Below are 57,671 nucleotides of genomic sequence, written 5' to 3'. Positions count from 1 at the left end.
GCATGGAGTGAGGCGATGGATTTATGCCAAGTTTGTGGCTTGCCTGTGCTGCCTGACGTTTCAAAGCCAATTGTCTTATCGCTATGCTGTTGTAAAAATGCCGTCATGGAATGAAACGGAACTTCTACCTCTTGATTGGCAAGCGTGAGTTCTCGCCAGCTAAACGCATTGACGTTCGCGGCCGCATTCGCACTTAATACCGGAGTGATATTGTGTGCTAATAACACCATAGTGCTCACAATGATATCGCAGGGCGTGCTGTCTTTGATAAGGCGAACCTGACCGTTGATCTCACACTCTAGACTACACTGTATCAGTGCTAGTAAATCGGTCTCTTTGAGAGAGGTGACTTGATCTGCCCAAGTCTCCAAGGGTGTTGCTTGTTTTTGTTGCGTTAAGTTTAACGCTATTTGGCGTGTTAGTGTCGCCAAAGTTACAGTGCTCAATTCGCCCAAGTCTTTTAATTGGAACGCTTTTTTACATGCAGCAGATAACTGCATAAGGTCGACCGAGTCGAGAAACAGTGGCGCCTCAATTAAATTGGCGTCGTCACTTAGTACGTCTAGTTGTTCTTTATCTACTTCTAACTCAGCTTCAATCAGTTGCATGAGTGTTGAACGAATGGCACTGTATGTTTGCATGGTGTCCTTCCAAGCGAAAATGGTTACGGTCAGATCAACAAGCTTCAGCTGTTGTTTGTGCTTCAACTTGTTCGTGAACAAAGCTAGCTAAGGTACTGACGTTTTTCATTTTTTCTTGAATGGTTTGTTCTGGGTAATCTTTGAACTTAAGGTTGTATTTTTTCTCGATAGATACCACAAGATCGAGCACCTCGATGCTGTCTAGATCTAGACCGTCACCGATAAGTTGAGCATCATCTTCGATTTCATCAATGCTATCTACCACTTCTAAATTGTCGACAATGATGTCTTGTTTAATAAATTGTGTTATTGATTCTAAGCTACTCATTTTTATATCCTTTTTAGTTTCTCTGGTGTGTAGTTTTCGTCTCATTAGCGGTTTTTGAGCAACAACAAGCCCTAGCTGGCGGCAGTGAAGCTGCCAGCTATAGCGTTATTGTCATCTCAAAAATGACTTAGAGAGGGTTACTGCTCATTAAATAGGGCGTTAACCATATTGTTGATTTCGACATCCATCGGCCTATCTTCAATGACTGGTTGGAAGTTGCTGCTAATTTCGTCGAAAAACTCGCGAGAAAGTGCGTTAAGTTTCTCTGCTTTTGCATCTTTCCCATCAACATAAAATGCCTGGCGGATCGCCATTGCCTGAATGGCAATAACTGGCTTGATAAGATCTGTTATACGACGAAGGTCACGTGCGGCGATGGTGCCCATGCTGACGATGTCTTGGTTTAGTGCTTCTGTTGTGCGTGAAAATACTGACATCGGGCCTGCATTTTTAAGTGCTTCTGCAACAAGAGAAGAAGAGGTAATTTGCATTGCTTTGAAACCGTGGTGTACCCAAGCTTTGTCGCCAAGATCTTCACGCGCAACCAAGTTGTTAGAAATTCCACCGTTAAGGCGATCATCAACCAAAATGCCTAATTCACGCTCTAGTAACGCGCCCATGTTTGCAACGAGTGGCTTGAGGGTGTCGCACACCGCTGCAACGTGACCACCGTAGAAGTGACCCGCGTTGAGGATAAGGTCGTTCTCATCATCAAATAGTGGGTTATCGTTCACTGAGTTGATTTCAGTCGTTAGGATCTGTGATGCCCACATCTCAGCATCAATTAATGGACCTAACACCTGCGGAGAGCAGCGAATTGAATAGCTATCTTGTAACCTGAATGTTTCTTGCTTGCCAAACTCAATGTTGTCATCGGTGCGGTTTCTGCGACCTAAACGCTGATCGACGTTAGTTAAGCGTTCTAGAATTTTCTCTGCGCAGATCTGCTGTCCGCGGTGTGGTTTAAGTTCGTGTACGCGTTTATGGAATGGCGATGCACGACCTTCGATAAGTTCGACATAAAGCGCGATCAGTTTGCAGCTTAAATCAATGCCGCGGCGGATGTCTTTTAGCGCATTCGTGGCGATGGCAGACATAACCGAAGTACCATTCATGATAGCTAAACCTTCTTTCGGCTTTAGCTTGTATGGCGCAATGTTTAGCTCTTCTAATACTTCAGCGGTTTCACGCAGTTGTCCTTGATAGTACACCTTACGCTTACCACCAAGTGCGGCACCGACATAAGAAAGTGGTGTTAAGTCGCCGCTCGCACCCACTGAACCCATAGAAGGGATAGCCGGGATGATGCGGTTGTTTAGGAAGGTTTCCATCTGCGCCAGCAATTCCCAACTAACGCCTGAAAAGCCTTTGGCATTACAGTTCATGCGGATCAATAAAGTCGCGGCACAATCAGACTCTGAAAGGTAATCACCAACGCCACAGCCATGATAAGCAATGAGGTTTTGTTGTAATTCTTCAGAGAGAGAAGTCGAAATACGGTTACTTGCTGAGTTACCAAAACCAGTCGTCACGCCGTATATATCTTCTTGATTTGCTAATTTATTGTCCAGGTATTGACGGTTTTGCTCGATTCTAGCTTTTAGTGCCAACTCGTCCAATTTTACTTTGGATAAGGGCTGAGCTGCGTAATCTTGCACTGACTCCAGAGAAAGTGATTGATCTTGCGAGATGAAAACAATACTACCGAGCTTTTTCTCGACCTGAATTGCTTCCTTTTCTGTGTTGTACTGGTTCATGACTTTCCTACTCTGACTAAAATAATGAATCCGATTGTGATTTTCACAATGCTTATATTTTTGTATGACGGGAAACTGTTTAGAAAACCCAATCATACTTGTTAGAGGCGAGTACTACTTAACCAACGTCCCGTGTGTGCCTATCCGTTAACTTGGTCGGCTTTGTCGCGATACTATTGTCGCTATCTTTGTTACAAGATTATTTTATTTGTAAATAAAAAATATTAAATGTGATTTTTTGATTGTTGTGTTTTAAGAACGGCGGCTAGGTTAAGCCCGAGTTTTCAGGGTGTCAACACGAAAAATTTGACATTTTAATGTTAATTAAATCTAACGTTAACATAATTGAAATGTTATAAAATGATTGCAATATGGAGTTGTTAATAGCTATTTTTTATCTCTATGAGATATAAAGAATTAATTGATTTTTAAAGCTAAAACTCTATTTTTATTGCGCGTGGAAAGTTTAATAAAACTGACTTATGACAAATGTCACTATTTTGTATGGTCGGATCTGAAAATGAATAGAATTGACTTATTTCGGCAGAAAGTTGAATTTTTTGTGAATAAAAAATGCGTTATAAATATAAATCTAGACGGCTAACCGTTGAGGTTGCCGGAATATCGGCAGCCTCAAAAGCGATGATTAATTAGTATTCTAAAACGGTGCTCATTAATCCAGTTTCACCGACGACGAGTAAGTAAGAGCGGTCTAGTGATGCATTGCAAAGACTTATAACCTCATCACCCATCATAATATCTTGATTACAGTCATCCACTTGATACCAGCTACTGACTTCTCCTTTATCAAATTCAACGTCTGAACCGTTAATATTTAATGTCATTGTTTTGGAAGCTAATACTCGTACGGTAAATTTATTATCGTGATCATCTTTAGACTTTCTAACCACCTTTATATCTAAGGTATCGTTGCTATCCTGCATTACAACAAAGTGATAATCTCGGTCATTACTTACCTTAATTTTTTCTTGTTCTACCATGCCAAGCTTGTTGACTGACTCAGCATAAAAACTGATTTCACGGTTGGTGTTATGTTCGTGTGTTATGCGTACGGGTTCTGAACCGGAAGCTAGTACCTTGACGCGATATTTATCGTCAGCGACATTTCGTTCATCACCGTCTAGCTCAGTGTTAGCAAGGTGAAATGCAATTTCATAATCGGTGGCATTAACCAAGTTATATTGGTTTTTATAGATGTCAGAACCGAAGTTAGCGGTCTCGACATCTTCAGACGAACATGCAACCGCTAATAGGGATAGGGTGGCTGCAGTTAGGATACGAAAGTTCATAGTTGATCTCCTTTATCAATATTTTGAACATAGGTCGTTATTCAAGCGATTTCGGAGCAAGAGTATAGGATGGAAAAATGAAAGGTTACTTAATGATGTTTATAAGATGTTAAAAAATGTAGTGTGTAAGGCTTTGTTACAAAATAAGGTACGTAAAATACGCCATTTTACTTTCTAACTAGGTGATAAATATTAGCTTTTGTAATAAGTTAAGTTTTATGACAACTACATTTTTAAACATAAATATAAATCTCTATTTGGATTTATAGTGTAGAGCAAAATGATAACGATAAAATCTCTAAGTAAAAGCTTCTCCAAAGAGGTACTGTTTGACAATTATTCACAACAGTTTGAGCATAATAGAATTTGTTTAGCGGCGCCGAATGGTGTAGGGAAAACCACCTTACTGAGTATGATTGCTGGGCTTGATGATGCCTTCAATGGCGACATTCTATTACAAGACAAGAAAATCGATAAACGCCAAACACTTGTTGCACTTGCGTCAGACAATATTCCATTTCCTGCTTTTTTGCGTGCAAAAGAGTTATTAACTCTCACATCAACCGCATGGCAATGTGATTTTCCTTCGCAGCTTGTAAACGACTTTCAGTTTGAAACCTTTTTAATGACGCGTTACGCGGATCTCTCCTCTGGTAACAAAAAGAAGCTTCAGCTTATTAATGCCTTGATGCGTAATACCCCTTATTTATTGCTCGATGAGCCTACTGCAGCTTTGGACGCGGCAGGCTGCGAGTATATCGTTGAGCTCGCGCAAAACTACGCTGGCATGGTGCTGATGACAAGTCATGAGCCTGAACCTTTTTTACAAGTTGGATTTCACTCTGTTCCCTTAGCACCAAAGCAGGGTAGTTAATATGCTTTATTACTATCGTTACAGAAAAGCATCACTTTCCCTATCGCTGCAAGCCATAGGCCAGCAACTTCAGCAATTTGGCTTGATGATAGCTGCATTGTTTCAAGTTTATCTGTTAGGTTTTATCGCAATACTATTTATGGGTATAGGTAAAATTGTAGAAAGTGATAATCCCATTGCACAGGTACAAATTGCATGGGGATTACTTGCGGCGCAAAGCTTTATTCTATTTGTGTTTCGAGATGCGGTTTTGGACAAAGCGCACAGAAGTTACCACCACACGATCCTCCATCGTACCATCCATCAAAAAGTGGCGGATGGGTTGTCCGTACTGATTGTTCACCCCTTATTATTGATGACGCTAATTCTCTGCTACTCGATTGGAATTGAGAAAATCACACAAGCGTGGCACTTACTGTTTTTTGCGGTGACGCAATTCTTCATTGCCCTTTGTTTCATTTATCGACCTTTGGGGACCAGTATTGGGTTATTGATAACAGCTATTATCAGTTTTGCTGTTGTCGAAATTACTTGGTATTTGGTTGCTGTAAACCTAATAGTGCTTGGCTGTGCAGTTTTGCTACCGCGTAAAGTGATGCTATCGGTTATGGTTAAAGGGTTGACGACATTTTGGCTGAGCTTTGCTTACAACCACTATTTTGTGTTGCTTTGGCGCATTGTGATGAGTGTGTTGGTGCTATGGTTTGGCGCGATCTTAAGCGCAGAGCGCCCCGATCTGATGGCAAATTACGTTCCAGGTCTGGTGACGTTAAATCTATTATGGTGGTCGAGCCTTGCCATTGATCTCAAACCTGAAGTCTACGACCGTACTGCATATTGGTTGAGTATAGATAAGCTGCAATCGGCAAAGCAGAGTATCTGGATTATTATGCTGACGGCTGCCGTCTGTTTTTCAGTGCCTGTCTATATGTTATTAGGGCTGAGTGTAGTGAGTCTATTACCCTATGTCTTTCTACCACTTTTAGTGTTAAGTGCATTAAAAAGTCCACAGCATTTAGCTATGACTTGGCTCAGCACCTTAGTGCTGAGCTATACCGCGTATGTGCTCTTGTAATGATAATCGTTAGTTAGCAGCTTCTGGTAGGCGAGTCAGTTTCTTGATATCGCCTTCTACACTTTCCATTTTTGCTATGAGTAAATCCCCAAGCGCGTCGATATCGTAGTGCCAAATCAAGTGGCCGACTTTTTTAAGCGTAGGGTTTTGCTCTGGCATCAAGGTGAGTTGCCAAATGTAGTCCTCTTTTGACCAGGCGGATTGCCAATAGATGTCGTTGCCACGAATTCTTAAGTTACTAAATTGATTGGTTTGCTTTTGACTTAGCGCATATTTATTTAACGCTTCTGAGTCGCTTTCGAAGAGCGTCTCGTACTCCAGCAATAGGTTTTGTTGTAGCACAAACCAAGTTTGTCTTTCGGGGTGATAAAAGACAAAGTCAGCTGTACTGTCATGGCTGCTGATAAGCGCCCCAGACAAGCTGTATTGGTTTAATGTTTCGCCGTCATAAGCCCATAGTGTTTGCTCATCTATCCAGCCCATGCTTTTGACGGGCAGACTCAGCTGTGACTTGAACTGGGTGAGTGGGCGTTTTCGGTCGTATATCACTAAATCGTTATCACGGTTTGAGGCCAAATAGCTCAGCTCTGGACTCCATACTAAAAAACCAACGTACTCATGCCCCTGATAAAAGGAAAGCTGACTGATTTTATCATCGCGATATAGATACACCTCGCATACGCCGCTGCGCCTCGACATAAATGCCGTTTCCCCCAAGCTGTTGGTCAGTGGTAAATAATCGATGCTTGAGCTTGAAAATAAGGGGAGATCGTCTCGGTCTTTGATATTAACTTGAAAACTCTCCAATGCAGCGAATATATCACCGCGATTATCGCTTGAGAAGCTCGTGTATAAGCCAATCTCCGTTTCTTTGATGGCTTGACTGTCACCGTCTCTAAAGTGTCGCGATAGGCTGCCATATTGACTCGCAATCACGGCTTGATGATAAACATCAAACGCAACGGAAGTGATGGGAGCTGACCACTTCAGATGTACCGTGCCATCAAGCGTTTGTAGCCTTGCTAACCCTTGTTTATCTTGAACCAAATAAAAGGTTTTGTCTTGCCACGCTCGAAGGGCCATTTTTAACTGTTCATTGGCTGCCAAAGCAAGTGGCAGCTTAACCATTTGATGGGACTCAAGCCGGTAAAGGTGTGCTGCTTTGGCATTATATTGGCCGAACGTTAAGATTAGCTCTTTGTCACTTTTCCAAACGGGTTTAGTACCAACTTGGCACGGAAGAATTTGCGAGCTATGAAAAAATTGCCCTGCGGCGGTCATAACATGAAGTTGGCAGCCACTACCTTGATATTGCCAAAAAGCCAGTTTGTCTGAGTCGGGACTCCAACTTGGAAAACTGATCCGCGAATCAAAGCGGTGTTCATTTAATTGAAAGCCTTGTTTGTTGGCAATAATAAGATGGGTAAAATCTTTTACATAGGCGATGAGTTCTTTGCTTTGGTGGGCATCAACGTCAAATTCAAGGCCAAGCTCATGACTGAGACTCGAGGTTTCGTAGCGTGATGGTGTTTTTTCAGTCGGTGCTTGATTAAAAAAGGCGATTGCGCCAAAGCATAACACTGCCATTGCGACGGCACTGAGTGAAAAAATACGGGACTTGGCGATTGCTTTGACTGGTTTTGTCGTATGACGAGGCGCTATTTCATGTCTTTCTAGTGGCGCGATAAAGCGATAGCCCCGCTTTGGAATGGTTTTGATGTAAATTGGGTTTTTAGGGTCGTCTCCGAGCACTTTTCGCAGTTTAGTCAGAAGCTGATAAAGGCTATTGGGTTCGACAACCGCGTGTTGCCACAGCTGCTCGGTAAGCCAATATTTCTCAAGCACTTCGTTATGATGCTCAATAAAAAGCGCGAGTAACCTTGCCATTTGTGGCTCAAGTTTTACGGTTTCTTGGCTTTGCCTATGTGTTAGGCAATCTTGCTGGAGATCAAACTGCCAATGTCCAAAACAAACCATTTCTACTTCCTGTGCCTGCACGCCGAGTACCAATTTCAATAATCAAAACAAATTGTTCCCATAACGTTAGCGTTTCTTAAGATTAAGTCAATGTTTATAAAGGTTAAGTCAGCTTTCTTCAGAAAAAGTTAAGAACTTTTTACGGCAAAGTTTGTTGCAATAGCAGGCATAACTCTGAGGAAAGTATGTATGAATAAAAGCAATAAATTTTGGCTCGGTTTAAGTTATCCCATGATGGCAGGCGCTGCACTTGCGGAACCTATCGTGGTTGATGGTAAGTTGAATGAAGCGCAGTGGGGTTCTGCCACGCACTTTGAACAATTTGTTCAGGTTGTGCCTGTAACTTTGGCATCTGCTAATGACAAAATTACCGCAAAAGCCTTTGCAACCGCCGACGGCGTTTATATTGGTATTAAAAACTTTCAGAATAAAGCCGAGCGCAAGCGACAATTCAATATCCATGACCGTTTTATGCAAGCTGACTTCAATCGGGTAGTTGTGGACTTTTCAGGCGACGGTAGTAGTGCATATCAATTTTCGGTGACATTAGGTGGCGGCTCGCAAGATGGTGTTGTAACCCCAAGCTTAAACGTGGATTACGATTGGGATGGGGATTGGCACTATGCCAATCATATTGACGATACGTATTGGACCACGGAATTATTGATCCCTTGGCATACCGTGTCGTTTCAGCCAGGAGATGAGCAGGGGCTTACAAAGATTGGCGTTTCGGTACAGTTGTATGAACTTAAAAGTAATTTTATCTATGCAAACCATGAGGATACAACAGCAAATAGCGATTTCTTCCTGACCATGCCAAAGATCGCAGCACAGATCCCCGCGCATTCTCAATTGGCATTTGTGCCTTACTTTGCGCATCAGGCTCAATTTGCGCCTCTAAGCACTTCGCCTTCCGAGCGCCAGCATCAGTCCGATGTTGGCTTTGATTTGTTTTACAAGCCTTCTCATCATCAGAAGGTGAGTCTTGCCGTGAATCCTGACTTTGGTCAGGTGGATATCGATGATGTTGATGTGAATTATTCGGCCGTGGAAACGCTTCGCACCGATAAACGTCCATTTTTCACCCAGGATATCAGCCTTTTTGAAGTTGCTGCACTTGAAAGCACTAAGCTTATTCATACTCGTCGTATAGGGGCATCAAGTGATGATGGTACACGCGCAATCACCCCCATAGATGCGGCGCTACGATTTGTACATAAAGGAAAGTCGGTACAATTTGGTACTTTTGCTGTGTCTGAGTCGGACTTTTCGGACGATATTGGTAAGCAGTTTTTTGCAGCAAGAGCTAATTATCGCACGCAAGATTGGCAGGCCGGTGTACTTGCGACCAAAACAGACAGGCCGTTTCTTGAACGCGATGCCATGAGTTATGCCCTTGATGGCCAGTATCGTAGTGATACTTGGTCTTTCAAAGGCGCGCTATTACAAACTGAGGTAGAAACACAAAAGCAACGTGTTACAGGTCAAGGTGTATCGCTAGACGCGGAGTATCAACATTCGTTACAGACGAAGTTCGCTGCGCGCTACTTTGCTGTGGATGACGAATTTGATAACCGTGATCTCGGCTATATGAAACGCAATGACTGGCAGGTGAGCGAGCTTTATGGTGAATACGCGATGCACCCAAAAGACAGCTGGTTTACCAGATTAAAGCAGTCACTCACACTGAGGCATGAGCAAAATAATGCAGGAACTGGTTTAGCGGCCAGACAAGCATATTTAGCGCAGTTTTTGTTGGCAAATGGTGGTCAGCTCAACCTCGGGCTAGATTATTACACTAGCGGTAAACAAGACAACTTAGGGCGAGGCACCGAAGTGTTTGAGATGCCCAGCCGTGTAGAGTCTCGGGTCTTTTATCAAAGCCCTTATGTGGGAGATTTTTCTTGGGCTGCGAGTATAGAGCTTGACCAAGAAGGAATATCAGGCTCAGCACAGCAATACGCCGTGGATTTGACTTGGATGCCACACTACAACTGGAACCTTAAGTTGAGTAATTTCTTTAGAAGCGGTGATGGCTGGCTGATGGCGAACGGGCAAAATCGCTTGAGTGAATACGACAGAGATGAGTTTTCCAATAAGTTGGAATTTAACGGTCGGATCACCGACAACCTTGAACTCAGTGGTTCGCTACAGTGGACGATACTTGAAGCGCAAAGTAAGACGATTTATCAAATTACCAATGGCGAGCTTCGCGAAATTCATGGTGACACCAGTTTTGACGACAGGCGCTTAGCAAGCCAGATAAAACTGCGTTATCGCATGGGTGCATATTCAGACATTTTCTTAGTGTATCAACGAGGAGGTGCAAATTTTTCGACACTTGAAAAGTCGCAGGTCGGGCGCAGAGATTGGTTTGGTAGTGTCGCCGATTTATGGCAACAACCAGTGCAAGACTTAGTGACGTTTAAAGTGCGATATTTATTTTAAATCACTAGAGCTGTGTTCCCCCCGGCTCTAATCTGCCAAGAAAAAAGGTCAGAAAATTCTGACCTTTATATCCACGCTAATTGCTAGGGTAGTATGGATCACACTACCTAAACAAAAATAGTTATGCTGCGTCTGCTTTACTTGATTCCTTGGTTCTTGCTTTGCCAGCAAGTAACTCTTCAGGGTCAAAGTCATCAACGTTGATAACGGCAAGACGTTTTGCTTCAACGGCAGTCAATTTAGCTGCTTCGTCTTCGCTCAGTACACCTGCTTCAAGTCCCATTGCTGCTACTTTATCAAGTTGCATAAACGGTAACTTTTTACCAGTACCACGGCATACCTTTTCAAATAACGGCTCTACGGCAAGAATGTCTTTTAGCGTTTGCTCTTGCTTACCAAGCAAGCACAGTGGCTCATCTTTTAAGTAGATGTGTGTTGCAAGGCGATCACGCGTTTCGCTAGGTACTTGAAGTAACTGAGCAAGTTTGTGCTCCATTTTGTCGGTTGGTTTACGAACCGGACGACCAAATGGGAACAGTACCACTTTCAACAAACCACGTAATGCAGCAGAAGGCATGTTGTTGATTAAGTCAGCAAGGGCACGTTGACAAAGGTACAGGTGTTCCTGACAAGACCATTGCACAAACGGTAAGTCTTCTTTACGACGACCTTCATCGTTATAGCGCTTAAGCGTTGCAGAAACCAGATAAAGGTAGCTTAATAAGTCGCCTAAACGTGCAGAAATACGCTCTTTACGCTTCAGTGAACCACCAAATACAGCCATACAAATATCAGACATTAATGCCAATGATGCACTGTAACGAGCAGCATTACGATAATAAACCGCAGTTTCATCGTTAAATGGTACTTTGGTGAAACGTGCACCGGTTAGGGCTAACCACTTAGTTCTTACCAAGTTCGACATAGTGAAACCGATGTGACCCATCAAAGATTTATCGAAACTATCAAGCGCTTCTTGCTTATCTTTGATAGAACAAGCCTCAAGTTCAGCCAGTACAAAAGGATGGCAACGAATAGCGCCTTGACCATAGATGATCATGTTACGGGTTAGGATGTTTGCACCTTCTACCGTAATTGCAATTGGTGCACCTTGGTAACCACGGCCAACGTAGTTGTTTGGGCCTAGGCAAATCCCTTTACCACCATGAATATCCATGGCATGGATGGTTGAAGCACGCATTTGTTCGGTTAAGTGGTACTTCAAAATGGCAGAAACAACCGAAGGTTTTTCACCTAAATCTACCGCGCCAGTTGACATAGTCACCGCAGCATCAGAGCTATACGCATAGCCACCAAGTTTCGCTAGTGCCTCTTCAATCCCTTCCATCTTACCGATAGGAAGTTTGAATTGGCGACGAATGCGACTGTATGCACCACTTGCAACTGCAAGGGATTTAATACCACCGGCAGAGTTTGAAGGTAGCGTAATAACACGACCAACCGACAAACACTCAACCAGCATGCGCCAGCCTTGTCCTGCCATTTTTGCGCCACCGATAATGAAATCGAGTGGTACAAACACGTTTTCGCCTTGGGTAGGGCCATTTTGGAATGGTACATTCAGTGGGAAATGACGGCGGCCAATTTTTACGCCAGGCGTGTTTGTAGGAATAAGCGCACAAGTAATACCTAGCTCTTCTTTATCACCTAATAGACCATCCGGGTCGCGCATCTTAAACGCTAGGCCAAGTACAGTCGCAACAGGTGCTAAAGTAATATAACGTTTGTTCCACGTTAGGCTAATACCTAATACTTCTTCACCTTCCCATTCGCCTTTACATACCACACCAAAGTCAGGGATAGATGAAGCATCAGAGCCCGCTTCTGGTGACGTTAATGCAAAACAAGGGATTTCATCACCCACTGCTAGACGAGGTAAGTAGTGTTCTTTTTGCTCGTCAGTACCGTAGTGCTGAAGTAGTTCACCTGGGCCTAACGAGTTAGGTACGCCCACGATAGACGAAAGTAAAGTTGATTTACTGGTAAGCTTTTGTAGTACACAAGATTGCGCGTAAGCTGAAAACTCAAGACCACCGTATTGCTTTTTGATGATCATCGCAAAGAACTTGTTGTCTTTTAAGTATTGCCACACGTCTTGCGGTAAGTCAGTCAGCTCGTGTGTTGCTTCCCAATCGTTAAGCATGGCACACACTTCTTCCACCGGGCCATCCAAAAACGCTTGCTCTTCAACGCTCAAGCGTGGCTTTGGAAACTGATGAAGTTTATCCCAGTTTGGGTTACCACAAAATAGATCGGCTTCCCACCAAGTCGTACCTGCATCAATCGCTGACTTTTCGGTTTCTGACATTGTCGGCGTAACTTTTTTGAACGCTTTAAATGCTGGAGCCACGATGTACTGCTGACGCAGGTTCGTTACTGAAAGCGGAATAACAATCGCTAAGAAAATTAACCAAGAGATAATGCCAAATGCACCAGCAAAGGTGCCAACTAGCATTGTAACTGCTGCAATACCTAGAGCGGTATTCCAGCTTGCGCGAAGATAGCTTGCTGCACTGAGCAAGGCTAACAACGCGAGAACAAATATAAGTGTCATGTTGTTCTTCCTTATAAGAGGTCTGACCACCCAGTTAGACTAGCTGGTTAACGCTGATATTTCAAGCGTCTTCATACCTTCTGGGCGAATTAGTTGATGCCTTGTTGTGACATATTATTTACGTTTGGTACTGAATCTGAGTGTTAAATGACTCATGCCTCTCTTGTTGTTAATTTGAAGGTTACTTTGACTAAACCCCATCTACAACCTAAGAGGATTTTCAACGTTATTAATTACTGAACGATATTTAAGTGTAATGAACATAGTGCAATGTGGCGAAACTGCACATGAATTTTCTTTCAGCGAAGTGCCTAATATGTGCATTATAATTGCCAAAACTTCATGTCTGATTTGCATTGAAATACACGTTAATGTTTCTACAATTGGGTTAAGCATAGCGACAAAATGGTGCTTTAAGAATTGCTAAGGAGTAGCAAATGCAGTCCATTTTCTTGGTAGCTATGTGAGTTAGGATTTACCGCCACGACCTAGTGTCGCGGTTGATATTGCTGTCCATGTTAAGGAGAAACAAGATGCAGCAGAGTATTTTTTATCTAGTCACTATTTTGGCCTTTGCGGCTATGTTGTCGGCCTTTCACCTCTTTCCTGAAGCGGTAATTTTTAATGTTTTTAGCAGTTTGTTTGCTGCATTACTTGGCTACCGAGCTTATACCCGTTGGGCTTTATTATTGTGTTGTATTAACGTGTTGGCCATGACGTTTTGTCCTTTGCTTGATTCAGGTGGCTGGTTAAGTCTCAAGGGAGCGGTCGTTTTTGTGTGCTGTGTGATGTTTTTTGCAATAGCGTTTGGTTGCAATAAAGCGGTGACACAAAATAAAAGGTTTTATTATTAGTCGCCTACCTTGCCATGTTAAACTCGACTCAGGCGATGTGTAATCGCCTGAGTACTCGAGACAATAGGTGACAGGAAACCCGCATGCGAATATTAGCCGATCAAAATATGCCCTTAGTTGAGTCATTCTTCTGCGAAATTGGTGAGGTAACTCGGTTTGATGGCCGTAACCTTCAACCTGACGAGCTGAAAAACGTCGATATTCTGTTGACTCGCTCAGTCACTAAGGTCAACAAGATCCTGTTAGCACGAGCCGATAAACTGAAGTTTGTGGGGACTGCGACAATAGGGATTGATCATATTGATACTTCATTGTTGGCCAGCGCCAATATCTCGTTCAGCAGCGCACCAGGCTGTAATGCGATAGCTGTTGCCGAGTACGTGATAAGCGCTCTACTTGCATACGCACAAGAAACCTCCACACCACTTCAAGGTAAAACGATTGCCATCATTGGTGTTGGTAATATTGGCGCGTGTTTAGCATCAAAGCTTAAAGGGCTTGGTCTTACGATATTATTGTGTGATCCAGTCAGGCAGCAAGCGGGGACATTGGATTCACATGTAGCGTTAGATGAAGCTTTGGCTCGCGCGGATATTGTGACATTTCACGTTCCATTAGTTAAGCAGGGCCCGCATAAAACGGTTCATCTACTTGATGCATCGCGGATAGCGGCATTAAAGCCGGGTACGGTGATAATCAATGCAAGCCGTGGAGATGTTATCGATAATCAAGCGCTTTTGCACGCGATAGAAGGTGGGCAAACGCTTGAGCTGATCTTAGACGTTTGGGAAAATGAGCCGAATATTTTGCAGCCATTATTGCAATATACTCGCTTTGCCTCTGTGCATATTGCCGGCCATACGCTAGAGGGGAAGGCGCGAGGCACGCAAATGTTATACGAAGCTGTATGCCGAGAATTCGATTTACCAGCCAGCAAAACGATTAGTGATTTTCTCCCTAAACCAAGTGTCACTGGCTGTCAGTTGCAAAGCACTGCCAATGAGCAAGATATTGTCAATTTAGCGCATCTTGTTTATGACATTCGTCGTGATGATGGCATCATGAGAAAACAGCTAAACACATTGGGCTTTGATACCTTGCGTAAAGCATATCCCGTGCGTCGAGAATTTAGTACAATTGCAGTCAATAATGACTCACCAATCAGTGAAAAGCTTTACCAACTTGGCTTTTCTGAGCACAAGAGTTAAGTGCTATGGTTGGTATATTACAGAATGAGGAAAAATAATGTCGCAAAAATATAATGTTGCGGTACTTGGCGCAACAGGTCTTGTTGGCAAGCAAATTATCGAATTACTAGCGGAACGAAAATTTCCTGTAGACACATTGTACCCACTCGCGAGTAGCCGAAGCGCGGGTGAAGAGATTGATTTTATGGGTGAAAAAATCGAAGTTCTGGATGTTGAAGAGTTTGATTTTTCTAATGCCCATATCGGTTTGTTTTCAGCGGGTGGTTCCGTGTCGGAGAAATATGCACCAATCGCCGCTGAAGCTGGCTGCATTGTGATAGATAACACCTCACATTTTAGATACGACTTTGATATTCCATTAGTCGTTCCTGAGGTGAATAAAGACAGCCTTGCAGATTTTAGAAATCGTAACATCATTGCTAACCCAAACTGCTCTACAATCCAAATGCTAGTGGCGCTTAAACCAATTTATGATGCCTATGGCATTGACAGAATTAATGTTTCAACATACCAAGCGGTATCTGGCGCAGGTAAAGAAGCGGTAGACGAGTTGGCTAAGCAAACTGCAAACTTAATGAATGCAAGACCGATGGAAAACGAAGTGTTTAGCAAACAAATCGCTTTTAACGTCATTCCTCAAATTGATGCGTTCCAAGAAAATGGTTACACCAAAGAAGAAATGAAGATGGTGTGGGAAACGCAAAAAATCTTGGGCGATTCGAGTGTTTTGGTTAACCCGACTGCGGTTCGAGTTCCCGTGTTTTTCGGTCATGCTGAAGCCATTCATCTTGAAACGCGCATGCCTTATGATCTTGAACATGTTAAGCAGTTACTTGCTGATGCGCCGGGTGTTGAGCTAATTGAAGACGAAAACGATTACCCAACACCGGTAAGTGATGCAAGTGGTAACGATACCGTTTATGTAGGCCGTGTAAGGCAAGATATTTCACATCCATTGGGCTTAAACTTATGGGTGGTATCAGACAACACCAGAAAAGGTGCAGCAACAAATAGCATTCAAATTGCAGAAGCCCTTATAGAAAGCTATCTATAAGCACCCTTTGATATCGCAAAGTAAGCAAAATTTTGCTTACTATTCTGCGTTATAACGGCAAACTTCTGCCAAGAAGTTTGCCGTTAGGTCAAATACTTGACTATTCTTCACCTATATCAACTATTCCAGAATCAGTAAAAAGCATTATAACCATGTTAACTTTCAATACGTTGCAATGGATATTCCAACATATCTGGTTTATAGTTTGCATTTGGAATAGAGCTTGCTTCAAAGCCATAATAATAAAATGTCGTTTAACGGGTGTTAAACATTTGAGTAAAGGATCGGCATGCGCGGTTTAGCCTTATTTAGTATCTTTGTATTCGCACTGATTGCCACACCAGTATATACCCAAGAGGGGGTAGTGCTAAAAGGCCCTAAAGGGGTTGATTATGGGGCTCAAGGTCGGTCAATAGGGCCTATCAGACCCACGGATACATTGTGGCGTATAGCACAAAAAGTGCGACCAGATGACTCGGTCACCATTTATCAGGTGATGAAGGCGCTTTACGATAAAAATCCTAATTCATTTCTAGATAAAAACCTCAACCATATGCAGGATGGGGCGTATTTACGTATTCCTACCATCAATGAAATTCGCAGTGTAAACCCTGAGTTGGCAAAGCAGAAGTCAGATCAAGATGACAAACTTTGGGAAATGAAGCGTAAGGGATTATTGAATCCAAATGCAATAAACGAAGCTGAAAAAAAGGTTACACAAGCTCGTAAAGTCGATGTAGAAGAAGCTAAAGAAGACCTAACTAATCAACTGCGTTCTTTAAAGATGGAACAGGACATGCGCCTGATGGACTTACAAAAAGAGTTCAAATCCTCGGTGCGTAATGTTGAAGAAATCCTATCCGAAAACAATAAATTAAAACAGCAGCTCGGCGCTATTTCTACTGAACTTCAAACGGTTCGTACCCAACTTGGTAAAGACAGCGAAATCCAGCAACAGCTTAAGGCTGTTATTGACTTACAAAATGAAATGATTGACCAGCAGGCAGCTCAGGCAAAAGCGCAAGAAAGTAGCGAGTTAAGCACATTCTTTAGCTCACCAGCTGGCATTGCATTACTTGCCACATTACCAGCGCTACTGGCAATTGCTGGATTAGTAATGTACCTACGCCGAAGAAACCAATCTCAAACGTCGACAGATGACGACGATTTTCTTCCGCAAACACCATCGGTGGCTGCAGGCACTGCGGCGGCGGGAGCTGCAACCGCTGCGACTGCATTTGACCCTGAGCCAGACCCACTTGATATCGGAATGGGCGACGATGAAGACGCACTGGGCGCAAGCGTACAGTTAGATGACGATATCTTACCTGAAGACGATGAGATTACCTTTGACTCACTTGATGACGACTTCGATGAAGGAAGTGATACGTTAGACCAAGATGAATTGGATAGCTTACTAAACGAAGATATTTCGTTTGATGATGATCATGACGAAGACTTTATGCAACAGAGCTTTGACGAGGCTGGTGATGAAGTTTCGCTTGATCTTGATGATGGCCAAGATATTTTAAGTGACAGCGATCTTGATGATTTGTTCAATGAGTCTCAAGATGAAGAAATTGATGTTAGCGATGATGCCCTTGCCGCTCTGAGCGAGGAACTCGCAGATGAGCAAGCGGATGCTGGTGCAAACGATGATGATATCGATTCAATTCTTGATGGTGCGCTAGATGAAGAGCCCGAATTTAGCGGTAATTTTGATAGTGAGAGCTTAGTCGATGCTGATGATATCGATGCGCTACTTGATGCCTCTCAAGATGCTGACGATGATGCATTGCCGGATTTTGAGGAACCAAGCACTGAGCTTGCGGGTGATGATATTGATGCCCTGTTAAATGAAGTGCAAGACGATGCGTTAGCTGAAATTGACGAAGAGTCAGATACGCTCGACGGTGATGATATCGATGCTTTATTGGATGAAGCGCAGGAAGATACGTTGCCGGAATTAGAAGAAGAGTCAGATGCTCTCGCTGGTGACGACATCGATGCTTTATTGGATGAAGCGCAGGAAGATACGTTGCCGGAATTAGAAGAAGAGTCAGATGCTCTCGCTGGTGACGACATCGATGCTTTATTGGATGAAGCACAGGAAGATACGTTGCCGGAATTAGAAGAAGAGTCCGACGATCTAGCTGGTGGCGATATCGATGCTTTATTGGATGAAGCGCAGGAAGATACGTTGCCGGAATTAGAAGAAGAGTCTGATGAGCTCGCTGGTGACGATATCGATGCTTTATTGGATGAAGCGCAGGAAGATACGTTGCCGGAATTAGAAGAAGAGTCTGATGAGCTCGCTGGTGACGATATCGATGCTTTATTGGATGAAGCGCAAGAAGATACATTGCCGGAATTAGAAGAAGAGCCTAGTGATCTTGCTGGTGACGTTACTGATGCTTTATTGGATGAATCGCAAGAAGATACGTTGCCGGAATTAGAAGAAGAGCCTAGTGATCTAGCTGGTGACGATATCGATGCTTTATTGGATGAAGCGCAAGAAGATACGTTGCCGGAATTAGAAGAAGAGTCCGATGATTTAGCTGGTGATGATATCGATGCTCTATTAGATGAAGCGCAAGAAGATACGTTGCCGGAATTAGAAGATGAGCCTGATGATCTAGCTGGTGACGATATTGATGCTTTATTGGATGAAGCGCAAGAAGATGCGTTGCCGGAATTAGAAGAAGAGTCCGATGATCTAGCTGGTGATGATATCGATGCTTTATTGGATGAAGCGCAAGAGGATACATTGCCGGAACTGGAAGAAGAATCTGATGAACTGGCCGAGGACGAACTCGATGCATTAGTTGACGAAGCGCCAGAAGGTGTTTTGCCAGAGCTGGAAGAAGGATCTGGTGAACTGGCCGATGACGAACTCGATGCACTAGTTGACGAAACACCAGAAGATGTTTTGCCAGAGCTGAAAGAAAAAACTGATGAACTGGCCGATGACGAACTCGATGCATTAGTTGACGAAACACCAGAAGGTGTTTTGCCAGAGCTTGAAGAAAAATCTGATGAACTGGCCGAGGACGATCTCGATACATTAGTTGATGAAACACCAGAAGATGTTTTGCCAGAGCTGGAAGAAGAATCTGATGAACTGGCAAATAACGATCTCAATGCATTAGTTGATGAAACACCAGAAGATGTTTTGCCAGAGCTGGAAGAAGAATCTGATGAACTGGCCGATGACGATCTCGATGCATTAGTTGATGAAACACCAGAAGATGATTTTCCGGAGCTGGAAGAAGAATCTGATGAACTGGCAAATAAGGAACTCGATACATTAGTTGACGAAACATCAGAAGATGTTTTGCCAGAGCTGGAAGAAGAATCTGATGAACTGGCCGATGACGATCTCGATGCATTACTAGACGAAACACCAGAAGATGTTTTGCCAGAGCTGGAAGAAGAATCTGATGAACTGGTAAATAACGAACTAGATACATTAGTTGACGAAACATCAGAAGATGTTTTGCCAGAGCTGGAAGAAGAATCTGACAAGTCTGAACTGGAGTCTAAACAGCCTTTAGCTGAGTCTGAGCAAACGGAGTCAGGACACTTGTCGGGTATGTTGGATGAAGAGGATGCTATTCCGGAATCATCTGAAGAACCGGTGGAAGATACATTACAGTCCGATCTAGCCAATGAAGCAGATTTTAGTGATGAAAATGTTCAAGCTGACGAAGACAGCGAATTTGAAGATCCTGATTTAAAAAGTGTTGATGAGCTATTACAGGAGCTTCAAGCCGAAGAACAGTTTGAGTTGGATGCTGAACTTGAAGACGACTTCTCGGATGAAGAAGTTGAAATTGAGCTGGGAGATGATCCACTTAATGACGAAGTGGATTTACTGGCAGAAGAAGAGTTTCTTGACGAAGAAGATCTGCAACCAAGCGCAGAGCTAGAGAGTTACCCTGAGCTGGAGCTCGGCGAAGAACTTGAAACTACTGACTCGCAAAGCGAAACCGAAAAGGCATTATCAGAAGCATTATCCAATGACGCTCAATTTGATATAGAGGACGGGCTTGATGACGATCCTCTCGACGATGAAATCTCTGGCTTTGATGAAGATGATTTGCCTGAATTTAGTGCAGATTTCGACGAAGAGACTTTGCTTGAAGACGAACCAGAAGCACCACTCGACGAAGCTGAAAGTGATGCGCTTGAGTCTGAACCTGAACTGGAAATCGAAGATGAGCTGCCAGAGTTAACTGCAGATTTCGATGAAGAAACTTTGCTTGAAGACGAACCTGAAGCACCGCTCGACGAAGCAGCTGAAAGTGATACGCTTGAGTCTGAACCTGAGCTTGAAATCGAAGACGAGCTGCCAGAGTTAAACGCAGATTTCGATGAAGAGACTTTGCTTGAAGACGAGCCTGAAGTACCAATCGAAGCAGCGGAAGGTGATACGCTTGAGTCTGAACCTGAACTGGAAATCGAAGACGAGCTGCCAGAGCTAAACGCAGATTTCGATGAAGAGACTTTGCTTGAAGGTGAACCTGAAGCGCCAGTCGAAGCCGCAGAAAGCGACACGCTTGAGTCTGAACCTGAGCTTGAAATCGAAGACGAGCTGCCAGAGTTAAACGCAGATTTCGATGAAGAGACTTTGCTTGCTGATGAGCCTGAAGCACCAGTCGAAGCAGCAGAAAGCGATATGCTTGAGTCTGAACCTGAACTGGAGATCGAAGACGAGCTGCCAGAATTAAACGCAGATTTCGATGAAGAGACTTTGCTTGAAGGTGAACCTGAAGCGCCAGTCGAAGCCGCAGAAAGCGACACGCTTGAGTCTGAACCTGAGCTTGAAATCGAAGACGAGCTGCCAGAATTAACTGGAGATTTCGATGAAGAAACTTTGCTTGAAGACGAACCTGAAGCACCGCTCGACGAAGCTGAAAGTGATGCGCTTGAGTCTGAACCTGAGCTTGAAATCGAAGACGAGCTGCCAGAGTTAACAGCAGATTTTGATGAAGAGACTTTGCTTGAAGACGAACCTGAAGCGCCGCTCGACGAAGCTGAAAGTAATACGCTTGAGTCTGAACCTGAGCTTGAAATCGAAGACGAGCTGCCAGAATTAAATGCAGATTTTGATGAAGAGGCTTTGCTTGCTGATGAGCCTGAAGCACCAGTCGAAGCAGCAGAAAGTGATACGCTTGAGTCTGAACCTGAACTGGAAATCGAAGACGAGCTGCCAGAGCTAAACGCTGATTTCGATGAAGAGACTTTGCTTGAAGACGAGCCTGAGCTTGAAATTGAAGAGGCTCTGCCAGAATTAAACGATGAAGATGACTTGGAAACTCTACTTTCTGAGCCACAAACTGAATCTGAATTACCAGAGGTCAATGAAGCCGAGATTGAAAAAGAATTTATGGCTGACTTTACCCAAGCAGACTTCGATGCTCTACTTAGCGAACTGGACGATCCCAGTGACTTTGACGCCGGAAATGCAGAAGATTTTGAAGTCGATTTCGATAGCTTGCTACAAGACGAATTGGTCGCAGGGGAAGCCCAAGCGCTACCTACGGACACCGAAGGTTCAGAAGACTACTTAGAAATTGAAGACCTACTTGAACAAAGCGACGATCTTGATAGCGATGTTGAACCTTACGTTGGCGCAAATATGGACGTTGGGCTTGGCGATTTTGAAGAGCTATTAGCGGGTGAAAATACCACGGATGTTGATTTAGAGGATGAAGGATTCGCCGCTAAATTAGATCTAGCAAAAGCTTACATTGAAATTCAAGATTATGACTCGGCTATATCAACGCTCAACGATGTTATTGAGAACGGCCCAGATTCGGTGCAAGCTGAGGCTAAGTCGCTTAAATCAAGTCTTACAGAGTCTTAATACTCACATCAACGATACCGGCCGAACAAAGTAATTGCCTTGTTTGGCCGGTATCATCATCTACTTCTTAGCTTAAGCGCTTTAATTCACATCGCCAATCGCATAAAATGACGTTTTTGTTATGGGTTGCGATAGAAAAAGTATGCGAGTAGCGTTAGGCATTGAATATAATGGTGCAAATTATAGTGGTTGGCAGAGGCAAAATCATGTCAGCAGTGTCCAAGAAGAAATAGAAAAAGCGCTATCGAATATCTGTAATCATCCCGTTGAGATAACTTGTGCAGGGCGCACTGATGCGGGGGTTCATGCAACGGGTCAACTCGTGCATTTTGACACGGATTCTGCTCGCGATATGAGCGCTTTTACATTAGGAATGAACTCTCAGCTTCCCGACGACATTGCGGTACGATTTGCTAAAGAAGTCGACCCTGAGTTTCATGCTCGTTTTTCTGCGACAGCTCGTCGATACCGCTACGTTATTTATAATCACACCTACAGACCGGGCATTTTACGCAGTGGCGTAACGCATTTTCACCACGAGCTTGATGTTGAAAGAATGAAAGCTGCATGCCCTGTGATGATAGGGGAGCAAGATTTCACTTCTTTCAGGGCGGTGCATTGTCAGTCTAATACACCCTTTCGTAATATCCATCACTTAGAGGTGAAACGCATTGGCAAATATATTGTCATCGATATTAAAGCAAACGCGTTTTTGCATCATATGGTGCGCAATATTACAGGTTGTTTACTTGATATTGGTGTTGGCAAGCAAGAGCCTGAGTGGATGGCGGAACTGCTTGTTGCCAAAGACCGCACCTTAGCAAGTGCTACGGCAAAACCTAACGGATTGTATTTAGTTGATGTGGACTACCCTGAACAATGGCAAATAGAAAAGATGCCGCTTGGGCCTTTATTCTTGCCTGAGGAATTAGTGTAACGGTCATATTTATGTAGTACCTTATACTCTTAAGACCAGTTTTTTATATCACCTATAGCTAAATCATGATTTAATTGGGAAAAGATGTCTGTCTTTGCTGACGGAACAGAATAAAGCACGATAGAGAGTTGCAAATGAGTTGGTTAGAAAAGATCTTACCTAAAACCACTAAATCTTCTGGTAAAAAAGAGATCCCAGAAGGGGTTTGGGCAAAGTGTACAGATTGTGATTCAATCCTATACAAAGCGGAATTAGAAAAGTCCTTAAACGTATGTCCTAAGTGTGATCATCACATGCGTATTACGGCACGTAAACGTCTTGAAAGTTTCTTAGATGATGCAGATCGTCAAGAGCTTGGCACAGAGCATGAGCCACAAGACGTACTAAAGTTTAAAGACTCTAAAAAGTACTCGGATCGTATCGTTCAAGCGCAAAAAGCAAGCGGTGAGAAAGACGCTTTAGTTGCAATGAAAGGTCGCGTAAAGGGTATTCCTGTTGCTGCTGTTGCTTTTGAATTCTCCTTTATGGGTGGTTCAATGGCGTCAGTTGTTGGTGCGAGATTTGTTGATGCAGTTAACGTTTGTTTAGAACATAACATGCCGTTAATTTGTTTCTCTGCATCTGGTGGTGCACGTATGCAAGAGGCACTTATGTCATTGATGCAAATGGCGAAAACAAGTGCTGCATTGGCAAAAATGAGTGACAAAGGCTTGCCATTTATCTCTGTATTGACCGATCCAACAATGGGTGGTGTTTCTGCATCATTGGCGATGCTTGGTGATATCAATGTGGCAGAGCCAAAAGCACTTATCGGTTTTGCGGGTCCACGTGTTATCGAACAAACTGTACGTGAAACTCTACCTGATGGTTTCCAGCGCAGTGAGTTCTTATTAGAACACGGTGCGATTGACATGATCGTCGACCGTCGTGAAATGCGCGATACGTTAGCACGTATTTTGGCGAAGTTTATGGACTTGCCTTCCACTGAACAAGAGCATAGAGTAGCGTAAATTTTTCAAATTGAGCTACTCAACTTATGACGGTTAAACAGCCTAGCCAATCATCAAGCCTTGATGATTGGCTTTGTTATTTAGAAGCAATTCATCCAGCCACCATTGAAATGGGACTTGAGCGTGTAGCACAAGTTGCCGAGCAAGCCGGATTACTTGAGCCTTTCAGTAAAATAATTCTAATTGGCGGTACCAATGGTAAAGGCACAACGGCTAGGTGCTTGGAGTCGTTGTTGCTCGCACAAGGGTTGTCGGTTGGCACCTACGCTTCACCACATTTAGTACGCTACAACGAACGCGTCCGCGTGAATGGGGTTGAGCTCGAAGATCAGTACCATATCGATGCATTTAAATTCCTCGACGACATCCGCAAAGACACTCAGCTAACTTATTTTGAGTTTGGTACGCTTGGCGCGTTAAGTATTTTCAAGCGCTGTAAGGTTGATTATATTTTGCTTGAAGTTGGTTTAGGCGGGCGGTTTGATGCGACAAATATAGTCTCGCCATTTGCCTCTGTTATCACGACTGTCGACTTAGATCATAAAGAGTATCTGGGTGATACTAGAGAACTGGTAGGCTATGACAAAGCTGGCATTTTCCGCAGTGGTAAGCCTGCAATCGTTGGTGATTTAAATATTCCACATACGGTTACGGACTATGGCGACGAAATTGCCGCAGATATGGTGTTATCAAAGCGCGATTTTTATTTTACCCCGCTAGATTCTCAGTTTAGATGGCAATATCTTGATTTTGATTGGCACTTCGACAAACCAGCCATTCCAGCACAAAATGCTGCGACAGCGTTAACGGTATTAGCTAAACTTGAGTTGCTACCTAGCTATGATGCCGTGAAGACTTGTTTGGCAAATTTGCAAGTAGAGGGTCGCTTTCAGCAACTCAATGCCACGCCGTTAGTGTATACAGATGTTGCTCATAATCCAGAGTCTGCAAGATATTTGGCAACTAAGTTACAAGAACTCAAGCAAAAAGGGTTTAAAATTCATGCCTTAGTCGCTATGCTTGCGGATAAAGACAAAGCCAGTGTGCTGAAAGAAGTCACCCAATATGTAGATAGCTGGAGCTTCGCTTCGCTTTCTGGACCTCGTGGAGAGCGTGCGGAAAACCTTAAGCCATTGCTTGACTCAAGTTGCAATGTCACCTTATTCGATAGCGTTACAGCAGCACTTGATACTCAGCTCGATACACTTGCGAGCGAGCAGGTACTAGTGATATTTGGTTCGTTCTTTACCGTTGCTGAGGCAATGGAGTACTGGCGAAAATAGTTATAGATGATTTAATGTAAAGTAGAGAGTAAAGTTGTGAACTCAGTATTTATAAATCGCCTTGTTGGAACAAGTATCGTCGTCGTAGCTGCGGTGATCTTTATTCCAAATATCCTTGATGGTGAAAAGGTCCACTACAAGGAAGGATTTCAAGCGATCCCTGAAAGACCTGAGTTCAAAACAATTGATCTGCAAGAAAAAGTGGATGCGCAAGCCAAGCTTGCGCCTGAGTTGCCCTCTGAGCCGCTGGAAGATATTGACGCCGATGATGCTAAGCTAGAAGGCACAGAAGAGACAACGCTAGCCAATACGCAGCAATCAGATACGTCACCTACACACGTTGAGGCGAAACCCGTCGCAACGACCGACAAAGTTGAGGTGGCGAAATTAACGCGTCCTGAGACTGCTAACTTTTCAAAAATGGCCTATGTCATTCAGCTTGGTAGCTTTTCACATAAGTCGAACGTCGATGCATTGACGAAGAAGCTTGCAGATAATGGCTTTAAAACCTTTACTAAACCCGTTAAAACGCCCAATGGTACACTGACAAAAGTGTTTGTCGGACCAGCTTTAAATAAAGCTGAACTTGAAGCTAAGTTACCAGAATTAAAGAAATTAACTAAGTTAAATGGTCGTTTGACACAATTTGAAGTGACAAAATGATCTGGCATTTAGATGCCAAACCTTTTAGAATGCGCCCCACATTAACGACTTATTGGTTACTATGATCTGGGTTGATTACGCCATTCTTGGTATTGTTGGTTTATCGACTATCTTTGGCTTGCTTCGAGGCTTTGTCAAAGAAGCGATGTCACTTGTCGTATGGATCGGCGCTTTTTTCATCTCTAGTATTTTTTACCAATATCTCGCAACCTTCCTAACATTCATTTCAGAACCCCTTTTAAGAAATGCAGCCGCAATAGCCATACTCTTTTTTGCGACCTTGATGTTAGGCGGGCTTGTTAATTATGTCTTGAGTGAACTGGTTCAAAGAACTGGGCTCTCAGGCACCGATAGGATCTTTGGGATTGTATTCGGTGGACTTCGAGGTGTGTTGGTCGTTAGCGCCTTACTCTTTTTCCTTGATGCGTTTACCAGTGCACCAGACACGCAGTGGTGGAAAACATCAAACTTAATTCCTGAATTTGGCTTTGTGATAGAGTGGTTTTTCTCCTATCTTGAACATAACTCGAGCTTTTTAGATTCAGTAAACCGTTAATCGGCGAGGAAATTTTTAATGTGTGGTATCGTTGGGATAGTCGGAACGTCTCCTGTTAATCAGGCGATTTATGACGGCTTAACTGTTTTGCAACACCGCGGCCAAGATGCGGCTGGCATTATTACCATTGACAACAATACGTTTAGCTTACGAAAAGCAAACGGTCTAGTGAAAGACGTATTTCATACAAGACACATGAAACGCCTACAGGGCAACATTGGTCTTGGTCATGTACGTTATCCTACTGCTGGTTCTTCAAGTTCAGCAGAAGCTCAACCTTTCTACGTAAACTCTCCATTTGGTATTGCCCTTGCGCACAATGGCAACTTAACCAATGCAGAAAAATTAAAGGAGCGTTTGTTTACTCAAGCGCGTCGCCATGTTAATACTACGTCTGATTCAGAGATCCTGCTGAATATCTTAGCTCACGAGCTTGGCAAAACAGACAAGATGAAATTAGACGCGGAAGATATGTTTACGGCAGTAACTGAGGTTGTGTCTATTGTTTCTGGTGGTTACGCGAGTATCGCGATGATCATCGGCCATGGTATTTTGGCATTTAGAGACCCTCACGGTATTCGTCCGCTTGTTTTCGGTAAGAAAGAAACTGAGCGTGGCATGGAATACATGTTCGCTTCAGAGAGTGTTGCATTGGCAACGGATGGCTTTGAGTTTGTGCGAGATGTTGCACCAGGTGAAGCTATTTACGTAACCGAAAAAGGTGAGTTTTTCTCTCAGATCTGCGCTGCTAAAACGACGCTTGCACCTTGTATCTTCGAGTTTGTATATTTTGCTCGTCCAGATTCAAACATTGATAAAATGTCTGTTTATGCGACTCGCGTGAATATGGGTACCAAGCTCGGTGAGAAAATCGCAACTGAGTGGGGCGATAAAGATATCGACGTGGTTATCCCAATCCCTGAAACATCATGTGATATCGCACTTGAAATTGCTTCCGTGCTAGGACTTCCTTATCGCCAAGGGTTTGTTAAGAACCGCTACATTGGCCGTACTTTTATTATGCCGGGCCAAGAGCTGCGTAAGAAGTCTGTACGTCGTAAACTTAATGCAATTGACAGAGAGTTTGCTGGTAAGAACGTGCTACTTGTCGATGATTCGATTGTGCGAGGCACTACATCAGCGCAAATCGTTGAGATGGCGCGTGAAGCGGGTGCGAAGAACGTGTACTTTGCATCAGCAGCACCAGAGGTAAGATTCCCGAACGTATATGGCATCGATATGCCTTCTGCATCAGAGCTAATCGCTCATGGTCGTGAAGTGGAAGATATCAATGCGAGTATTGGCTCGGACGGTTTGATCTACCAATCCCTAAGCGACTTGATTGCAGCCGTTGGTCAAGAAAACCCAGATATCGCTCGCTTTGAGACTTCGGTATTTGATGGTCAATACATCACAGGTGATGTTGATCAAAACTACCTCAATCACATTGATGAACTGCGCAATGATTCGGCAAAGTCTAATCGTGAAGCTGCGATGTCTGCAAGCCTTGAGCTACATAATCAAGAAGCGGAAAGCGCCGAAAGCGATTAAACTATTTGATGATGTACATAAGCATTAAGATAAAAAACCCAAGTTTAACTTGGGTTTTTTATTTAATTTTAACCCGGGCAACAGCCTAAAATTGATAGACTAGGCCAACATAAGCGAGGTCACTGGTGTCTCTGTCTAGCAAAGGACTATTGGCAATAACATCATCGAGCTTAGTTCGTGTTATTCCACCAACTAAACTGAGTTGTGTTTTTAACTGATAATGTGCGGTAAACCCTGCCGAATAGTTCACGGCGTCATCAGCAGTTAAATAGCCCACTCGACCACGGCTTATATCGATGTTTTTCCCGCTCACCCCGTAAATATAATTGACGTAATCAGATTGCTGCCATTCTACGTTACCTACTGCTGAGATTTTAAATCCTCGACCATCATTGTACAGTGGGATTGATACCGAAAAAGTAGCCGTGGTTGAATCTGAATTATCGGAAATATCACTGTGACCAGCGAGCGTAAACCACAGATAGGTGACGCCATAGTTAACGGTAACATCGCCATCCGGTGCGTCATACCCTTCAAAAACCTCGTCCTCGGATTTAGCATCTCGGAACACACCGTCATAGCCGTCTTGACGATAGCCCAATCCGGAGTAGACAGATAAATCTTCGGTAATAGGAAAGCGATAGCCAATTAAGCTGTCTTTGTTGATAAACCAGTTTCCTTTTTGGATATCGATAATGGGAATTGAGATCAGCTCACTTTCAATGCCTTTCCATGGCAAATCTGCAGCGGCTGCTCCTCCTCCAAGACGAACTTGCCATTCGTCAGATGACGTTTCAATGGCGTGGCTACAAGAAGCAAAAGCGAGAGTGAAGATGGCAGCAGACGTAAGAGCTGACTTGATGAGATACATACAGAATTCCTTTCGTAAGTTAAAGATTGCGAGAATTTAGAATGTAAGAAGTTTGTTACAAGACTTGGGAAAGTGCTGTTAGAAAGTGTAATAAATTGTCGGGAAGCGTTGCCTGGTGTGTTAGGAGGTATGTGCCACATTTCCTATCTATTCGCTATTTCCATGGTTGTTAGCATAGAAAGTAGCGAATAGAAGAGTGTGAACATAAAGATCAGCTGGATTGTGCGGGCTCGGAATCAGAAAGCAATAAAGTGAGTCCATCAACCAACTCAAATAGCTCAGGCTCGATATCACTGAGTGGTTTTTCTTGTTTTAACCCGGTTTCAATGGTTTCAGCCAATTTCTTCAGGGTTGGTACGCCTGTGTAACAACATGCCCCGTGAAACTTATGCACTACTTTGAGCAGCGTAGGGAGATCCTCTGCGTCTTGTGCAGACTCCAACTGCTGCAACGTTTCGGGCACGCTAGAAAGCAGCATGTTGAGCATCTCCAATGCTAAATCAGGTTTATTACCCGCTCGCTGTAATGCTAATCCCCAATCTAACATTTGGCTATTAAATGGCGGCACGCTGTGCTGATGACTCTCGATATTTTTTTGTCTCGCGACTGGTGAAGATGCGCTATGGTCGCAAATAATTTGCTTGAGCATATCTTCATCTATGGGTTTAGTCATATAGTTACTAAAACCATCTTTAAGCAATTGCTCTTTTTCGCCCGCAAGCGCATGTGCGGTGACGGCGATGATAGGGGTATCCTCATTTAAGGACGAATCTCTTATGCTTCTACAGGCGCTTATACCATCCATTATGGGCATTTGAATATCCATAAATATCAGGTCGTATTTCCTTGATTTACATAAACTGACTGCTTGAGCGCCATTATGTGCGGTATCTATTGCCTCTACCTGCTCATCTAACAAAGTACAGATCAACTTCAAGTTAGCATCGTTATCGTCTGCAACGAGCACTTTAAGTGGTAAACTGGTAGCTTCGATTTCATTGGCACTCATGTCTGGGTGGTCTAAACGATAAGGTGCTGCAAGCATTTCGCAGAGTTTTCTGTGATTAAGCGGTTTGCTTAAACAAGCGTCAGCACCACTGCCAATAAGCGCCTCACGCATATTATGAGACACGGTATTAACCATCAAATATAAGTAGTCTGCGGAGCCGCGAGCTTGCTTGATGTAACTCTTAACCGTCTGCATTTGATCGACGCTTGCCATAGAGCCGATTAGACAGATATCGTAATTAAAATCCTGCGCCAAGGCTGTATCAAACTCTTCTTCGGTGAGGCAGCGTGTTACTTGCATGTCCCATGCTTGTAGCTGAGCCATAACAGCATGATGAGTATGCTCTTGCGGTTCAAAGTAAAGCACGCGCTTATTTTCCAGCGGCTTACTTGGTAAGTCGTCGTTGTAGAGACGGTTTGGCAGGGCAAAGACGGCATTAAATGAGAAACAGGTACCATTTCCAGGTGCCGAGTTCAGAGTGATACGGCCATTCATCGCCTCAACAATGTGCTTAGTGATGATAAGACCTAGGCCGGTGCCGCCAAATTTACGGGTGATACTGGTATCGGCTTGAGCAAACGGCGTAAATAGCGCGTCTTGCTTATCCTGCGCAATACCGACCCCAGTATCGCTGACAGACACTAACAATGAGGATTGAGATTCATCCATCAAGCGATGGTTAATATCCACTTTGACTGAGCCTTTTTCCGTGAACTTGATGGCATTACTAATTAGATTGGTCAATACCTGTTTAAATCGCGTTGGGTCGCCAATTAAGTTGTCCGGCACCTGGCGATTAACAGAAATCGAAAACTCTAGCTGCTTGTCGTGGGCACTTGGTGCTAATAAGGTCATGACTTCATTAACTGCGTCGCGTAATTCAAACTGGATATTCTCCAGCTCCATAGCACCGGCTTCTAGTTTTGAGAAATCCAAGATGTCACTAATGATGGTAAGCAGGCTATTTGCGGATAGCTCTATGGTATCTAAATAATCTTTTTGGTGCTTATTTAATGGTGTTTTATAAAGTTGACGAGTAAAGCCAATGACCCCATTGAGCGGCGTTCTAAGTTCGTGACTCATCTTAGCCAAGAAATCCGATTTTACGCGGTTAGCGTCTTGTGCTTCTTTTTTGGCAATATTGAGCTGAATATTCTGCGTTTCATACTGCTCTAGGGTTTCGCGATAATCACTAGTTGCCTGATCAATGTGCTTTTGCATTTCGTCTTTTTGATTGGCCATCTTTCTGCCAATAACAATCAAGCCTTGGCGCAACAGCTCAAATTCACCCCGCATCGGCTCATTGATAGCGATGTCTTGTTTACCTTCGTTGAGTTTGTCTGTGGCTAAAATCAAACTGGCAATCGGCTTGGTCAGCATACGTGATAATCGCATGGCCAACATAACACTAAGTAAAAAGGAGAAAATAATAACAATAGCACTCAAGATCAGCGCGCGCTGCTGCGATATCAAGGCTTGGTCTTTACTGATCTCTACAACTAAAACCGCGAGCGTAGCTGGCTCAGCACTATGCCAATCGGTTTTTTTGGCTAAATGGTTTTTAACTGGTGAATAAAACACAAAGGTATTTTTTAGTGTAGTAACTTCGGTGGTTTGTAGCTTTTGCACTTCACCAAAATAATGTAATTTGTCGAATTCACTATGATAATTACTGGTAAGAATAAGCTGATTTTGGTTATCAAACAGCGCGATACTTTTTACCAGTGGTGCGTGTTTATTGTGTGCTTGGCTTAAAATGCGGTGTAAATGCGCTTTATCTTGTTTTTCTATTGGGTATTCTACTGACATAGCCAGAGAATCTGCAATGCGATTTCCCTGACTTATCAGAATTTCCTCAAGCTCTACGTAGCGATTTATAGTAAAATAACCACCAAGTAGCAAGCCAACCAAAAGGGTTGGCAAAAGAGTGAGTAGTAAAATACTGTCACGCAGGTTTAATTTTGTCATAGGGTCAAAAAAGTGCAGAGAAATCTGTAACTAAGATTATCTTTTACCGACGTGATAAGCAAACAAATGAGGAACCCAATGGCACAGATTTTTCGTGCTAAGAAAGCTGCTAAGCCGTCAAAGCAAATAGAATTAAACATAGAGTCAATGGATCATCAGGGGCGAGGTGTTGCTCGCCATGAAGGTAAGGTCTGTTTTGTGGCTGGTGCCTTGACTGGTGAGCGAGTGAGAGCACAGGTTGTACAGGCCAAGTCTAAACTGTTGGAAGCGAAGATGACCAAAGTACTTAATGCCTCTAAAGAGCGTGTTAAGCCGTTTTGCCCGCATTACCAGCAGTGTGGTGGCTGTAGCTTGCAGCATCAAAGTGTTGATGGTCAGCTCAATGAAAAGCAACATGCAGTTGAAAAACTTTTTGCGCGTTTTGCCAATATCAAACACTTACCTTGGCAAGCACCGATCACCTCTATGCCGCTTCATTATCGTCGTGCAGCTCGTTTGGCATGTATTTATGATAAACAAAGCAAAAGCATGAAGTTAGGCTTTAGAGCAAGTCAGTCGAAGCAGATTATCGAAATAGCGCAGTGTGATGTATTGGTGTCGCCTTTTGATCGTATTGTTAACACGCTAAGTGCGCTTGCACAGTCGCTAAGTGAGTTTAGGCTGATCAGTCATATTCAGCTTTGTCAGGCCGACAATCATAAGTATGTGTTGTGTCGTCATACAAAGCCACTGTCCGCTTTGACTCGCGAAACGTTACAAAACGAGCTGAAAAATTGTCAGGTCCTGTTTGACGATGGCGAGACGCCAGTTGTGTACTCTCAGTTGCCATTCTATCACCTTAATGAATTTGGCTTAACACTTGAGTTTAAATTGAACAACTTTATTCAAGTAAATCAATCTGTAAACGAAGCAATGCTGCGCCAAGCCACAGACTGGCTACAGCTGAGTAACGATGAAAGTGTGCTCGACCTTTTCTGTGGGGTGGGGAATTTCTCTTTGGTGCTCGCAAAACAAGCAAAAAATGTGATTGGTGTAGAAGGTGAAGCGCAATCGGTTGCAATGGCTCAGCAAAATGCGCAAACTAATCAAATCAGTAATGTTCAGTTTCACTGTTTTGATCTAACTCAGTCGATTACAGAAGCTGCTTGGTTCGACGCAAATCTGGATGTGTTGGTACTTGACCCGTCAAGGCCTGGTGCACTTGAGGTTCTACAACAATTACCGTTGACGCAGTTTACCCGTATTTTATACGTGTCATGTGATCCTGTGACACTGGCGCGCGATGCTTTGGTAATAGCACAGGCAGGCTTTGAATTAGAGAAGCTTGGCTTAATGAATATGTTTGTCCACACGGGACATATCGAAACCATGGCGCTGTTTAAAAAACAGTGTAAATAACCTGAGCTTTGAGGCCGTTATTGCCCGAGCATTAGGCTAGATAATTTACCCGAAATGAGGTGGGTAAGTAATTTTAAGGAGGTATCAAAACATGGTTGCTACTCGGCAGTCGCATCAAACCACTTTGCCACTAGAGTTTGATGCGCGACTCACTATCTTAAACTTGTCAGAGGATCAAAGGGACTGGCTGCAAAAGGCCTATGAACTTTGTCCCGCGGATGAGTCAACGGAACATCTCAATAATGCCATCGAAATGGTCGAGATCCTTGCAGACTTAAATTTTGATAGCGAATCTTTAGCAACTGCGTTTTTAACTCCTTATTTTGTTGCTGGAAAGTTGTCCCTTGAGCAAGTAGAGGAAGCGCTTGGCAAAAATATCTCTCTGCTTTTAAGAGGGGTGGAGAATATGGACACCATCAGCACTTTGGCACACCAAAGCTCGGGTAAGGTACAAGTCGATAATATCCGCCGTATGTTACTCGCTATGGTGGAAGATGTGCGTGCCGTGGTGATTAAGCTTGCTGAGCAAATCTGCCATTTACGTGCGGTTAAGAAAGCATCGGAAGAAGAAAGAGTCGTTGCTGCAAAAGCCGCAGCCAATATTTTTGCGCCACTTGCGAACCGTTTGGGGATTGGCCAATTAAAATGGGAGCTTGAAGATCTCTCTTTCCGTTATTTGCATCCGGATACGTATAAGTCTATTGCCAAGAAGCTTTCTGATAAACGCCTAGACCGCGAAGCTTATATGGAAAATATGGTTAATTCGGTGGCACAAAAACTTGCGGATGCAGGCATTAAAGCGCAGGTCTACGGTCGCCCTAAGCATATTTACAGCATTTATAAAAAAATGGCGCAGAAAAGCTATGAATTCGAACAGTTGTTCGACATTCGCGCGATGCGTGTGGTGGTAGATGAAATTCAAGATTGCTACGCCGCTTTGGGTATTGTGCACACCAGCTGGCGGCATTTAAACAAAGAGTTTGACGACTATATTGCTACGCCTAAGCAAAACGGCTATCAGTCTATCCACACCGTGGTATTTGGTCCTGAGGGCAAAACGGTAGAAATCCAAATTCGCACTGAGGCCATGCATCGAGATGCAGAGCTTGGGGTGGCGGCACATTGGATGTACAAAGAAGGTGCATTGCCGGGCAGAAACTCAGGATACGAGCAAAAAATTAGCTGGCTACGCAAACTGTTGCAATGGCAAGAAGAAGTGGTAGATGGCAGTGAAATAGCAGATGAGCTGAAGAATCAGGTTGTCGAAGACCGTGTTTATGTATTCACGCCCAAGGGCGATATCTTTGATTTGCCGCTAGGCTCGACGCCACTCGACTTCGCTTACTACATTCATTCTAATGTTGGACATCGCTGCATTGGTGCAAAAGTGTTTGGTAAAATAGTGCCTTTCACTTACACATTGCGCACAGGCGATCAGGTAGAAATTCTTACCCAGAAAAATGCTTCACCAAGTCGAGATTGGTTAAACCCGTCGCTGGGATATATTCATTCTTCAAGAGCGCGTAGTAAGATCCATCACTGGTTTAAGCAGCAAGATAGAGACAAAAATCTTCAAGCGGGTAAGGAAATTTTAGATAGTCATCTGCAAAAACTAGATATTACCTATAAAGATTTAGAACCTGCGATTGACCGCTTTAACTTTAAAGAGCTCGACGATTTAATGGTGGCGATTGGTGCCGGTGATATTCGTATCAACCAATTTCTGAACTACGTTCAAGATAAACCTGAGGATACACCTAAGCTAAAAATCTCCTCGCCAAAACACACTAAAGGCGACAAAAACGCCGTGGTCGTTGATGGGGTTGGCAGCTTGATGAGTCATATGGCGAAATGCTGTGAGCCGGTACCGGGCGATGAAATTGTGGGTTACATCACGCAAGGGCGAGGTATTGCTGTGCATCGCTCTGATTGTGAGTCGTTTGCTCATATTACGGATGTACATCCAGAGCGTGAGATTGCGGTCAGTTGGTCAGATGATGTTAAAGCGTCGTACGCCATTACATTAAAAATTGAAGCACACGACCGCCAAGGGCTGATCCGAGACATTAGCTCTGTGCTTGCCAATGAAAAAGTCAATGTGCTCAATATGAACGTACAAACACAAGACGATAAAAACGTAGCAGTATTTATGATGAAGGTAGAGGTGGATGACCTTTCTGCTATGCATCGCTTGCTGACTAAATTGATGCAAATCGAAGGTGTTTTTGATGCCAAACGACTCTAAGCCTTCTACAGCAACGGGGATAGAGCAGCTGCTAGAGATTATGTCGCAGCTGCGCGACCCAAGCACTGGATGCGACTGGGATAAAAAGCAAACCTTTAAAACCATTGTCCCTCATACGTTAGAAGAAGCACACGAAGTTGCCGATGCTATCGAGCAAGGCGACTTTGCTCACTTAAAAGAAGAGTTGGGGGACTTGCTGTTCCAAGTGATTTTTTACGCTCAGCTTGGAAAAGAGCAGGGGCTGTTTGATTTTGCTGACATAGTGCAAACTCTCAATGACAAATTAGTGAGACGTCACCCTCATGTATTTGAAAAGCAGGAAAGTTTAAGCGAAGCAGAGCTTGAGCAGCAATGGCACGCCATTAAACAGCAAGAAAGACATGCGCAAAAACAAGGGGCGTTCGCGGCGGATATTCCAAGCAGCTTGCCTGCATTATCAAAAGCCTACAAAATTCAAAAGCAAGCAGCCAAACTCGGATTTGACTGGCCAAGTTACCACGGCGCGTGGGATAAAGTACAAGAGGAAGTCGCAGAGGTGAGCGAGGCGCTGCAAGTTGATCCACTCTCTGAACATACGGCGGAAGAGGTGGGCGACTTGTTGTTTGCAACTGTAAATGTGAGCCGACATATAAAACGAGATCCGGAGCAGCTGCTACGTCAAGCCAACGAGAAATTTAGAAATCGCTTTGTGCAAGTCGAAGCCGTTTTGAATGAGTCCTCACTATCACTTAAAGATGCGAGCTTGGAGGAGATGGATGGTGCTTGGGAGACAGTGAAACGTCGTCAACGCAGTAAAAACAGAGACTGATTTTACGGTTTGTTCGTTACTTAAAACGACCTCCTGATAAAATATATTACCGTGCTAAGTCATTTTTAGCTGGAATGACTTAGGTGCTTTTGCTATACTATCGCCCCGTCTTGATTCTTATTTAAATTCCAATTTTCCTGAAATTTCTAGGGTTCGCATGAGTACAAAATTTATCTTCGTAACGGGCGGAGTAGTATCCTCCTTGGGTAAAGGTATTGCAGCTGCTTCTTTAGCCGCTATTTTAGAAGCACGTGGCTTGAAAGTAACGATTCTAAAGCTGGATCCTTACATCAATGTTGACCCTGGGACTATGAGCCCTATCCAACACGGTGAAGTATTCGTAACCGAAGACGGCGCGGAAACCGACCTTGATCTTGGTCACTACGAGCGTTTTATTCGCACTAAAATGACCAAGCGTAACAACTTTACACAAGGCCGTGTATTTGAAGACGTGTTGCGCAAAGAGCGTAGAGGTGAGTACTTAGGTGCCACTATTCAGGTTATTCCTCACATCACAAACGACATCAAGCGTCGCGTGCTTGAAGGCGCGGAAGGCCATGATGTTGCTATCGTAGAGATCGGTGGCACGGTTGGTGATATCGAGTCACAACCTTTCCTAGAAGCAATTCGTCAGCTAGGCACAGAGCTTGGTCGTGAGAGCGCTTTGTTTATGCATTTGACGCTAGTGCCTTTCTTAGGCCCTGCGGGCGAAGTGAAAACTAAGCCAACTCAACACTCTGTGAAAGAGCTTCGTTCAATCGGTATTCAACCTGATATTTTGATCTGTCGTTCAGATCGTAAACTACCAGCGAACGAGCGCGCTAAGATTGCACTATTCACTAACGTTGAAGAAAAAGCAGTTATCTCGCTACAAGACGTAGACAGTATTTATAAAATCCCTGCGCTATTGAAGTCGCAAGAGCTTGATAACATCATTTGTCGTCGTTTCTACCTTGAACGTCCAGAAGCGGACTTATCTGAGTGGGAACAGGTACTTTATCAAGAGTCAAATCCTACTGGTGAAGTGACAATTGGTATGGTTGGTAAATACATCGAATTACCGGACGCATATAAATCAGTTAACGAAGCATTGAAGCATGCTGGTTTGAAAAACCGGTTAACGGTGAATATTGAATATGTTGACTCTCAAGATATCGAGAGCAAAGGCACTGAGTTACTTGAGCACCTTGATGCTATCTTAGTACCAGGTGGCTTTGGTAACCGTGGCGTTGAAGGTAAGATCTTAGCTGCAAAGTATGCACGTGAAAACAAAGTACCATACCTAGGCATTTGTTTAGGGATGCAAGTTGCGTTAATCGAGTATGCGCGTAACGTTGCAGGTCTGACTGGTGCTAACTCAACTGAATTTGATCTTGAAAGCCCACACCCAGTAGTTGGTCTGATCACTGAGTGGTTAGATGCAGACGGTAAGATTGAAGTACGTGACCACGATTCTGATCTTGGTGGCACTATGCGTCTTGGCGCGCAGCTTTGCCACTTAAAAGAGGGCTCTAAGGTGCGTGAAGTATACGGTAATGCCGAAATCGTTGAGCGTCACCGCCACCGCTACGAAGTAAACAACAACTATGTTGCTGAGCTTGAAAAAGCGGGTCTGCAATTTACTGGTCTGTCAGAAGACAAGAAACTAGTTGAGATTATCGAGAATAAAGATCACCCTTGGTTTATCGCGGCTCAGTTTCACCCTGAGTTCACGTCAACGCCTCGTGATGGTCACCCATTATTTGAAGGCTTTGTTGCGGCGGCATACAGCCACCAAAAAGCATCTTCGTAATAAGAAAAAGCCGTGCTCTTGCACGGCTTTTTTGTTGCAGAAGGTTTTGCAATAGGCGCTAAGTGTAGTGTTTATCGCCAAACTTTTTCTTATCTGTCGGCGCGTCAATGTGATACGTGTAAATTCTTCACTTTGCGAAGCAACAGAGATAAGGCAAACTTTAAAGCGGGTTTATTGACCCTGAATTCGCCTGCGACAGAAGCAGTGCAACACACACCACTTTGGGAATAAGAGGAATCAAGATGTCAAAAATCGTTAGAGTGATTGGCCGTGAAGTTATGGACTCACGCGGTAACCCAACAGTAGAAGCGGACGTACACCTGGAGTCAGGTGCATGGGGCCGTGCATGTGCGCCATCAGGTGCATCTACGGGTACCCGTGAAGCACTAGAGCTACGTGACGGTGATAAGTCTCGTTACTTAGGTAAAGGTGTATTAACAGCGGTAAACTACGTAAATAACGAAATCGCGGCAGCACTTGAAGGTCAAAACGCGCTAGAACAACGTGCAATCGACCAAATTATGTTGGACTTAGACGGCACTGAAAACAAAGAAAAACTAGGTGCGAATGCCATCCTTGCGGTATCTCTAGCAACAGCAAAAGCAGCTGCACAAGACAAAGGCGTGGCGCTATACGAGCATATCGCAGACATCAACGGTACAGCAGGTCAGTACTCAATGCCAGTTCCGATGATGAACATTATCAATGGTGGTGAGCACGCGGATAACAACGTTGATATTCAAGAGTTTATGGTTCAGCCTGTTGGCGCAAAGAGCTTCCGTGAAGCACTACGTATGGGTGCTGAGATCTTCCATAGCTTGAAAAACGTACTTAAGTCTCGTGGCCTGAACACTGCTGTTGGTGATGAAGGTGGTTTTGCTCCAGACCTTAAATCAAATGAAGAAGCGCTAGAAGTGATTGTTGAAGCGGTTGCAGCAGCTGGCTACGAAATGAACAAAGACGTAACACTAGCACTTGACTGTGCAGCGTCTGAGTTTTATGTCGATGGCAAGTATGACCTAAAGGGTGAAGGTAAAACATTCGACTCGGAAGGTTTTGCAGACTTCTTGGCCGATCTTGCAGCACGTTATCCAATTGTATCAATCGAAGATGGCCTAGACGAAAGCGACTGGGCTGGCTGGAAAGTCCTAACAGATAAAATTGGCGATAAAGTTCAGCTAGTGGGTGATGATCTTTTTGTTACTAACACTAAGATCTTAAAGCGTGGTATTGAAGAAAGCATTGGTAACTCAATCTTGATTAAATTTAACCAGATTGGTTCACTGTCTGAAACGCTTGATGCCATCAAAATGGCGCAAGATGCTGGCTTTACTGCCGTTATTTCACACCGCTCTGGTGAGACCGAAGACGCTACCATTGCTGATTTAGCAGTGGCGACCGCTGCAGGTCAAATTAAGACAGGTTCACTTTGCCGTTCGGATCGTGTAGCTAAGTACAACCAATTGCTACGTATTGAAGAAGCGCTAGGTGAAAAAGCAGTATACAAAGGCCGTAGTGAAATCAAAGGTCAGTAATTAGCATTACTTGATGTATTGTAAAAACGCCAGTTTAGCTACTGGCGTTTTTTATTGCTAGCGGTCATCACCCCAAATCTCACAATTTGCTTGGCCATTTCTAAATGTCCAACAGACTCGAAGTGAATTACAAGCATCATCCATCGTTACAGGGCCATTACCTCCAGCAACAGCCGGCGTCATCTTAGTAGCAAGTGTTTTGTTCACACTAAGTTCTTTAATCGATTTTTTGTTGAACTTTAATTTCATTGTCGTCTCCTTCTATAAAAATATAAATGTTAACCAAATCTATACAAGATGTTGGTTGTGTTACATTTGTACTTTTTGTACAAAAAGTCAACAGGTGTTTTTAAGCACCAAATTCTTGCGCTAATATCGATTGAGTGAAATTGATTTTCAAATAAAAACCTCTTGGCAAAGTTTGCACTATTTTACCGTTCGGCCCTATGGCGTCAGTGAGCGCTTTGGCATTTGCTGCCTTTGGCCTTATCTGCATGACTTCGCCAAGGTGCCCTGAGATTTGCTCTACGTGACCTGTAGCGATTAACTCGATTTGTTCTTCCCAGTCTCTTCGTAACAACTGTTCTTGATGCGCGTCTGGCTGCCATAAGAAGCCGTGTCCAATAACCCTATCTATTAAAGGAATTTCTCGTTCGGCTAATATGGGTAGCCAAAGAACGTGAGCTAATTTCTTTTTAACACTCGACGCTTCCCACGTTAATCCTGTTAACTGAGTCAGCGGCACGACAGAAACATAGGTAGTCTCTAGCGGTTTGCCTTGATAGCTTATTGGCAAAGTCTTGAGTTCAACGCCAATATGCTCAAAATCAGGCACAGGCTTTGAGCCCGCGGTGGCACCTAAGGCTGCTTCTATGAGTTGTCCTACCCAGCCTTTTTCTTTGAGCAAGTCTTGTGGTGTTTTAAACGAGCGCTGCTGAGCAAGTTCACCCAATGTTAAACCGGCTATGTTTTCAACACGTTGCATAAGTTCGCCCACAGAGCGTGGTGGTGTAACTGGTGGCAAGCGATACTCCTGAGTCTATCCCTTAAAAACACGATTATAAAAGAAATCATGTGGTGAAGTAAGTTGGTTATTTTGCGCTCAACTTAAGTGCGGCTTGTTATTTCAACATATGGTTAAAGTAATAACTTTATTATCTATATGATAAATATGAAGTTATTTTTATTTTGCTACAGTCGGAGTGGCTTGAAAATCTTATGGCTTTGGATAAATACAAGACTATAAACATAATTATCCACAGAATATGTGGAAAACCTAGAGTTTGAAGTGTGTAATTGTGGATTTGTTCGTAATTTGAACTGAAAAATACTTAGTTATGCACAAGTTGTGGGTAACTTGAGAGTATGCTGAGATAATTTAGGTATAGAATGGAATTAAATTTGCCGTGACGCGGGAGTTGTGGAACAATCATTAAAAATCGACTTATAAATGAGGCACTAAGGTGATTGATGCCGAAGGGTTTCGTGCCAATGTCGGAATAGTGATTTGTAATAATCAGGGGCAGGTTTTTTGGGCCCGTCGTTACGGACAACACTCTTGGCAATTTCCTCAAGGCGGAATAGATCAAGGGGAAACACCTGAGCAAACGATGTATCGTGAACTTCATGAAGAAGTTGGACTTAGGCCAGAAGATGTTGAAATAGTAGCAAGTTCTAAACATTGGTTACGTTACAAACTACCAAAAAGGTTAATTAGACGAGATTCAAGCCCAGTTTGTATCGGGCAAAAGCAGAAATGGTTTTTATTGAAACTTAGGTGTAAAGATGAAGACGTAGACTTATTACGTACGCATCACCCTGAGTTTGATGATTGGCGCTGGGTTAGCTATTGGTATCCAGTACGTCAAGTTGTATCGTTTAAGCGTGATGTCTATCGTCGAGTGATGAAGGAATTCGCTCCGTTTGCGATGCCATTTGGTAAACGTGAACAGCAAGGGCAGAAGGATTTCTGGCGCACAAAACGATAAAAATAGGAGCAGCAGGTGTTAGCAACGTTAAGATCGATTGCTGAGTCAGTGGCACAGCAAAGTGACCTACAAAGCGCGTTAAATTGCTTTGTTACTATGGTCAAAGATGCCATGCACACTGAATGCTGCTCAGTTTATTTTGCCGATTACAGTCAAGATAACTTTATCCTGATGGCAACGGATGGCTTAAACCCTGAAGCAATCGGAAAATTCCGAATGGGATTTACCGAAGGCCTAGTCGGTCTTGTTGCCCAGCGTGAAGAGCCAATTAACGTTGCCCACGCCCAATCACATCCAAGATTCAAATTGTCACCTGAGGTCAATGAAGAAGGCTACAATGCTTTCTTATCAGTGCCCGTTGTACACCAGCGTAAAGTGCTTGGGGTTATTGTGGTGCAGCAAAAGGTTGCTCGTGTATTTAGCCATGATGAAGAGTCCTTTCTTATTACGCTTTCAGCGCAATTGGCTTCACAGCTTGCCAACACCGAGATCCAAACTTTACTTCAACAAGATGCAAGCAGTCACAGAACCTCAGTGTTAAAAGGGGTATCGAGTGCACCTGGTATTGCCTTAGGTGATGGTTATGTGGTGTTACCCCATATTGATTTTACGAGTATTGAACCGCAGCATAGTGACAATATTCAGCAGCAAATTCAGCTGTTTCATCAAGCGGTGGCCGCGACTCGGCAAGAATTCCATATTTTAGCCAAAACCTTGAGTGATGATATTCCAAAAGAAGCGGTAGCTGTGTTTGAGGTTTACCAACAACTTTTGGATGCCAAGAGTTTAGGTAAACAAGTGGAGTCTGAGATACAACAAGGCTGGAACGCAAAAACCGCGCTAAAGCTTGTTATCGAAAAGCTTGTGGCTCAGTTTGATATGATGAGTGACCCTTATATCAAAGAGCGAGCGATTGATGTTAATGATATTGGCCTGCGCGTGCTCCAACATTTAGTCTCAACTGAGCAAGCTGTTAAACACTATCCAGATAATACGATTCTAATCGCCCATACCTTGACCCCGACTATGTTAGCGCAAGTACCAAAAGAAAAGCTCAAAGGGGTAGTCAGTGTGCATGGCTCGGCCAACTCTCATGCTTCCATTCTGACTCGCGCGATGGGCGTCCCCGCTATTTGGGGCATAGAAGACATTCCATTATTACAGTTTGATGGTAAGTCCATGATCATGGATGCGTATTCTGGGCGGCTTTATATTTCGCCTTCGCAAATGTTGGTCAATGAGTACGTTGAAATCAAACGTAAAGACAACATTCTGCATGATAAGTTTGAAGCGGAACATGATTTGCCGCCTATTACACTCGATGGTGAGCGTATAAATTTACTCTTAAATGCTGGGCTTGATCTATCGACCGAGACATTAAGCGCCAGTTATTGCGATGGCGTTGGTCTTTATCGTACTGAGTCTTGGTTTATGCAAAAAGGCCAATTCCCAACACAATCGGAGCAAGAAGTCTGGTATCGCGAGGTGTTATCACGTTATCACCCTGAGCCCGTAGTGATGCGGACTTTAGACATCGGTGGCGACAAAATTCTAGATTACTTTGATATCAAAGAAGAAAACCCATTTTTAGGATGGCGGGGCATTCGTGTATCGCTGGATCACCCCGAGCTTTTCTTGGATCAAATCAAAGCGATGATCAAAGCAAACGCGGGTCTTGGCAACTTACAGATCATGTTGCCGATGGTGGGTCATAGTGAGGAAATAGATGAAGCGATGGCACTCATTGAGCAGGCTTGTTTTGAGCTGCAAGACGAATGGGCTGATCCTTTTTATACCATCGACCGGCCAGAAATCGGCGTAATGCTTGAAGTACCGTCTAGCGTGTACTTGTTACCTGAGTGGTCGAAAAAAATCGATTTTTGCTCTGTGGGTAGTAACGATTTGACGCAGTATTTATTAGCAGTTGATAGAACCAACGCACAAGTGGCGGATCTTTTTGACCCTTATCATCCCAGTGTATTACGAGTGTTAAACCAGATTGCACAGCAGTGTGAATTACACGAGCTGCCTTTTAGCCTGTGTGGAGAGCTAGGCGGTGAGCCTGAGGGAGCAATCTTGCTTATTGCAATGGGGTATCGCCGTTTGAGCATGAATATCTCATCACTGAACAAAGTAAAATGGGTGTTACGTAGACTGAGAGTAACGAATATGGAAGCTTTACTTGAAAATTGTTTAGCACAGCCGTCATCTAAGCAAGTGCGCCGAATTATTAAAGAATTCATGATAGAGCATCATTTTGCAGAATTACTCTATACCAGCCACCAAGCAAAGGGTGCTTCTTAAGGCTATTTACGCTACCATTACGGCGCTATAAGAATAAGAGCTTGTTGATGGAAAATATTATACTCATCGTTGTACTTTGCGCTTTGCTCGGCTGTGCAGTTGGCTTTTTGGCAGGTCTGCTTGGTATCGGCGGCGGGCTGCTGATAGTCCCTATTTTATCTGTCATCTTGACCAAATTTAATGTTATACCCACAGATCAAGTGGTGTTAGTTGCAATCGCGACGTCTCTCGCCTCCATTATTTTCACTTCGACATCTTCAGCCAAAGCGCATCATAAAAATGACAATGTTCCATGGCACATTGCTCCATGGGTGATGTTAGGTGTGGCAGTCGGCGCGTTGGGTAGTGGTTTTGCCGCAGTGATGTTGCCTGAAAAACTGGTCAGAATTATTTTTGTGGTTAGTGTTGTGGGCATTGCATTGAAAATGGCGTGGAGTTCCAGAAGACCGCCACAATCAACCAGAGTTATACCGCAAGGACCGATACTTGCGATGCTAACCTCGGTAACGGGGGCGCTGTCTGCAATGATTGGTATCGGCGGGGGAGCATTAATCGTCCCACTACTGACATTTTTCTCTGTTGATATGAAAAAAGCGATAGGATGTGCGTCTGCCAGTGGTATTGTTATCGCTATCTTTGGCTCCTTTGGCTATATCGCCTCTGGCAGCCAACATGTGGATATTGAACATGGATTTTTAGGTTTTGTCTATTTACCGGCTTTGTTTGGTATAGTGGCAACTTCATGGTTTATGGCGCCTATTGGTGCTAAAGCTACGCACCACTTACCAGTCACAACGATTAAGAAAGTGTTTGCGGCGTTACTCATTGTTATCGCTGGCAATATGTTAATGAATTAAGGAAAGGCTATGGCTTTGCAGTTTCCACAGATAGACCCTGTGATTTTTTCCATCGGACCGTTAAGTGTTCGTTGGTATGGATTAATGTATTTGATCGGCTTTATGTTCGCCATGTGGTGGGCAGGGAAAGAAGCAAAAAAACCAAACTCTGGTTGGAATAAAGACCAAGTTGGCGACCTAGTTTTTTACTGTATGCTCGGTGTGATCTTGGGCGGACGAATTGGTTACGTGCTGTTTTATCAATTCTCTCATTTTATTGAAAACCCGCTTTATTTGTTTAGGGTGGACCAAGGCGGTATGTCTTTCCATGGCGGCGCGTTGGGCGTTATCACGGCGATTATCGTGTATGCGCTTAAAAACAAACGTTCGATTTTATCGGTAGGTGACTTTGTCGTTCCTATGGTGCCTGTTGGGCTTTTTGCTGGTCGTATCGGTAACTTCATTAATGGCGAATTATGGGGTCGCGTAACGGATGTTCCTTGGGCATTTATTTTCCCAACGGGCGGACCACAGCCGCGCCATCCATCACAACTTTATGAAGCGTTTTTTGAAGGGCTGGTATTGTTTGTGATGCTGGTATGGTTTAGGAAGAAACCACGCCCAGCGGGCAGTGTAGCAGGTCTATTTTTAGCCGGTTACGGTGTCTTCCGCTTCTCAATCGAGTATTTCCGTGAACCAGATGCACATATTGGCTTATATGGTGGCTTTATTTCTCAAGGTCAGATCTTATCTCTCCCTATGGTGATTGCAGGCGCTATCCTTATGGTGTGGGCATATAAGCGAGAAGGTAGCAACCCATCTACCGGGCAAGTTAAAAGTTAAAGAGTAGCGAACAATGAAGCAATATTTAGAACTGATGCGCCACGTGCGTGATAATGGCACAAAAAAAGAAGACCGTACGGGCACTGGCACAGTGAGTGTTTTTGGATACCAGATGCGCTTCAACTTGCAAGAAGGCTTCCCACTTGTAACGACGAAAAAGTGTCATCTACGCTCGATTATCCACGAGCTACTTTGGTTCTTGCAAGGCGATACTAACATCAAATACCTAAAGGAAAATGGCGTTAGCATTTGGGATGGCTGGGCAACGGATGAAGGGGACTTAGGGCCAGTTTATGGCAGCCAGTGGCGCTCTTGGACGGGGCCAAATGGTGAAGTGATAGATCAAATCAAAGATGTTGTAGAGCAAATCAAAACCAACCCAGACTCTCGTCGCCTGATTGTGAGTGCTTGGAACCCTGCGCTTTTACCTGATACTAACTATTCACCGAAAGAAAATGCAGCGATGGGCAAACAGGCGTTGCCACCTTGCCACACGTTATTCCAATTTTATGTACTAGATGGCAAGCTTTCTTGCCAGCTTTATCAGCGCAGTGCGGATATTTTCTTAGGTGTGCCCTTTAATATCGCAAGCTATGCGCTGTTAACGATGATGATTGCACAAGTTTGTGACTTAGAAGTGGGTGATTTTGTACATACTTTCGGCGATGCCCATTTATATCTAAACCACATGGAACAAGTTGAAACGCAGCTAAGCCGAGCGCCGTTTGCGAAGCCACAAATGCAGATCAACCCTCAAGTAAAAGACATATTTGGTTTTAAGTTTGAAGACTTTGAGTTGGTGAACTACGAATGTCATCCGCATATAAAGGCACCGGTCGCGATTTAGGAGCAGTTATGAAAGCCGTTATTCCAGTGGCGGGTCTTGGCACTCGCATGTTACCCGCGACGAAGGCCATTCCAAAAGAAATGCTGCCAATTGTCGATAAGCCTTTGATCCAGTATGTAGTAGATGAAGCTGCGGCGGCTGGCGTCAAAGAAATTGTACTGGTAACCCATTCAAGTAAAAACTCAATTGAAAACCACTTCGATAAGAGCTTTGAGCTGGAAGCGGCACTGGAAAAACGGGTGAAGCGTCAATTGTTAGAGGAAGTACAATCTATATGCCCCAAAGGCGTTACGCTGATCCATGTGCGTCAAGGTGAGGCTCGTGGCCTTGGTCATGCCATCAATTGCGCTGCCCCTGTGATTGGCGATGAGCCCTTTGTGGTTATGCTGCCTGACGTATTAGTCGATGACGCTGCATGCGATCTAACAAAAGATAATCTTGCTGATATGATCGCGCGTTTTAAAGCGTCAGGTAATAGCCAAGTGATGGTAGAAGCGGTAGCGCCTGAGCTCGTTTCTCAGTTTGGTATTGTGGACTTGGGAGGAGCGGCACTCGCGCAAGGAGAGTCAGGCGCGATGCAGTCTATTGTCGAAAAGCCTGAACTGCAAAGTGCACCTTCAAACTTAGCCGTTGTTGGTCGTTACGTGTTAAATAAATCTATTTGGCCACTTTTGGCAAAAACACCGCTAGGTGCTGGTGGTGAAATTCAATTGACCGATGCGATTGCCATGTTGATGGAGCAAGAGCAAGTCGATGCATATTCGTTACGTGGAAAAAGCCATGATTGTGGAAGTAAAATCGGCTATTTAAAAGCCATCGTTGAGCATGCGATGAGAAGAGACGAGTATTCAACTGAGCTTGCTTCTCTTATCGATTTAATTGCTAAAAGGTAATTACATAAAGTTAAATGTACCGATATTTGCGGTAAAAGCATTTGGTTATTTACCGCGATTTATGTACCATAGCTGAAAATGGATTTTTGTTATAACTTATTGTGGATATTCGGTTTTTTAAATTCTTACTCCTCGGCTCTTTAATCACCTTAGGTGGCTGTAGTCATTCATCTAAAGAGCCTTCGCTGTTAAGTGAGCAGCAGCTCAAAAGTATTGAGCGATTGAGCTCGTTAGAGCAGGATCTCACAAACTTGCTGACTTTGTTAGAGTCTCAAGCTAGCGTCGATAATATCCAAGCAACATCTAATATTGACGTAGAGGTTAAGCGTTATTCCGCGAGTAAGCAAAAGGCGAATCAAACGACTGGAATTCAACTCAAGTTGTTTCCCCTATCTATCAATTCCATGCCTCAAGTTGAGCAGCATCAAGCGCTATTAGCGGCAGTAAAGCGAAAGTTTCCTAGTATATTTTCTGAGGCAGAATTGCAAATTCAAGCGTTTGAAATGCGAAATTGGGCAACAGTTTCTGGATTAAGATCAACTCAAGAAGCAAAAATCTACTGTAGACTATTTTCTATCCAAAGCTTTGATTGTAGAAGATTAATGCTTTAATTTTTACTAAAGTTTTCCCACTTGGGAACGATAAACAATAAGTCACCAAAAAACGGCATTGCGGTGATGATAAAAATGACCTCTAAAGGAATTTAAAGATGAAAACACTGATTAAATCTGCGCTTATTGCAAGCTCTATTTCCGCTGCTTTACTTACTTCTTCAGCAATTGCTAAGGATACTGCTCGGCTTGAAGTAAAAGTAGAAGTTAAAAACTTATTTTCAGCTGAAGCCGGTGATCCGCTTGATTTCGGTATCATTCGAGTGCAGGGTGATGCAGCTGATGTCGCCACGATGAAGATTGAGGCGGATCCAACACTGACCGATCCTGAAATTAAGAATACTGGTGACGCAGTAATAAACCTTATTAGTACAGGTGGAGCTGGCTCTATCAATATCACCGATGCTGCGCCAAACACTGAGTTAACGATTACGGTTCCGGCCGCAACTACGGTTGATAGCGTAGGTAATGCCTCTTTTGATTTAAAGGATTTTGAGTTTTATGTAGTAAGCGGTGCGCAGCCTAACAGTGAAGTGACAAACAACAAGTTTAGGGTTGATGCAAATGGTGCCGCAACGCTTTCCGTTGGTGCGACATTAAGTACGAAAGCACTTTCTGGAACAGATACGTATGGCGGTGGTGTATACACCAGTAAAGTTGATATCGAAATCGCTTACTAAAACATGTGGCGTTACATGGTACTGGCATTGCTTTTTGCCAGTCACTTGGCCAAAGCTCAAAATATATCGGTCGTTAAGAAATTGAGCTTTGGCACGATTGCGATTATTGACCAAAATAGCGCAGGCACAGTGACGATAGAACCTAATGTTAGGCCACAAACCTCAAGCAATATTCTATTCGTAGAGTTTGGTCATGCGGCAGAAATCCTCTTGACCGATTTTCCTCATAATCGCCAAATTAGCGTCCAATCTACCGTTTACAATGACTGGTTTGGCTATTGGAATCTTGGTGCATCCGATGCCTTCCAATTGACTGAGCTATATCACGAGAAGGCTATTTACACCGATAGTATTGGGTCTGGTGAGTTTAAGGTCGGTGGTCAATTGCGTTTTGCTGGCAACGGTAAATCGCTATCGGATGGGGTGCAAACCTTGAACGTTGAAATAACTTTGTCTTACTAGGGTCTGTTGACCTTTGCTGTTTGATTTTTGTTCCCCTGAGTGGGTTTTGGTCGCGGCGCTCGACTTGCCGCCTAGTAATCTAAGCAAAAGTTGAGCAACAATGAACAAAGCGCACTCAGGGGAACCCAAAGGGCAGCGCTTGATTGGCATTTCTACTGTGTTATCGCCTGACTCACATAGAATAACTATGCTACGCAGGCTCTGCCTTGTATAAATGGCAATCAAACTGCTGCAAAAACAAACTTGAAAGATAAACAGGCCCTAAATTATGAATAAATTAATATTAACGCTGCTTTTGTTTTGTTGCTGTAAAGTAAGCGCCAATCTGATGATCACCCCAACACGGGTTGCTTTCGAAGAGCGTCAGAGAATTGAGAGGGTTACAATCATTAATAATGGTGATGTGACCAAATCTTATCGACTTGAATTTCAAGAGAAGCTAGCACTTAAAGAAGGTGGTTATGCCAACTTTGCCGAGCAAAAAATGAACCCTATGGCTGCAAGCCATTTCATCCGTATTTCACCTAGGCAAGTAACACTGGGGCCTGGTGAGCGTCAGGTAATAAAGCTGGCTGTGCGCAGAAAGGCGAATATGGAACAAGGAGAGTATCGCTCACATTTGCTCTTTAGGGAGCTGCCGAATAATAAAGGCAAGCTGCAAGAAGGTATCAATATTGACGTGCTGATGAGTTATAGCATTCCGGTGATGCTACGAGTTGGTGATGCGAACCCGCAAGTTCAGCTTGAGGATGTCATTGTAAGCAACGCAAAAAATGGTCGTCAGGCAATTACGGTACTACTTAATCGAACTGGGAAATATAGTAGCTTTGGCGAATTATCCGCTTATTGGCAGGGGAAAAATGACGTTAAACCAGTGCGGATCGGAGTATTAAATAAGTTTGCCGTATATCCAGAGCTTAATCAAAGGAGTGTAGAATTCTCGATAGACCCTGCAATTAAGCTCGGGCCATCAGGCAAGGTCTTAATCAAGTATGTGGGTGATGATGAGTACACTGACCGCACCTTTGTAGATGATTCGGTATCTTTGTAGTTTAGGGTAAGCGAACGTAATGAGAGCCCACGTTATTTGGCGCGCGTTACTAATAGGCATGCTATGTTATCAACCAGCTATGGCATCGCAGGTTGATACTTTGCAACAGCTATTAGAACGGGTTGAACGAGTGAAAGCAAAACTTGCGATACAGCAAAGTGAGCGGGTGGTCTCTCGGGTTGATGTTGGTACGGAACTGTTTTTATCCGCCTATAAAGGAAATTTATATTTAGGTGAAGTGATCGCGGTGACGTCGGAACAAGGCGTCAATGTGGAACTCTTGAGCTTGTTTTCAGCTTTGGGGTTTGTGGTATCAGAAGATGTATCAGGAACTTTTGATGGCTGGTTCTTCACTCCTGAAAACACCTTTAGTCTTAATGCCAAAGCGCATTTAGTGGAGAGCAAAGGCCAGCGAACGCAATTGAGTGATAAGGACGTTCAAGTTATCAATGGTGAGGTATTTCTCGCCGATTATATCGTTGCGACCTTATTCGATGTGAGCCTGTTTACCGATATACAGGATTTATCTCTTACGGTTAAAAGTAGGCAAATTCTGCCAATAGAAGCACAGCAACAGCGATTAGGAAGAGAGGTTGTCAGTTTCGACCGCAATGCTAGCGCAACATTACCGTGGCGACCAAGTCCTTATCAAAGCATCGGTAAACCAGTGCTGGATGCTCAGATAAATACGCAGCTAACTGAAGACATTCGTCAGACGTCTTATTCCCTTATTGGTTCGCAAGACATCGCCTATTGGCAAGCTCAGTATTTTATTGCTGGTAGAGAGGGTGATGTGATTAATCGCTCACGATTATCCCTCAACCGTGCTTCTAAAAAGGCCGATGTTTTACCGTTTGGGAATTTTACCAAGGTATCGCTCGGTGATGTCCAGAGTATTCAAGTTGGAGTCGATGCGCTAAATGAAGAAGGGCGAGGAGTGAGCTTCAGTAACGCGCCGCTAGATAGGCGTACGAACCGTCAGCGCATTGTCATCTCAGGTCCAGTTCAGGTAGGGTGGGACGTAGAACTTTATCGAAATGGATTGCTAATAGGGCAAGAAAATAATGTCCAATCTGGGCGCTATGAGTTTGAAAATATTGATTTACTATTTGGCGAAAATACCTTTGAACTAGTGATGTATGGAGGCCAAGGTCAAGTATCAAAAGAAGTGCAGACCTATTATGTTGAACAGAGCACCACAAACGAAGATGAAGGCTTTTTTGCCGTATCAATTACTGAGACGGGCAAAAGTATACTGGGCGACAAGACCGCAGCATCAGGGAAGTCAAGCTGGCAAGTAAATGGCCGCTTTGACTACGGTCTTACGACAGACTTTGCGGTGTATGCAGGTTTTCAGCATCGTCAAGGTGTGAAAAATAGCGCCTCAGAACAGTACTTTTCTACAGGGTTTAACACCAATATTAATAAACGACTATTACTGGATGTTGACTATAGTAAGAGCGAATTGAACCAGCGTCTCTCTGCAAATACTCGAACCCGTCTATTTGGCCAGCAGGTAGGTGCTAAAGTTGAGCTAAAGGAAGATTTAGAACGGGATGAAAATGCGACCGAGATAAAATTAACGGCGGCGGGAGATTGGTCTCTTTTTGATGCCGCTAAGATTTACTATCGTGCTGAATACTTTCAGCTTAATAGAGCTAATATAGACACCACCGAGCAAGCGTCGCTACTGTTTAGTACGGGTAATTATTGGGGCACTTTCAGTAACCAATTTGTGTGGCAAGAGCAGGCAAATCAAGCCAGCGATATGAGTGGCTACTTGCGCTGGCAGCGAAGGATTTTTGGGATATATAGTCGTTTTACTACTTGGTATGACATAAAACCTTCTAATGAAATTACAGCCGCAGAGCTAGAGTTGAGCAAAGAGCTAAGTCCGGAGCTTGATCTTGGCATTACCTTATACAAAGACTTTGCTGCGGATTACTATAAAACCGAACTTGGATTGAGCTGGAACCATGATAAGTTTAGGTTGTTAACAGACTTGCAATACGATATTGATGATAATTGGCAAATAGGCCTCTCTGGACAAGTAAGTATTGGAGCGGGCGAAACCGTAGATCAGGTTTTTTTAACTGGCAAACGCTTGTCGCAGTTTGGCTCTTTGATGGTTCGTGCTTTTATCGACCAAAATAATAACGGCTATCTTGACGATGGGGAGTTACCGCTGAAGGGGGTAACTATAAAAGCATTACAAAACTTTGCACAAGGTAAAACTGACGATGACGGTGTGGCTCTATTACCCGCAATGGTTAATTACAAACGAACAGATATTATTGTTGACAAAGAAACGATCCCAGAACCCTTTTTAATTCCCGCTAACGATGGCTTTTCATTCACTCCAAGACCCGGTCATATTGAATATGTTGAAATACCATTTGTAAACTCGTCGGAAGTTGAAGGTATTGTTGAAATCAATGAGGGTACTGAGCGCCGACCTGCAGGGTTCACCACCGTGAGTTTACTTGATGAAACGGGTAACGAAGTCGCGCGCACTCAGACGGCATATGACGGCTACTATGTATTTACTGGTTTGAAGCCTGGGACTTACCGTACAGCGATAAGTGATGCGAAAAGGCTCGCGGTAGCCAGTACTCAACAGATAGAAGTGGAGTTAAGTGCAGAGGGAGACTTACTGCTTGATGTAAATCACGAACTACAACGACAGCGCGCAACCACGCAAGAGTTTGCTGTAGCTGGACGCTTCAAGACATTAACGATATTAAAAGTGTATGCGGCGATTTTGGCTAAGCGTTATCCCGCGTTTTTAAGCGGTGGTTTTGGGTATGCGCAAAAAGAAGGCGACGCCACTTATTTACTTATATTAAGAGATGACGCCACACAAAATGCGGCAAATATTTGCCAAAATCTACTTCCCTTCAAAGTTTCTTGCACGGTGGAAGCCTTAACTATTTATGAAAGAGAAAACAATGCAATCAATTAAGTGGCACCTCATTATGCTCAGTTTCGTTGCGTTAAGTGGTTGCCAAGCAACTGCGAGCAAGAGTCAACTTGACTCATTACAAATGAAGAAGCAGATATCTTTATTGGAACAGCAGGTAAGCACCTTACAACAAGAAGTAGAACAGCTCAGAGCGCTAAAACAGCAGATTGCTAGGTTTGAAGAAGTGCAGGAAGATTTAGATGTTATTGCGATGCAGCTATCAAATTCGCTTGCAAAGCAAAAGGATGCTGAGCTTTTAGCAGAGCAACCCGAGCAAGTGATAGAGCAAAAAACAAAGCCTACCGAGAAACAAGAACAGCCTGTAGAGATAGCTGAATTTGCAATTCAATTGGCCTCTACAACGGAATATACCAAGCTTAGGCAAACCTACGAGCAACTCAAGGATAAGTTACCGCAAGACTTTGCAACAAGCGAAGTGAATATCGAGCAAATAGATATTCAAAATACGAAATATTATCGGCTCAAATTAGGTGCATTTGCAGATAAGGCCTCTGCATACAAAGGTTGCCAGCAGCTTAAGCGTGCAGGTTTAAGTTGCTTGGTTAGCCATTACACCAGTCATCGGCTTTAAAACTTGGTGCGTATTTTGCATTTTAACCAATAAGTTTATCGTGGGCTTGGTGAAATGAAATATCTAGCACTCATAGTGATTATGTTGTTGGCGGGGTGTACAAACAGCCAACAGGTTGGCAAAAGAGAAGCAACCCAGCAGCAAGAAATCTTACCTGACTTAGATGGGTTTGGCGCTCAGTTAGCCGCGGAACTTGGGCAGTATGTACGGCCGTTCAAGCCGAATTCAACGCTTGCTGTGACGAGTTTTTTTAAGGCTAATCAGCTGGATGATACCGTTGCGGGGCAAGGTTCAGGCTTGAGCGTGGCCTTGCAAGAATCCCTCATGACCCATTTAAGTCAAATGGGGGCAGATGTCGTGGAATATCGACTTAGAAACGCTTTATCTTTACAAAGTTCTGCCGATAGTATGTTAAGTCGAGAATTGAATGTGCTAAATCAGCGCCAGAAAATTGACCTCGTGGTGGTTGGGACAATCGTAGAAAGTCGAGATACCTATTTGGTCAATGCGCGGCTGGTTGATACGTTACATAATCGAGCCGTTTCAGCCGCATCAATCAGCATTCCTAAAGCTGTGATGTGGGGTACGGAGCGTGTCACAAATCGTGACGGTCAGATTATACGAAGCCAATATTAGTGGAGATGAAAGTAATGAAAAAAGTATTAAGTTTGGTTTTGCCGCTTTCATTGATGGTTGGCTGTGCTCAGAGTCACTTTTTTGCGGTGGATAATGCTCAGGCTGAGCCCGTGCGTAATGGCTTTGAGAAATCTTCGATGTATCAAAGTAACCCAAACGGTATGAAACAATTCTCTGTTTCTCAGCAAATGGCTGGTAAGAATGTCACTCACTATGTTCAAAGCATTATGCAAGACATGGTAGCAAACTTGAAACACGTGAATGAGAAAACACCGGTAGCAGTGACAAGCTTTGTATTTTTAGATAAAGAATTTGATAAAGGTTCCTTGCTAGGTAATCAGTTGGCTGAAAGTTTTATCCATGAGCTTCATGCGTTTGGGATCCCTGTTGTGGACTTTAAAACAACAGACTATATCCGGGTGACACCTGAAGGCGATTTTATTTTTAGCCGTGACTTTTTAGAGCTATCTGACGACCATCCTTTTTTGTACGTGCTAGGTGGTACTTTGGTGAATCATCAGGGTGGAGTTATGGTTAATGCCAGAGTGGTTGGGCTTAGAAGTAAAAGTGTCGTGGGTTCTGCTCAAGGCTTTTTACCGCAAAACGTAGTTAACGCCCTACAAGATGGTGCGGCATACGATGGCATTCGTATAGAGCGTGCGAACTAATTCGGAGGCGATGATGAAAAATGTAGTGCTATTCGCGACGACACTCGCATTACTCGGTGGCTGCGAAATGACAAAACAGACTGCTCCTGAATCTACAGAAACGCAGCAATCCGATATGGAAATATTATATGCCATGATGGAAGAGCAAGAGCGCAATGAAGATTCACACGCCGTGGTATCGCAAGATATTGGCTTCATTAGCTATCGTCATCGCAAAGAAATTGCTAACTACGCCAATCAAATTGCGTTGGAACTGTCAGATACTGTGTTAGGGCAAAAGCCTGAATCGATAGCGGTAGCCAGTTTTGTCAACTTTAATGAATCATTAAGGGATACAAACCAGCTAGGAAACCAATTGGCTGAGTCTTTGATGCATCAAATGCAAAAGCTGGGTTATCAAGCATTAGACTTTAAAGCATTGGGGAAAATTGAAGTGACATCCAGTGGTGATTTGACTTTTTCGCGTAACGCAAGCCGCTTGAAAAACATGCAATCTCCCAGCCATTTGCTGACAGGTACTATGGTTTACCGTCCACGAGGCGTGGAGGTAAATGCAAGATTGTTAGAGTTTAACACTAACTTAGTGATCGCAAGCACGGTGGTGACCATCCCGTATTTTATCCTTGATGATCAGGCAACCGCTTCAAGGTAGTACTTCAAATAGCGTTTTTTAAAAGAAATACCGTTTAGGTTTTATTAAACGAAGAACTATCCTACTTCTTATTCACACCTCAAGCGAAGTAACTGATAGCGCAGTAGTGGGTCTTAACTGCTGCGTATTCACCTACTGAACCACCTCATTTATTACCGCGAATAAATTGACTATTAATCTTTAAAAGTTCATTAAGATCAGTATACTAAAGCGAAGTCACTGAGATGCAGTACAACAGAGAATCGACAACTCCAGACTTTCATGGGTATTAAGTACCGCAGATCCCGCTAGTGAAGGTCAAAAAAGGCGATTGTTATCTGACTTTAGAGATTGTCCCCATAGTTTAATGGATAAAACAAGGCCCTCCTAAGGCTTAGATGTAGGTTCGATTCCTACTGGGGACGCCATTGGTATCATTTTTGCGTGGAATGACCAAAGTAAATGGGTGATGGAAGCATGATGCAGAGGGTGTAAAGTCATCGAAAATCTTGCCTTTTGCTACAGGAAGGCTCAGCACTTACAGTTCAAACTCATTTTCATTTTCTATTTGAATTTCAACCAAATCATTAATTTGTACATTGTGAAGTGGGCGATTGCTGATATTTACTGCAATGGCGTTTTGCGCATTCACTTGGATCACTTGCAGTTTATTGATGGTTTTAATTTGATGCATAAACACTTTACCATCGACATTAGTCAGCGGATTGCTATGCGCTACGTTAAGGATCTGGCCATTCTCTAAGCCATGCATACGGCCTAAATTAATTACGACTTGTTCATCATCGATATGTAGGATTTTGCCATTGGTTGGTAAGCAGGCGACCGCTGCGTTTAAATCAGTTGCGATTTGTGTCAGCGTGGTTTGGATCTCATCAGCATAATCTGTCTGCCAAAAGCGCTCACTGTACACATCGATTAATCTGGTTTTCTTAAACGGCCATACGCCTTGAGTGGCATATTGTTTTTGCCACACCCTTTCATGAGAAAGTGCATCAAACAGCGCAAAGTCTACCTTGAAGCTTCTTAAGTATTTATCGCTTTGCCAAAATGCGAGGTCACTATTAAGTTTATCGACACTAGCAATATCAGTAATTTGACTCAGTAGTACAAATTGGCTGTTGGTATTTGCTGTAATGGTCTCGATTAGCTGCTCATTATAATCAAAACGTTGACTGAAAAAGCGGCTAACATCTATGGTCTGTGCAAAATAGGGAACGGGTTCTAAGCTCGACTTTTGTTCGGTCATTGTTTGATATAGGCGCTCGCTCACGGCTTTATTTATGTCAAAAATTTGACCTAAAGTTGCTTGATGTTTATTTTTTAGCTGGCTTTGTGTGACTGCAACCTGTTTATTGTAAGCACTGGTTGGGCACTGAGTACTTTGTGGGGTAATATCGATATGCAATGTTACTTGCCATGAGTCACCGACTTTTGCTTCAGCAATCACGTTGGCGCTCTGGATTTCAGCATTTGAGCGGATCTTAAGTTGATCTTGGGTGAGCACACCATCGGTGACGGTTTGTACACTACTCACAGAAGCACCAGAAAACAGCAATGCTTGTGTGATGGCGTCGTTTACGGCCTTTCTTTTGGCTTTTTGATGATCGCCATTTTTAACGTCAGCCATGCCGGTCACTTCAAACCATTCGGCATAAGCTGGATTAGTTAAGGTGATGCACAACAGTGATAGACTGATCGTGAATTGCTTTTTCATGTTTAAATGCCCAGATCAAAAACTACTCTTTAACTCAGCAATACCTGTGCCAAATTTTGGCAAGGTTCGTGCATAATCATAGATCATGAAAGTTAATTTTTATTTATTGCCAATACTCGATGAAACCACAACAACCCTTGCGAGACCACGATGCTGGGGAAGTGTTAAATTTTGATTGGTATTTATTGTAGCGGAGTGTGGTGAAATGCGTATCACTAATTCTATCAGTGCAGTTGTTATGGTTTGTTCGCTAGCGGGACTCAGTGGCTGTTCAAGCCTCGTTGACAAGCACATTGAATATGAAACGGTGCAACCGGAAACCTTTCCTGTTTTACG

The 57,671-nt window shown here is 43.6% G+C and carries 45 protein-coding genes and 1 tRNA gene (2 of these 46 only partly in view); 35 read left to right on the top strand and 11 right to left on the bottom strand.

Going from position 1 to position 57,671, the window contains the following annotated elements; all coding sequences use genetic code 11:
* The 4 genes from EXT47_RS11485 to EXT47_RS11470 all read right to left on the bottom strand — a co-directional run.
* Window positions 1-641, bottom strand: the start of a protein-coding gene (locus EXT47_RS11485) for an AMP-binding protein (protein ID WP_130126617.1). Its footprint begins 856 nt before the window's first position; the window shows 641 of its 1,497 coding nt (coding positions 1-641); the start codon lies at window positions 639-641; its stop codon lies off the left edge, out of view.
* 34 nt (window positions 642-675) lie between these two features.
* On the bottom strand, window positions 676-969 hold the full coding sequence (locus EXT47_RS11480; RefSeq protein ID WP_010369398.1) for a phosphopantetheine-binding protein: 294 nt from the start codon (window positions 967-969) through the stop codon (window positions 676-678).
* A gap of 137 nt (window positions 970-1,106) precedes the next feature.
* Window positions 1,107-2,726: a histidine ammonia-lyase gene (gene hutH, locus EXT47_RS11475; protein WP_010606259.1), complete on the bottom strand. Its 1,620-nt coding sequence runs from the start codon at window positions 2,724-2,726 to the stop codon at window positions 1,107-1,109.
* Window positions 2,727-3,376: 650 nt separating this feature from the next.
* Entirely contained in the window at window positions 3,377-4,036 is a 660-nt protein-coding gene (locus EXT47_RS11470) for a hypothetical protein (RefSeq protein ID WP_010606260.1), read from the bottom strand.
* Between the two features lie 280 nt (window positions 4,037-4,316).
* On the opposite strand from EXT47_RS11470, the gene EXT47_RS11465 reads away from it, so the two are divergent.
* On the top strand, window positions 4,317-4,910 hold the full coding sequence (locus EXT47_RS11465) for an ATP-binding cassette domain-containing protein (RefSeq protein ID WP_130126616.1): 594 nt from the start codon (window positions 4,317-4,319) through the stop codon (window positions 4,908-4,910).
* A gap of 1 nt (window position 4,911) precedes the next feature.
* The gene (locus EXT47_RS11460) at window positions 4,912-5,985 is read left to right on the top strand and encodes a DUF6136 family protein (protein ID WP_130126615.1); all 1,074 of its coding nucleotides are present in this window, start codon (window positions 4,912-4,914) and stop codon (window positions 5,983-5,985) included.
* Window positions 5,986-5,994: 9 nt separating this feature from the next.
* Here EXT47_RS11460 and EXT47_RS11455 read toward each other — a convergent pair whose 3' ends face one another.
* Window positions 5,995-7,962, bottom strand: a complete 1,968-nt coding sequence (locus EXT47_RS11455; RefSeq protein ID WP_130126614.1) for a winged helix-turn-helix domain-containing protein — start codon at window positions 7,960-7,962, stop codon at window positions 5,995-5,997.
* Window positions 7,963-8,151: 189 nt separating this feature from the next.
* Between EXT47_RS11455 and EXT47_RS11450 the strand changes: the two genes are divergently transcribed.
* Window positions 8,152-10,410, top strand: a complete 2,259-nt coding sequence (locus tag EXT47_RS11450; protein WP_130126613.1) for a DUF5916 domain-containing protein — start codon at window positions 8,152-8,154, stop codon at window positions 10,408-10,410.
* A gap of 121 nt (window positions 10,411-10,531) precedes the next feature.
* Here the strand turns inward: EXT47_RS11450 and fadE are convergent, their stop codons facing one another.
* The gene (fadE, locus tag EXT47_RS11445) at window positions 10,532-12,985 is read right to left on the bottom strand and encodes an acyl-CoA dehydrogenase FadE (RefSeq protein WP_130126612.1); all 2,454 of its coding nucleotides are present in this window, start codon (window positions 12,983-12,985) and stop codon (window positions 10,532-10,534) included.
* A gap of 533 nt (window positions 12,986-13,518) precedes the next feature.
* Here fadE and EXT47_RS11440 point away from each other — a divergent pair.
* The 10 genes from EXT47_RS11440 (at window position 13,519) to purF (ending at window position 27,970) form a co-directional block, all read left to right on the top strand.
* A complete protein-coding gene (locus EXT47_RS11440; protein ID WP_010606266.1) occupies window positions 13,519-13,839 on the top strand; it encodes a DUF6419 family natural product biosynthesis protein in 321 nt (106 codons plus the stop codon).
* A gap of 83 nt (window positions 13,840-13,922) precedes the next feature.
* The gene (locus EXT47_RS11435; protein WP_039496083.1) at window positions 13,923-15,047 is read left to right on the top strand and encodes a 4-phosphoerythronate dehydrogenase; all 1,125 of its coding nucleotides are present in this window, start codon (window positions 13,923-13,925) and stop codon (window positions 15,045-15,047) included.
* 37 nt (window positions 15,048-15,084) lie between these two features.
* On the top strand, window positions 15,085-16,101 hold the full coding sequence (locus EXT47_RS11430; protein WP_039496085.1) for an aspartate-semialdehyde dehydrogenase: 1,017 nt from the start codon (window positions 15,085-15,087) through the stop codon (window positions 16,099-16,101).
* Between the two features lie 289 nt (window positions 16,102-16,390).
* Window positions 16,391-21,970: a FimV/HubP family polar landmark protein gene (locus EXT47_RS11425; protein WP_130126611.1), complete on the top strand. Its 5,580-nt coding sequence runs from the start codon at window positions 16,391-16,393 to the stop codon at window positions 21,968-21,970.
* 142 nt (window positions 21,971-22,112) lie between these two features.
* Window positions 22,113-22,907: a tRNA pseudouridine(38-40) synthase TruA gene (gene truA, locus EXT47_RS11420; RefSeq protein ID WP_017218112.1), complete on the top strand. Its 795-nt coding sequence runs from the start codon at window positions 22,113-22,115 to the stop codon at window positions 22,905-22,907.
* Between the two features lie 134 nt (window positions 22,908-23,041).
* On the top strand, window positions 23,042-23,917 hold the full coding sequence (gene accD, locus EXT47_RS11415) for an acetyl-CoA carboxylase, carboxyltransferase subunit beta (RefSeq protein WP_017218111.1): 876 nt from the start codon (window positions 23,042-23,044) through the stop codon (window positions 23,915-23,917).
* Window positions 23,918-23,943: 26 nt separating this feature from the next.
* The gene (gene folC, locus EXT47_RS11410; RefSeq protein ID WP_130126610.1) at window positions 23,944-25,200 is read left to right on the top strand and encodes a bifunctional tetrahydrofolate synthase/dihydrofolate synthase; all 1,257 of its coding nucleotides are present in this window, start codon (window positions 23,944-23,946) and stop codon (window positions 25,198-25,200) included.
* Between the two features lie 36 nt (window positions 25,201-25,236).
* Complete coding sequence (locus tag EXT47_RS11405) at window positions 25,237-25,863, top strand: SPOR domain-containing protein (RefSeq protein ID WP_039492635.1); 627 nt, start codon at window positions 25,237-25,239, stop codon at window positions 25,861-25,863.
* Between the two features lie 61 nt (window positions 25,864-25,924).
* Complete coding sequence (locus EXT47_RS11400) at window positions 25,925-26,419, top strand: CvpA family protein (RefSeq protein ID WP_010369359.1); 495 nt, start codon at window positions 25,925-25,927, stop codon at window positions 26,417-26,419.
* A gap of 18 nt (window positions 26,420-26,437) precedes the next feature.
* The gene (gene purF / locus EXT47_RS11395; protein WP_039492634.1) at window positions 26,438-27,970 is read left to right on the top strand and encodes an amidophosphoribosyltransferase; all 1,533 of its coding nucleotides are present in this window, start codon (window positions 26,438-26,440) and stop codon (window positions 27,968-27,970) included.
* An 85-nt stretch (window positions 27,971-28,055) separates the two neighbouring features.
* On the opposite strand, the gene EXT47_RS11390 is transcribed toward purF, so the two are convergent.
* Together EXT47_RS11390 and barA are read right to left on the bottom strand one after the other, a co-directional pair.
* Window positions 28,056-28,841: a MipA/OmpV family protein gene (locus tag EXT47_RS11390; RefSeq protein WP_130126609.1), complete on the bottom strand. Its 786-nt coding sequence runs from the start codon at window positions 28,839-28,841 to the stop codon at window positions 28,056-28,058.
* Between the two features lie 211 nt (window positions 28,842-29,052).
* Window positions 29,053-31,818 (bottom strand): two-component sensor histidine kinase BarA, encoded by a 2,766-nt coding sequence (gene barA / locus EXT47_RS11385; protein WP_130126608.1) that lies wholly within the window; start codon window positions 31,816-31,818, stop codon window positions 29,053-29,055.
* Between the two features lie 78 nt (window positions 31,819-31,896).
* Between barA and rlmD the strand changes: the two genes are divergently transcribed.
* From rlmD to eno, 5 genes are all read left to right on the top strand, one after another.
* Entirely contained in the window at window positions 31,897-33,216 is a 1,320-nt protein-coding gene (rlmD, locus tag EXT47_RS11380; protein ID WP_130126607.1) for a 23S rRNA (uracil(1939)-C(5))-methyltransferase RlmD, read from the top strand.
* Window positions 33,217-33,307: 91 nt separating this feature from the next.
* The gene (gene relA / locus EXT47_RS11375; RefSeq protein WP_010369348.1) at window positions 33,308-35,461 is read left to right on the top strand and encodes a GTP diphosphokinase; all 2,154 of its coding nucleotides are present in this window, start codon (window positions 33,308-33,310) and stop codon (window positions 35,459-35,461) included.
* Window positions 35,445-36,269 (top strand): nucleoside triphosphate pyrophosphohydrolase, encoded by an 825-nt coding sequence (mazG, locus tag EXT47_RS11370; protein WP_130126606.1) that lies wholly within the window; start codon window positions 35,445-35,447, stop codon window positions 36,267-36,269. The genes relA and mazG overlap by 17 nt, the downstream gene beginning before the upstream one ends.
* A gap of 157 nt (window positions 36,270-36,426) precedes the next feature.
* Entirely contained in the window at window positions 36,427-38,061 is a 1,635-nt protein-coding gene (locus tag EXT47_RS11365) for a CTP synthase (RefSeq protein ID WP_010369341.1), read from the top strand.
* Between the two features lie 242 nt (window positions 38,062-38,303).
* Window positions 38,304-39,596 (top strand): phosphopyruvate hydratase, encoded by a 1,293-nt coding sequence (gene eno / locus EXT47_RS11355; protein ID WP_130126604.1) that lies wholly within the window; start codon window positions 38,304-38,306, stop codon window positions 39,594-39,596.
* Between the two features lie 57 nt (window positions 39,597-39,653).
* Here the strand turns inward: eno and EXT47_RS11350 are convergent, their stop codons facing one another.
* Window positions 39,654-39,845 carry a hypothetical protein gene (locus EXT47_RS11350; protein ID WP_039492625.1) on the bottom strand — a complete coding sequence of 64 codons (192 nt, stop codon included), beginning with the start codon at window positions 39,843-39,845 and terminating at the stop codon, window positions 39,654-39,656.
* Between the two features lie 100 nt (window positions 39,846-39,945).
* Window positions 39,946-40,620, bottom strand: coding sequence for a DNA mismatch repair endonuclease MutH (gene mutH / locus EXT47_RS11345; RefSeq protein WP_130126603.1), 675 nt, complete (start codon window positions 40,618-40,620; stop codon window positions 39,946-39,948).
* Between the two features lie 439 nt (window positions 40,621-41,059).
* On the opposite strand from mutH, the gene rppH reads away from it, so the two are divergent.
* The 16 genes from rppH to EXT47_RS11255 all read left to right on the top strand — a co-directional run bounded on the left by rppH (window position 41,060) and on the right by EXT47_RS11255 (window position 56,028).
* Window positions 41,060-41,584 carry an RNA pyrophosphohydrolase gene (rppH, locus tag EXT47_RS11340; protein ID WP_010369331.1) on the top strand — a complete coding sequence of 175 codons (525 nt, stop codon included), beginning with the start codon at window positions 41,060-41,062 and terminating at the stop codon, window positions 41,582-41,584.
* A gap of 15 nt (window positions 41,585-41,599) precedes the next feature.
* Window positions 41,600-43,888 carry a phosphoenolpyruvate--protein phosphotransferase gene (gene ptsP, locus EXT47_RS11335; protein ID WP_130126602.1) on the top strand — a complete coding sequence of 763 codons (2,289 nt, stop codon included), beginning with the start codon at window positions 41,600-41,602 and terminating at the stop codon, window positions 43,886-43,888.
* Between the two features lie 47 nt (window positions 43,889-43,935).
* Window positions 43,936-44,745 (top strand): sulfite exporter TauE/SafE family protein, encoded by an 810-nt coding sequence (locus tag EXT47_RS11330; RefSeq protein WP_039492618.1) that lies wholly within the window; start codon window positions 43,936-43,938, stop codon window positions 44,743-44,745.
* 9 nt (window positions 44,746-44,754) lie between these two features.
* Window positions 44,755-45,567: a prolipoprotein diacylglyceryl transferase gene (gene lgt, locus EXT47_RS11325; protein WP_017218100.1), complete on the top strand. Its 813-nt coding sequence runs from the start codon at window positions 44,755-44,757 to the stop codon at window positions 45,565-45,567.
* A gap of 13 nt (window positions 45,568-45,580) precedes the next feature.
* Window positions 45,581-46,414, top strand: a complete 834-nt coding sequence (locus tag EXT47_RS11320; protein ID WP_039492613.1) for a thymidylate synthase — start codon at window positions 45,581-45,583, stop codon at window positions 46,412-46,414.
* Window positions 46,415-46,422: 8 nt separating this feature from the next.
* Entirely contained in the window at window positions 46,423-47,307 is an 885-nt protein-coding gene (gene galU / locus EXT47_RS11315; RefSeq protein ID WP_039492611.1) for a UTP--glucose-1-phosphate uridylyltransferase GalU, read from the top strand.
* A gap of 101 nt (window positions 47,308-47,408) precedes the next feature.
* The gene (locus EXT47_RS11310; protein WP_039492609.1) at window positions 47,409-47,918 is read left to right on the top strand and encodes a hypothetical protein; all 510 of its coding nucleotides are present in this window, start codon (window positions 47,409-47,411) and stop codon (window positions 47,916-47,918) included.
* 98 nt (window positions 47,919-48,016) lie between these two features.
* Window positions 48,017-48,598 carry a DUF4402 domain-containing protein gene (locus EXT47_RS11305; RefSeq protein ID WP_039492608.1) on the top strand — a complete coding sequence of 194 codons (582 nt, stop codon included), beginning with the start codon at window positions 48,017-48,019 and terminating at the stop codon, window positions 48,596-48,598.
* A 15-nt stretch (window positions 48,599-48,613) separates the two neighbouring features.
* Window positions 48,614-49,060: a DUF4402 domain-containing protein gene (locus EXT47_RS11300; RefSeq protein WP_039492606.1), complete on the top strand. Its 447-nt coding sequence runs from the start codon at window positions 48,614-48,616 to the stop codon at window positions 49,058-49,060.
* A gap of 268 nt (window positions 49,061-49,328) precedes the next feature.
* Entirely contained in the window at window positions 49,329-50,111 is a 783-nt protein-coding gene (locus EXT47_RS11285) for a molecular chaperone (RefSeq protein ID WP_188249491.1), read from the top strand.
* Between the two features lie 19 nt (window positions 50,112-50,130).
* Complete coding sequence (locus tag EXT47_RS11280) at window positions 50,131-53,073, top strand: hypothetical protein (protein ID WP_226898994.1); 2,943 nt, start codon at window positions 50,131-50,133, stop codon at window positions 53,071-53,073.
* Entirely contained in the window at window positions 53,060-53,665 is a 606-nt protein-coding gene (locus EXT47_RS11275; RefSeq protein ID WP_045989517.1) for an SPOR domain-containing protein, read from the top strand. Before EXT47_RS11280 ends, EXT47_RS11275 begins: the two co-directional genes overlap by 14 nt.
* Before the next feature lie 54 nt (window positions 53,666-53,719).
* Window positions 53,720-54,301: a FlgO family outer membrane protein gene (locus tag EXT47_RS11270; RefSeq protein ID WP_010369312.1), complete on the top strand. Its 582-nt coding sequence runs from the start codon at window positions 53,720-53,722 to the stop codon at window positions 54,299-54,301.
* Window positions 54,302-54,315: 14 nt separating this feature from the next.
* Window positions 54,316-54,969 (top strand): FlgO family outer membrane protein, encoded by a 654-nt coding sequence (locus tag EXT47_RS11265; RefSeq protein ID WP_010369309.1) that lies wholly within the window; start codon window positions 54,316-54,318, stop codon window positions 54,967-54,969.
* A gap of 10 nt (window positions 54,970-54,979) precedes the next feature.
* Window positions 54,980-55,621, top strand: a complete 642-nt coding sequence (locus EXT47_RS11260) for a FlgO family outer membrane protein (protein WP_226898993.1) — start codon at window positions 54,980-54,982, stop codon at window positions 55,619-55,621.
* A 332-nt stretch (window positions 55,622-55,953) separates the two neighbouring features.
* A tRNA-Arg gene (locus EXT47_RS11255) sits at window positions 55,954-56,028 on the top strand.
* Window positions 56,029-56,138: 110 nt separating this feature from the next.
* Here the strand turns inward: EXT47_RS11255 and EXT47_RS11250 are convergent.
* Complete coding sequence (locus EXT47_RS11250) at window positions 56,139-57,335, bottom strand: flagellar assembly protein T N-terminal domain-containing protein (protein WP_130126601.1); 1,197 nt, start codon at window positions 57,333-57,335, stop codon at window positions 56,139-56,141.
* Between the two features lie 205 nt (window positions 57,336-57,540).
* On the opposite strand from EXT47_RS11250, the gene EXT47_RS11245 reads away from it, so the two are divergent.
* Window positions 57,541-57,671: the start of an LPP20 family lipoprotein gene (locus EXT47_RS11245; protein ID WP_039492591.1), read on the top strand. The gene runs 346 nt beyond the window's last position; the window shows 131 of its 477 coding nt (coding positions 1-131); the start codon lies at window positions 57,541-57,543; the stop codon falls past the right edge of the window.

It is taken from the genome of Pseudoalteromonas sp. CO342X, from assembly GCF_004208915.1.
GTDB classification, from domain to species: Bacteria; Pseudomonadota; Gammaproteobacteria; order Enterobacterales; family Alteromonadaceae; genus Pseudoalteromonas; species Pseudoalteromonas maricaloris.
This window is presented reverse-complemented; position numbering and strand designations above follow the sequence as displayed.

Excerpts from the sequence above, each read along its gene's own strand:
- EXT47_RS11480 (WP_010369398.1), bottom strand. The coding sequence starts at position 969 with ATGAGTAGCTTAGAATCAATAACACAATTTATTAAACAAGACATCATT.
- hutH (WP_010606259.1), bottom strand. The coding sequence starts at position 2,726 with ATGAACCAGTACAACACAGAAAAGGAAGCAATTCAGGTCGAGAAAAAG.
- EXT47_RS11470 (WP_010606260.1), bottom strand. The coding sequence starts at position 4,036 with ATGAACTTTCGTATCCTAACTGCAGCCACCCTATCCCTATTAGCGGTT.
- EXT47_RS11465 (WP_130126616.1), top strand. The coding sequence starts at position 4,317 with ATGATAACGATAAAATCTCTAAGTAAAAGCTTCTCCAAAGAGGTACTG.
- EXT47_RS11460 (WP_130126615.1), top strand. The coding sequence starts at position 4,912 with ATGCTTTATTACTATCGTTACAGAAAAGCATCACTTTCCCTATCGCTG.
- EXT47_RS11455 (WP_130126614.1), bottom strand. The coding sequence starts at position 7,962 with ATGGTTTGTTTTGGACATTGGCAGTTTGATCTCCAGCAAGATTGCCTA.
- EXT47_RS11450 (WP_130126613.1), top strand. The coding sequence starts at position 8,152 with ATGAATAAAAGCAATAAATTTTGGCTCGGTTTAAGTTATCCCATGATG.
- fadE (WP_130126612.1), bottom strand. The coding sequence starts at position 12,985 with ATGACACTTATATTTGTTCTCGCGTTGTTAGCCTTGCTCAGTGCAGCA.
- EXT47_RS11440 (WP_010606266.1), top strand. The coding sequence starts at position 13,519 with ATGCAGCAGAGTATTTTTTATCTAGTCACTATTTTGGCCTTTGCGGCT.
- EXT47_RS11435 (WP_039496083.1), top strand. The coding sequence starts at position 13,923 with ATGCGAATATTAGCCGATCAAAATATGCCCTTAGTTGAGTCATTCTTC.
- EXT47_RS11430 (WP_039496085.1), top strand. The coding sequence starts at position 15,085 with ATGTCGCAAAAATATAATGTTGCGGTACTTGGCGCAACAGGTCTTGTT.
- EXT47_RS11425 (WP_130126611.1), top strand. The coding sequence starts at position 16,391 with ATGCGCGGTTTAGCCTTATTTAGTATCTTTGTATTCGCACTGATTGCC.
- truA (WP_017218112.1), top strand. The coding sequence starts at position 22,113 with ATGCGAGTAGCGTTAGGCATTGAATATAATGGTGCAAATTATAGTGGT.
- accD (WP_017218111.1), top strand. The coding sequence starts at position 23,042 with ATGAGTTGGTTAGAAAAGATCTTACCTAAAACCACTAAATCTTCTGGT.
- folC (WP_130126610.1), top strand. The coding sequence starts at position 23,944 with ATGACGGTTAAACAGCCTAGCCAATCATCAAGCCTTGATGATTGGCTT.
- EXT47_RS11400 (WP_010369359.1), top strand. The coding sequence starts at position 25,925 with ATGATCTGGGTTGATTACGCCATTCTTGGTATTGTTGGTTTATCGACT.
- purF (WP_039492634.1), top strand. The coding sequence starts at position 26,438 with ATGTGTGGTATCGTTGGGATAGTCGGAACGTCTCCTGTTAATCAGGCG.
- EXT47_RS11390 (WP_130126609.1), bottom strand. The coding sequence starts at position 28,841 with ATGTATCTCATCAAGTCAGCTCTTACGTCTGCTGCCATCTTCACTCTC.
- barA (WP_130126608.1), bottom strand. The coding sequence starts at position 31,818 with ATGACAAAATTAAACCTGCGTGACAGTATTTTACTACTCACTCTTTTG.
- rlmD (WP_130126607.1), top strand. The coding sequence starts at position 31,897 with ATGGCACAGATTTTTCGTGCTAAGAAAGCTGCTAAGCCGTCAAAGCAA.
- relA (WP_010369348.1), top strand. The coding sequence starts at position 33,308 with ATGGTTGCTACTCGGCAGTCGCATCAAACCACTTTGCCACTAGAGTTT.
- mazG (WP_130126606.1), top strand. The coding sequence starts at position 35,445 with ATGCCAAACGACTCTAAGCCTTCTACAGCAACGGGGATAGAGCAGCTG.
- EXT47_RS11365 (WP_010369341.1), top strand. The coding sequence starts at position 36,427 with ATGAGTACAAAATTTATCTTCGTAACGGGCGGAGTAGTATCCTCCTTG.
- eno (WP_130126604.1), top strand. The coding sequence starts at position 38,304 with ATGTCAAAAATCGTTAGAGTGATTGGCCGTGAAGTTATGGACTCACGC.
- EXT47_RS11350 (WP_039492625.1), bottom strand. The coding sequence starts at position 39,845 with ATGAAATTAAAGTTCAACAAAAAATCGATTAAAGAACTTAGTGTGAAC.
- EXT47_RS11330 (WP_039492618.1), top strand. The coding sequence starts at position 43,936 with ATGGAAAATATTATACTCATCGTTGTACTTTGCGCTTTGCTCGGCTGT.
- lgt (WP_017218100.1), top strand. The coding sequence starts at position 44,755 with ATGGCTTTGCAGTTTCCACAGATAGACCCTGTGATTTTTTCCATCGGA.
- EXT47_RS11320 (WP_039492613.1), top strand. The coding sequence starts at position 45,581 with ATGAAGCAATATTTAGAACTGATGCGCCACGTGCGTGATAATGGCACA.
- galU (WP_039492611.1), top strand. The coding sequence starts at position 46,423 with ATGAAAGCCGTTATTCCAGTGGCGGGTCTTGGCACTCGCATGTTACCC.
- EXT47_RS11305 (WP_039492608.1), top strand. The coding sequence starts at position 48,017 with ATGAAAACACTGATTAAATCTGCGCTTATTGCAAGCTCTATTTCCGCT.
- EXT47_RS11300 (WP_039492606.1), top strand. The coding sequence starts at position 48,614 with ATGGTACTGGCATTGCTTTTTGCCAGTCACTTGGCCAAAGCTCAAAAT.
- EXT47_RS11285 (WP_188249491.1), top strand. The coding sequence starts at position 49,329 with ATGAATAAATTAATATTAACGCTGCTTTTGTTTTGTTGCTGTAAAGTA.
- EXT47_RS11280 (WP_226898994.1), top strand. The coding sequence starts at position 50,131 with ATGAGAGCCCACGTTATTTGGCGCGCGTTACTAATAGGCATGCTATGT.
- EXT47_RS11275 (WP_045989517.1), top strand. The coding sequence starts at position 53,060 with ATGCAATCAATTAAGTGGCACCTCATTATGCTCAGTTTCGTTGCGTTA.
- EXT47_RS11270 (WP_010369312.1), top strand. The coding sequence starts at position 53,720 with ATGAAATATCTAGCACTCATAGTGATTATGTTGTTGGCGGGGTGTACA.
- EXT47_RS11265 (WP_010369309.1), top strand. The coding sequence starts at position 54,316 with ATGAAAAAAGTATTAAGTTTGGTTTTGCCGCTTTCATTGATGGTTGGC.
- EXT47_RS11260 (WP_226898993.1), top strand. The coding sequence starts at position 54,980 with ATGATGAAAAATGTAGTGCTATTCGCGACGACACTCGCATTACTCGGT.
- EXT47_RS11250 (WP_130126601.1), bottom strand. The coding sequence starts at position 57,335 with ATGAAAAAGCAATTCACGATCAGTCTATCACTGTTGTGCATCACCTTA.